The sequence below is a fragment of the Streptomyces sp. NPDC001135 genome, from assembly GCF_053598395.1.
Map to the genome: position 1 here is coordinate 33,586 of NZ_JBSFKD010000033.1, position 57,502 is coordinate 91,087.

The 57,502-nt window shown below is 73.3% G+C and carries 48 protein-coding genes and 2 pseudogenes (1 of these 50 cut by a window edge); 31 read left to right on the forward strand and 19 right to left on the reverse strand.

The window, feature by feature from the left end:
• Positions 1–155: 155 nt before the first annotated feature.
• Entirely contained in the window at positions 156–836 is a 681-nt protein-coding gene (locus tag ACWC94_RS32240; protein WP_450800819.1) for a pyridoxamine 5'-phosphate oxidase family protein, read from the reverse strand.
• A 68-nt stretch (positions 837–904) separates the two neighbouring features.
• Between ACWC94_RS32240 and ACWC94_RS32245 the strand changes: the two genes are divergently transcribed.
• From ACWC94_RS32245 to ACWC94_RS32255, 3 genes are all read left to right on the forward strand, one after another.
• Positions 905–2,236: an aminotransferase class I/II-fold pyridoxal phosphate-dependent enzyme gene (locus tag ACWC94_RS32245; protein ID WP_450800820.1), complete on the forward strand. Its 1,332-nt coding sequence runs from the start codon at positions 905–907 to the stop codon at positions 2,234–2,236.
• 99 nt (positions 2,237–2,335) lie between these two features.
• Entirely contained in the window at positions 2,336–2,854 is a 519-nt protein-coding gene (locus tag ACWC94_RS32250; RefSeq protein ID WP_450800821.1) for a hypothetical protein, read from the forward strand.
• Positions 2,855–2,925: 71 nt separating this feature from the next.
• Positions 2,926–3,765: an IS982 family transposase gene (locus ACWC94_RS32255; protein ID WP_450800822.1), complete on the forward strand. Its 840-nt coding sequence runs from the start codon at positions 2,926–2,928 to the stop codon at positions 3,763–3,765.
• Between the two features lie 223 nt (positions 3,766–3,988).
• Here ACWC94_RS32255 and ACWC94_RS32260 read toward each other — a convergent pair whose 3' ends face one another.
• The gene (locus tag ACWC94_RS32260; RefSeq protein ID WP_450800823.1) at positions 3,989–4,921 is read right to left on the reverse strand and encodes a DMT family transporter; all 933 of its coding nucleotides are present in this window, start codon (positions 4,919–4,921) and stop codon (positions 3,989–3,991) included.
• Between the two features lie 74 nt (positions 4,922–4,995).
• Between ACWC94_RS32260 and ACWC94_RS32265 the strand changes: the two genes are divergently transcribed.
• Positions 4,996–5,904 carry a LysR family transcriptional regulator gene (locus tag ACWC94_RS32265; protein ID WP_450800824.1) on the forward strand — a complete coding sequence of 303 codons (909 nt, stop codon included), beginning with the start codon at positions 4,996–4,998 and terminating at the stop codon, positions 5,902–5,904.
• A 286-nt stretch (positions 5,905–6,190) separates the two neighbouring features.
• Here ACWC94_RS32265 and ACWC94_RS32270 read toward each other — a convergent pair whose 3' ends face one another.
• Complete coding sequence (locus tag ACWC94_RS32270; RefSeq protein WP_450800825.1) at positions 6,191–6,658, reverse strand: pyridoxamine 5'-phosphate oxidase family protein; 468 nt, start codon at positions 6,656–6,658, stop codon at positions 6,191–6,193.
• Positions 6,659–6,763: 105 nt separating this feature from the next.
• Between ACWC94_RS32270 and ACWC94_RS32275 the strand changes: the two genes are divergently transcribed.
• Positions 6,764–7,408: a cysteine hydrolase gene (locus ACWC94_RS32275; RefSeq protein WP_450800826.1), complete on the forward strand. Its 645-nt coding sequence runs from the start codon at positions 6,764–6,766 to the stop codon at positions 7,406–7,408.
• Positions 7,409–7,414: 6 nt separating this feature from the next.
• On the opposite strand, the gene ACWC94_RS32280 is transcribed toward ACWC94_RS32275, so the two are convergent.
• A complete protein-coding gene (locus ACWC94_RS32280; protein ID WP_450800828.1) occupies positions 7,415–7,930 on the reverse strand; it encodes a Rieske (2Fe-2S) protein in 516 nt (171 codons plus the stop codon).
• A 181-nt stretch (positions 7,931–8,111) separates the two neighbouring features.
• Between ACWC94_RS32280 and ACWC94_RS32285 the strand changes: the two genes are divergently transcribed.
• The 7 genes from ACWC94_RS32285 (at position 8,112) to ACWC94_RS32315 (ending at position 14,194) form a co-directional block, all read left to right on the forward strand.
• A complete protein-coding gene (locus tag ACWC94_RS32285) occupies positions 8,112–8,876 on the forward strand; it encodes a HipA family kinase (RefSeq protein WP_450800829.1) in 765 nt (254 codons plus the stop codon).
• A complete protein-coding gene (locus tag ACWC94_RS32290) occupies positions 8,873–9,322 on the forward strand; it encodes a DUF3037 domain-containing protein (RefSeq protein WP_450800831.1) in 450 nt (149 codons plus the stop codon). Before ACWC94_RS32285 ends, ACWC94_RS32290 begins: the two co-directional genes overlap by 4 nt.
• A 147-nt stretch (positions 9,323–9,469) precedes the next feature.
• A complete protein-coding gene (gene fabG / locus ACWC94_RS32295; RefSeq protein ID WP_450800832.1) occupies positions 9,470–10,231 on the forward strand; it encodes a 3-oxoacyl-ACP reductase FabG in 762 nt (253 codons plus the stop codon).
• 13 nt (positions 10,232–10,244) lie between these two features.
• The gene (locus ACWC94_RS32300; RefSeq protein WP_450800833.1) at positions 10,245–11,009 is read left to right on the forward strand and encodes an SDR family oxidoreductase; all 765 of its coding nucleotides are present in this window, start codon (positions 10,245–10,247) and stop codon (positions 11,007–11,009) included.
• 187 nt (positions 11,010–11,196) lie between these two features.
• The gene (locus ACWC94_RS32305) at positions 11,197–12,774 is read left to right on the forward strand and encodes an ABC transporter substrate-binding protein (protein ID WP_450800834.1); all 1,578 of its coding nucleotides are present in this window, start codon (positions 11,197–11,199) and stop codon (positions 12,772–12,774) included.
• 106 nt (positions 12,775–12,880) lie between these two features.
• Positions 12,881–13,564: a uracil-DNA glycosylase gene (locus ACWC94_RS32310; RefSeq protein ID WP_450800835.1), complete on the forward strand. Its 684-nt coding sequence runs from the start codon at positions 12,881–12,883 to the stop codon at positions 13,562–13,564.
• 159 nt (positions 13,565–13,723) lie between these two features.
• Positions 13,724–14,194: a hypothetical protein gene (locus ACWC94_RS32315; RefSeq protein ID WP_450800836.1), complete on the forward strand. Its 471-nt coding sequence runs from the start codon at positions 13,724–13,726 to the stop codon at positions 14,192–14,194.
• 74 nt (positions 14,195–14,268) lie between these two features.
• Here the strand turns inward: ACWC94_RS32315 and ACWC94_RS32320 are convergent, their stop codons facing one another.
• The 3 genes from ACWC94_RS32320 to ACWC94_RS32330 all read right to left on the reverse strand — a co-directional run bounded on the left by ACWC94_RS32320 (position 14,269) and on the right by ACWC94_RS32330 (position 16,000).
• Positions 14,269–14,736, reverse strand: coding sequence for a hypothetical protein (locus ACWC94_RS32320; protein WP_450800837.1), 468 nt, complete (start codon positions 14,734–14,736; stop codon positions 14,269–14,271).
• Between the two features lie 114 nt (positions 14,737–14,850).
• On the reverse strand, positions 14,851–15,366 hold the full coding sequence (locus ACWC94_RS32325; protein ID WP_450800838.1) for a DinB family protein: 516 nt from the start codon (positions 15,364–15,366) through the stop codon (positions 14,851–14,853).
• 43 nt (positions 15,367–15,409) lie between these two features.
• On the reverse strand, positions 15,410–16,000 hold the full coding sequence (locus tag ACWC94_RS32330; RefSeq protein WP_450800839.1) for a TetR/AcrR family transcriptional regulator: 591 nt from the start codon (positions 15,998–16,000) through the stop codon (positions 15,410–15,412).
• Between the two features lie 93 nt (positions 16,001–16,093).
• Here ACWC94_RS32330 and ACWC94_RS32335 point away from each other — a divergent pair, with 93 nt between their 5' ends.
• Positions 16,094–17,299 carry an FAD-dependent oxidoreductase gene (locus tag ACWC94_RS32335; protein ID WP_450800840.1) on the forward strand — a complete coding sequence of 402 codons (1,206 nt, stop codon included), beginning with the start codon at positions 16,094–16,096 and terminating at the stop codon, positions 17,297–17,299.
• A gap of 10 nt (positions 17,300–17,309) precedes the next feature.
• Positions 17,310–18,221, forward strand: a complete 912-nt coding sequence (locus ACWC94_RS32340; protein ID WP_450800841.1) for a Gfo/Idh/MocA family protein — start codon at positions 17,310–17,312, stop codon at positions 18,219–18,221.
• Here ACWC94_RS32340 and lnt read toward each other — a convergent pair.
• The 3 genes from lnt to ACWC94_RS32355 all read right to left on the reverse strand — a co-directional run bounded on the left by lnt (position 18,139) and on the right by ACWC94_RS32355 (position 22,576).
• Entirely contained in the window at positions 18,139–19,713 is a 1,575-nt protein-coding gene (gene lnt, locus ACWC94_RS32345; protein WP_450800842.1) for an apolipoprotein N-acyltransferase, read from the reverse strand. The two genes, ACWC94_RS32340 and lnt, sit on opposite strands and share 83 nt — an antisense overlap.
• 165 nt (positions 19,714–19,878) lie before the next feature.
• On the reverse strand, positions 19,879–20,346 hold the full coding sequence (locus ACWC94_RS32350) for a nuclear transport factor 2 family protein (protein WP_450800843.1): 468 nt from the start codon (positions 20,344–20,346) through the stop codon (positions 19,879–19,881).
• A gap of 163 nt (positions 20,347–20,509) precedes the next feature.
• Positions 20,510–22,576 carry a restriction endonuclease gene (locus ACWC94_RS32355; RefSeq protein ID WP_450800844.1) on the reverse strand — a complete coding sequence of 689 codons (2,067 nt, stop codon included), beginning with the start codon at positions 22,574–22,576 and terminating at the stop codon, positions 20,510–20,512.
• A gap of 158 nt (positions 22,577–22,734) precedes the next feature.
• Between ACWC94_RS32355 and ACWC94_RS32360 the strand changes: the two genes are divergently transcribed.
• On the forward strand, positions 22,735–23,868 hold the full coding sequence (locus ACWC94_RS32360; protein ID WP_450800846.1) for a hypothetical protein: 1,134 nt from the start codon (positions 22,735–22,737) through the stop codon (positions 23,866–23,868).
• A 227-nt stretch (positions 23,869–24,095) separates the two neighbouring features.
• Here ACWC94_RS32360 and ACWC94_RS32365 read toward each other — a convergent pair whose 3' ends face one another.
• A complete protein-coding gene (locus tag ACWC94_RS32365; protein ID WP_094219654.1) occupies positions 24,096–24,275 on the reverse strand; it encodes a hypothetical protein in 180 nt (59 codons plus the stop codon).
• A gap of 67 nt (positions 24,276–24,342) precedes the next feature.
• Positions 24,343–24,639, reverse strand: coding sequence for a hypothetical protein (locus tag ACWC94_RS32370; RefSeq protein WP_450800847.1), 297 nt, complete (start codon positions 24,637–24,639; stop codon positions 24,343–24,345).
• Here ACWC94_RS32370 and ACWC94_RS32375 point away from each other — a divergent pair.
• Positions 24,602–24,949: pseudogene (locus ACWC94_RS32375) on the forward strand (cupin); the annotation flags it as partial. The gene ACWC94_RS32370 and the pseudogene ACWC94_RS32375 overlap by 38 nt on opposite strands.
• 93 nt (positions 24,950–25,042) lie before the next feature.
• Here ACWC94_RS32375 and ACWC94_RS32380 read toward each other — a convergent pair.
• Positions 25,043–25,513: a winged helix-turn-helix transcriptional regulator gene (locus ACWC94_RS32380; RefSeq protein ID WP_450800848.1), complete on the reverse strand. Its 471-nt coding sequence runs from the start codon at positions 25,511–25,513 to the stop codon at positions 25,043–25,045.
• 125 nt (positions 25,514–25,638) lie between these two features.
• On the opposite strand from ACWC94_RS32380, the gene ACWC94_RS32385 reads away from it, so the two are divergent.
• Positions 25,639–26,808 carry a thiolase family protein gene (locus ACWC94_RS32385; protein WP_450800849.1) on the forward strand — a complete coding sequence of 390 codons (1,170 nt, stop codon included), beginning with the start codon at positions 25,639–25,641 and terminating at the stop codon, positions 26,806–26,808.
• A gap of 152 nt (positions 26,809–26,960) precedes the next feature.
• Here the strand turns inward: ACWC94_RS32385 and ACWC94_RS32390 are convergent, their stop codons facing one another.
• Both ACWC94_RS32390 and ACWC94_RS32395 read right to left on the reverse strand, forming a co-directional pair.
• Complete coding sequence (locus tag ACWC94_RS32390) at positions 26,961–27,728, reverse strand: TVP38/TMEM64 family protein (RefSeq protein WP_450800850.1); 768 nt, start codon at positions 27,726–27,728, stop codon at positions 26,961–26,963.
• Positions 27,729–27,826: 98 nt separating this feature from the next.
• Complete coding sequence (locus tag ACWC94_RS32395; RefSeq protein WP_450800851.1) at positions 27,827–28,978, reverse strand: glutathione-independent formaldehyde dehydrogenase; 1,152 nt, start codon at positions 28,976–28,978, stop codon at positions 27,827–27,829.
• Between the two features lie 245 nt (positions 28,979–29,223).
• Between ACWC94_RS32395 and ACWC94_RS32400 the strand changes: the two genes are divergently transcribed.
• The 5 genes from ACWC94_RS32400 (at position 29,224) to ACWC94_RS32420 (ending at position 34,616) form a co-directional block, all read left to right on the forward strand.
• Complete coding sequence (locus ACWC94_RS32400) at positions 29,224–29,349, forward strand: hypothetical protein (RefSeq protein WP_450800889.1); 126 nt, start codon at positions 29,224–29,226, stop codon at positions 29,347–29,349.
• Positions 29,350–29,450: 101 nt separating this feature from the next.
• Positions 29,451–30,635, forward strand: coding sequence for an elongation factor Tu (gene tuf / locus ACWC94_RS32405; RefSeq protein WP_450800852.1), 1,185 nt, complete (start codon positions 29,451–29,453; stop codon positions 30,633–30,635).
• Between the two features lie 85 nt (positions 30,636–30,720).
• Positions 30,721–31,566: a spermidine synthase gene (locus ACWC94_RS32410; RefSeq protein WP_450800853.1), complete on the forward strand. Its 846-nt coding sequence runs from the start codon at positions 30,721–30,723 to the stop codon at positions 31,564–31,566.
• A gap of 157 nt (positions 31,567–31,723) precedes the next feature.
• Positions 31,724–31,927, forward strand: a complete 204-nt coding sequence (locus tag ACWC94_RS32415; RefSeq protein WP_450800854.1) for a hypothetical protein — start codon at positions 31,724–31,726, stop codon at positions 31,925–31,927.
• Positions 31,928–32,048: 121 nt separating this feature from the next.
• On the forward strand, positions 32,049–34,616 hold the full coding sequence (locus tag ACWC94_RS32420) for a discoidin domain-containing protein (RefSeq protein WP_450800855.1): 2,568 nt from the start codon (positions 32,049–32,051) through the stop codon (positions 34,614–34,616).
• A 60-nt stretch (positions 34,617–34,676) separates the two neighbouring features.
• Here ACWC94_RS32420 and ACWC94_RS32425 read toward each other — a convergent pair whose 3' ends face one another.
• A complete protein-coding gene (locus ACWC94_RS32425; RefSeq protein ID WP_450800856.1) occupies positions 34,677–35,693 on the reverse strand; it encodes a hypothetical protein in 1,017 nt (338 codons plus the stop codon).
• Positions 35,694–35,785: 92 nt separating this feature from the next.
• Here ACWC94_RS32425 and ACWC94_RS32430 point away from each other — a divergent pair, with 92 nt between their 5' ends.
• Entirely contained in the window at positions 35,786–36,244 is a 459-nt protein-coding gene (locus tag ACWC94_RS32430) for a DUF4442 domain-containing protein (RefSeq protein ID WP_450800857.1), read from the forward strand.
• A 74-nt stretch (positions 36,245–36,318) separates the two neighbouring features.
• On the opposite strand, the pseudogene ACWC94_RS32435 reads toward ACWC94_RS32430, so the two are convergent.
• A pseudogene (locus ACWC94_RS32435) lies at positions 36,319–36,702 on the reverse strand (UTP--glucose-1-phosphate uridylyltransferase); the annotation flags it as partial.
• A gap of 299 nt (positions 36,703–37,001) precedes the next feature.
• On the opposite strand from ACWC94_RS32435, the gene ACWC94_RS32440 reads away from it, so the two are divergent.
• From ACWC94_RS32440 to ACWC94_RS32470, 7 genes are all read left to right on the forward strand, one after another.
• A complete protein-coding gene (locus tag ACWC94_RS32440) occupies positions 37,002–38,981 on the forward strand; it encodes an RICIN domain-containing protein (protein WP_450800858.1) in 1,980 nt (659 codons plus the stop codon).
• A gap of 386 nt (positions 38,982–39,367) precedes the next feature.
• On the forward strand, positions 39,368–46,768 hold the full coding sequence (locus tag ACWC94_RS32445) for an SDR family oxidoreductase (RefSeq protein WP_450800859.1): 7,401 nt from the start codon (positions 39,368–39,370) through the stop codon (positions 46,766–46,768).
• A gap of 2 nt (positions 46,769–46,770) precedes the next feature.
• Positions 46,771–51,843, forward strand: coding sequence for a beta-ketoacyl synthase N-terminal-like domain-containing protein (locus ACWC94_RS32450; protein WP_450800860.1), 5,073 nt, complete (start codon positions 46,771–46,773; stop codon positions 51,841–51,843).
• Entirely contained in the window at positions 51,840–52,214 is a 375-nt protein-coding gene (locus ACWC94_RS32455) for an acyl carrier protein (RefSeq protein ID WP_450800861.1), read from the forward strand. Before ACWC94_RS32450 ends, ACWC94_RS32455 begins: the two co-directional genes overlap by 4 nt.
• A 3-nt stretch (positions 52,215–52,217) precedes the next feature.
• Positions 52,218–53,018 (forward strand): alpha/beta fold hydrolase, encoded by an 801-nt coding sequence (locus ACWC94_RS32460; protein WP_450800862.1) that lies wholly within the window; start codon positions 52,218–52,220, stop codon positions 53,016–53,018.
• On the forward strand, positions 53,015–54,196 hold the full coding sequence (locus ACWC94_RS32465) for a glycosyltransferase (protein WP_450800863.1): 1,182 nt from the start codon (positions 53,015–53,017) through the stop codon (positions 54,194–54,196). The genes ACWC94_RS32460 and ACWC94_RS32465 overlap by 4 nt, the downstream gene beginning before the upstream one ends.
• Complete coding sequence (locus ACWC94_RS32470) at positions 54,193–55,269, forward strand: class I SAM-dependent methyltransferase (protein WP_450800864.1); 1,077 nt, start codon at positions 54,193–54,195, stop codon at positions 55,267–55,269. The genes ACWC94_RS32465 and ACWC94_RS32470 overlap by 4 nt, the downstream gene beginning before the upstream one ends.
• A 7-nt stretch (positions 55,270–55,276) precedes the next feature.
• On the opposite strand, the gene ACWC94_RS32475 is transcribed toward ACWC94_RS32470, so the two are convergent.
• Positions 55,277–56,338, reverse strand: a complete 1,062-nt coding sequence (locus tag ACWC94_RS32475; RefSeq protein WP_450800865.1) for a lysylphosphatidylglycerol synthase transmembrane domain-containing protein — start codon at positions 56,336–56,338, stop codon at positions 55,277–55,279.
• Between the two features lie 250 nt (positions 56,339–56,588).
• Between ACWC94_RS32475 and ACWC94_RS32480 the strand changes: the two genes are divergently transcribed.
• On the forward strand, positions 56,589–57,233 hold the full coding sequence (locus tag ACWC94_RS32480) for a DedA family protein (RefSeq protein ID WP_450800866.1): 645 nt from the start codon (positions 56,589–56,591) through the stop codon (positions 57,231–57,233).
• A gap of 88 nt (positions 57,234–57,321) precedes the next feature.
• Here the strand turns inward: ACWC94_RS32480 and ACWC94_RS32485 are convergent, their stop codons facing one another.
• Positions 57,322–57,502, reverse strand: partial view of a gamma carbonic anhydrase family protein gene (locus ACWC94_RS32485; RefSeq protein ID WP_450800867.1) — the end only. It continues 347 nt past the right edge of the window; 181 of the gene's 528 nt are visible here — the last part of the coding sequence; the start codon falls outside the window, past its right edge; it ends in the stop codon at positions 57,322–57,324.

Sequence of the window (57,502 nt, forward strand, 5' to 3'; positions counted from 1 at the left end):
CGGCGCGCGCGGCGCCCGGCGCGGGCGGGGGGGCGGGGGGCCCCCCCCGCGCCCCCCCCGCCCCCCGGGCGGGCGCCGCCGGGGGCCGGCGCGGGGCCCCCCCCCGCCGGGGCGGCGGCCGGGAGTCGGTCCCGGGGTAGGCCCCGGTCCTGGGTTCAGCGGGTCTGCAGGTAGTCCGGCAGCTCGACGCCGGCCGCCAGGTCGGCGTTGGGCACCGGCGCGTCGTAGCCCTTGCGGAGCGGGACGACGCCGGCCCAGTGCGGCAGCGCGAGGTCCTCCGGCTCGTCGTTCGCGCCGCCGGTGCGGACCTTGGCCGAGACCTCGTCCAGGTCCAGGCGGATCACCGCGGTGGCGGCCAGCTCCTTCTTGTTCGCGGGCCGGGAGTCGGCGGCGCGGCCCGGCACGACGTGGTCCACCAGCGCGTCCAGCGCCACCCGCCGCTCCTCGGGGTCGGTGACCTGGCGCGCGACGCCGTGCACCACCACGGAGCGGTAGTTGATGGAGTGGTGGAAGGCGGAGCGCGCCAGCACCAGCCCGTCCACGTGGGTGACCGTCAGACACACCCGCAGGCCCGGGTCGGCCTCGCCGGTCATCCGCAGCGGGCGGGAACCGGTGGACCCGTGCACGTAGAGCCGCTCACCGACCCGGCCGTACAGCGTCGGCAGCACCACCGGTGCCCCGTCGCGGACGAAGCCCAGGTGGCACACGTACCCCTCGTCGAGTATCGCGTGCACCAGCTCCTTGTCGTACGACGCCCGGTCCGCGGAGCGGGTGGGCACGGTGCGGTCGGTCGGGGTGTAGGCGGCGGCCTGGGTTTCCTCGGTCGTCCCCTGCATGACGGTCCCTCCATGGCGAGCATCGGCGTGCGTTGTGGTGCAGATTGCACTAGTGCATAATGTTCTTTGTGCTAGGAGAGTATCCCATTGAAGGGCGGGGCGCAGCCGAGATCGCGGCCAGCGTCGAACGCGCGGTCGGAACCGGAGACCTGCAGCCGGGTCAACTGCTGCCTCCCATGCGGGAGTTGGCGACCCGGCTCGGCGTGAACCCCAACACCGTCGCGGCCGCCTACCGCACCCTGCGCGAGCGCGGAGTGATCGAGACGGCCGGCCGCCGGGGCAGCCGCATCCGGCCCAAGCCGGCCACCACCGGCCGTGAGGAACTGCGCGTGGAGGTCCCCGACGGAGGCCGCGACCTGGCCACCGGCGACCCCGACCGGGCCCTGCTGCCCCGCCTCGCCCCGGCCCTGGCCGCGGCGGCCGAGGAGGGCGACCGGCGGCCCGTCCTGTACGGCGGCGATCCGGTCGACCCGGACCTCGTGCGCCTCGCCCGCGCCGAACTCGACGCCGACGGCGTCCCCGACGGCCCGCTGACGGTGACCTCCGGCTCCCTCGACGCCATCGAGCGCGTCCTCGCCGCGCACCTCAAACCGGGCGACGCGGTCGCCGTCGAGGACCCCGGCTGGGGCAGCGTCCTCGACCTGGTCCCCGCCCTGGGGCTGCGCACGGTCCCGGTGGGCGTGGACGACGACGGACCGAGCCCCGACGACCTGCGTCACGCCCTGGAGGCGGGGGCCCGTGCCCTGATCGTCACCGACCGCGCGCAGAACCCGACCGGCGCCTCGGTGACCGCGACACGCGCGCGTGCCCTGCGCGCGGTCCTGCGCGAGCACCCGCAGACCCTGCTGATCGAGGACGACCACGGCCACGGCATCGTCGACCTCCCGCTGCACCCCCTGGCGGGCACCACCCGCCACTGGGCCGTCGTCCGCTCCGCCTCCAAGGCCTACGGCCCCGACCTGCGGGTGGCCGTCCTCACCGGCGACCCGGTCACCGTCGACCGGGTGCGGGGCCGTCAGCGCCTGGGACCGGGCTGGGTGAGCCTGCTGCTGCAGCGGACCGTGGTCCGGCTGTGGACCGAGGGCGCGGTGGACCGGGTGGCGGTGGCACGGGCGTACGGGGCGCGGAGAGACCCACTGGTCGACGCGCTGGCGGAGCGCGGGGTCGTCGCCCACGGCCGCAGCGGCATGAACGTGTGGATCCCGGTCCCGGACGAGACGGGTGCGGTGGCCCGTCTCCTCCAGCAGGGCTGGGGGGTCGCTCCGGGCGCCCGTTTCCGCCTGAACAGCGGCCCGGCGATCCGGATCACGATCTCGACGCTCACACAGGAGGACATCGGCCCCTTGGCGGACGCGGTGGCGGCGGCGGTACGCCCCTCCCCGGCCCGCGCCTACGGCTAGACGAATGAGTCCGATGTCTGACGGTGTGCTGTTGGCGCCACGGCATAATGATCAGCAGGGCGCTGTCGCGGAACGCCGGTGCTTCAACGGGGAGTTGATATGCAGAGCGCGAATGGTGAAGCCACCCTCGTCATAGCCGTGGTGGTTGTCGGCCTGGTGGTGCGTCGGCAGCTTCGCACCCGTCCGGTGCGGCGATACGGCTCGCTGATCGGACCCGCGATCCTCGGTGTCCTCGGCGCCGTGGGAATCGCCTTCGGTATCGCCTCGGTCGTCAAGTACCGTGCGCTCCCCGTACCGTCCCTCGTCCTCTTGGTGGCGAGTCTGGGCGTTGCGGCGGCGCTCGGCGCGGTGAGAGCCCGGACCGTACAGGTCTGGTGTGGGCCCGAGGGAGAGGCCCTGCGCAAGGGTTCGGCGGCGACGACCGGACTGTGGCTCGCCTCTGTGGGCGTACACATCGGTCTGGCCCTGTGCATCGACCACGCGGCCGGAGCCGGAATGCTGGGGACCGCGTCGCTTTACGCCTATCTGGCCTTCGGCCTGGGAACGCAGAACCTCTTGGTACGTGCACGCGCCGCCGCTCTGCGCCCCCGCGGCTGGAACACAACTCCCGCCGCGTAGCTCGTCGAAGGAGCGCGTTCCCCGCTCGACGGCGTGTCTGGGAACGTAAAGAGGGCTTCCAAGATCGTCGCGTGAAGAACGAGGACCTGGAAGCCTTGCTGACCGCACTGTACGTAAAGATCGACGACGAGCTGGAGGCAGAGCGATGGATGGGCTGCCCACCGCAGTTGAGCGATGCCGAGCTGGTCACGCTCGCGGTCGCGCAGGCGCTGCTCGGCTTCCGCTCCGAGGCCCGGTGGCTGAGGTTCGCCCGCAAGAACCTCGCCACGATGTTCCCGTACCTGCCACAGCAGTCCGGGTACAACAAGCGGCTCAAGGCCGGGTTGCCGCTGGTCAAGAAGGCGATACGACTGCTCGCAACGGACACGGACTTCTGGTTCGACAACCACTGGATCGTGGACTCCACACCGGTGGAGTGCGGCCGCTCCCGGCCGACGGTGAAACGCTCGGAGATGGCCGGATGGGCCGGATACCGGTACTGCGCCTCCCACTCCCGCTTCTTCTGGGGCCTGCGCCTGTACCTGGTGTGCACGCCGACCGGGATGCCGATCCTGTGGGCGCTGGCGAACCCGAAACTCGACGAACGCGAAGTGCTCCAGGCCATGCTCGACGTCGACGAAGACCTGGTCGCCGGGCGGCCCGGACTGCTGATCACTGCGGACAAGGGCTTCGCCTCCAAGGAGTTCGCGAATGACCTGGTCATGCGTGGGGCCGAACTGCTGCGACCCTCGTTCAAGCGGGAGAAGAAGCGCAAGGGCGAGGGCTTGCTCAAGTCGGTGCGGCAGCTGATCGAGTCCGTGAACGACACCCTCAAGGCGCAGTTGGACCTGGAGCAGCACGGCGGACGGACCTTCGAGGGCGTCGCCGTCCGTGTCGCCCAGCGCATCCTCGCCATGGCCGCCGCGATCTAACGCAACCACAAGACCGGCGCCCCGACCACGCGGTCGCTGGTCGCATTCGATCACTGAACACATCGGACTTATTCGTCTAGGCCCTCTCGTTTGGATCATCCCGCGTCGCAGGGGGCCTGATCCAACCGACAGGGCCTAGCGGTACGTCACACAGGGGCGCGGGGAACCGTGCGATCGGCCACGAGTGGCCGGCACGCGCGCGCGAAACCCCAGGCCCGCCCCTTCAGGCGCCCTTCCGCCGCACCTGGGTGAGCGCGGCCCCCGCGAGCACGACGACCGCCCCCACCGGCGTGGTCCACCGCAGCGACTCCCCGAGGATCGCGACGCCCGCACCCGTGGCGATGACCGGAATGAAGTACGTGACCATCTGCGCGGTGGTGGGCCCGACCTCGGCGACCAGCCCGTACTGGATCAGAACCGCGAGCCCCGTGCCGAACGCCCCGAGCGCGGCGACCGCCAGCAGCGGCACGAGCGGGAAGTGGGCCGGGAATGAAGTGAACAGCGGTGTGACGACAGCGAGTTGAAGCGTTGCCAGCAGCAGCTGCGCCCCCGTCATCGACAGATGCGAGTGCCCCGTTCCGGCCAGCGTCCGCCGGACGTAGATCCAGCCCACCGGGTAGCTCAGCGATGCCAGCAGGGCCATGGCCGTACCCGTGGCGTCGAGCCCGTGGAAGCCCTGCCACGCGCCCAGCACCGTCAGGACGCCCAGAAAGCCCAGCCCGAGGCCGGCCACGCGGATCCGGGTCGGCCGGTCCTCGGAGAGCGCGACCAGCGACAGGGCCATTCCCCACAGGGGCGAGGTCGCGTTGCAGATACCGGCCAGTGTGGACGGGATCGTCAGCTCCGCGTAGGCGAAGAGGGAGAACGGCAGGGCGTTCAGGAAGAACGCGGCGACGGCCATGCGGCCCCACAGCCGGGCCCCGCGCGGCAGCCGCTCCCGCTTGGCCGCCATCGCCGCCGCCAGTACCGCCGTACCGAACACGAGGCGCCCGAGAGTGACCTGGAAGGGTGCGTACCCCTGCGTGCCCACCTTGATCAACAGGAAGCTGAAGCCCCAGATCAGGGACAGTGCGCCGAAGCGCAGCCGCCAGTCGAGGCGGGGGTGGGGGCGGGCGGGGGCCGGGGACTGGGTGCGGGTTGCGGTGACCGTGCTCATGACCCCTACGATGCTGCAGGCAACCTCGTAGCACAATCGAGACTTCGCACGGGGTATCTCTTAGAATCACTTACATGTTGAACCTGGAGCGCCTGCGCACCCTCGACGCCCTCGCCCGGCACGGCTCGGTCAGCGCGGCGGCGGACGCGCTGCACGTCACCACGTCCGCCGTCTCCCAGCAGCTGGGCAAGCTGGAGCGGGAGATCGGCCAGCAGCTCCTCGCCAAGAACGGCCGGGGCGTGCGGCTCACGGACGCCGGCCGGCTGCTGTCGGAGCACGCGGCGCGCATCCTGTCGCAGGTCGAACTGGCCGAGTCCGACCTGGAGGCGCACCGCGGGCAGGTCGTCGGCGAACTGCGGCTGTCGGCGTTCCCGACCGCCGCCCGCGGACTCTTCCCGGCCGCGCTCGGCGCGCTGCGGGCCGAGCATCCCGGTCTGCGCGTGCGCTCCAGCGAGCTGGAACCGGAACAGGGCATCGCCGGTGTCGTCCGGGGCGACCTGGATCTCGCGGTGGTCCTGGACTGGTACAACAAGCCGATGCCCGTGCCCGACGGCCTGGTCAAGGCGCCCCTGCTGGACGACCCGGCCGATGTCGCCATGCCCCTTGGGCACCGGCTCGCCGACCGGGAGGAGGTGGACCTCGCCGAGTTCGCCGAGGACGAGTGGATCACCTGGGGCGAGGGCGAGTTCTGTCACGAGTGGCTGATGTTCACGCTGCGGTCCAAGGGCGTCGAACCGATCGTCGGCCACCGCGCCGGCGAGACCCACACCCAACTCGGCCTGGTCGCCTCCGGACTGGGCGTGTGCATCGCACCGCTGCTGGGCCGTCACCCGGTCCCGGACGGCGTGGTCCTGGTGCCGCTCAGGCAGCGGGTGCGCCGGCACGTCTACGTGGTCTGGCGGGCGGACGCCGACCGCCGCCCGTCGATCCGGGCCGCGGTCGACGCCCTGCGTACCGCCGCGCAGCGGGTGAGCCAGGACTGAGCGGGGCCCCGAAGCGGCACGGGGCCGCGTCCGATGTGCGGCTACCGCCGCGTGACGCGACCAGCCGCAGTGGACCCGCACACGGGTCATGGCCCATCGCGGCGATTCCCGCTAGGGTCTGTCGTCACATTCCCGTCGTTGCCCGAAGGGCGGCCTGGCGGCGTCAGGTGCGTGCTCTCGGTGTGCCGGGCGTGGACCCGCGTACTGGACGTACTCGGGTCCACGCCCGGTGCGGCGAGAGTGCGTGCATGGCGCCGCCAGGCAGACGGGAATTTGACGACAGGCCTTAGGCGCCCAGTTTCCGGAAGTCCCAGGAGACGATCTTCTCCGGGGTCAGCCGTGCCCAGGCGTGCCGGCCGTCGTGCGGCATCTCGTCCAGGCCGAAGTTCTTCCGCGCGAACAGCGTTTCCGCCGTGTCGAGTTCGGCGCACAGCTCCCCGGTGCGCGGCACCTCGCCCACGAACTCCACCCGCCCGGACAGCTCGACCCCGCGCAACTGGTCGTACTCCTCGCCCGAGTCGATGACGACGGCCACCCGCGGATCGCGGCGCAGCTGTGCCCAGCGCCGGCTGCGCACCACCGAGTACAGCCACAGCGAGGTGCCGTCCCAGGCGAACCAGAGCGCGCTGACATGCGGCGTGCCGTCCGCCGAGACGGTCGCGACCCGGCAGGTGCGCTGACCGGTGAGGAACGTGTCCAGCTCGCCGGGCGTCATCATGATCTTCCGGCCCCGGCGCTGCTGAGTGGTGGTCATGCGGCCCCCTCTTCTCCCACGTCCGCCAGAGAACTATCGTGTCGTCGTACTGATCCTCTGACATCACGTCAGAAAAGGAAACGGTCCGGAGCAGGGGAGCGCGTCATGCCGTCGCACGAACAGCTCAGCGAACTCCTCGACCCCGTGCACACCGTCCTGCTCACCGTGGAGTGCCAGCGGGGGGTCGTCGGACCGGACAGCGCGCTGCCCGAACTCGCCCGCGAGGCCCGCTCCTCCGGTGCGCTGCACCATGTGGCCCGGCTGGTCGCCGCCGCCCACGAGGCCGGCGTCCAGGTCGTCCACGCCGTCGCCGAACGCCGCCCGGACGGCCGGGGCGCGAGTCGCAACGCCCGGCTGTTCCGTGCCGCGGAACGCCTCCCCGTCCAGCAGCTGTCCGGCACCACCGCGGTGCGCGTCGCACCCCCGATCGAGGTCGGCGAGGAGGACCTCGTCGTACGCCGGCTGCACGGCCTGTCCCCGATCCACGGGACCGAAGTCGACGCCCTGCTGCGCAACCTCGGCTGCCGCACGCTGATCGTCACCGGTGTCTCCGCCAACGTGGCGATACCCAACGCCGTGTTCGACGCGGTCAACCTCGGCTACACCGCCGTCGTCCCCGCCGATGCCGTCGCGGGGGTGCCCTCCGACTACACGGCCGCGATGATCCGGCACACCCTCGCGCTGGTCGCCACGGTCTCGACCACCGACGAGGTGCTCGGTTGTCTCAAACGGCCGCGCGGGCGGTCCTGAGCAGGCTCAGGCCAGTTTGATCTCGTCGCCGGAGACGGTGATCTTGGCGGCGGGCAGCGGCTGGGTCGCGGGCCCCTTCTTCACACTGCCGTCCGCGACGGAGAAGTGGCTCTGGTGACACGGGCACACGATCACGCCGTTCGCCACGCTGCCCACGGCACACCCCTGGTGGGTGCACTTGGACGAGAACGCCTTGTACTGGCCCGCTGCCGGCTGTGTGACCACGACCCCCTGGTCCTTGAAGATCTTGCCGCCGCCCTCCGGTATGTCCGAGGTCTTGGCGAGCGCGGTACCGCCGGCGGAGCCGCCGCCGTTCTGCGAGGCTCCGGTGGAGCCGGTGCTGCCCGTGGTCCCGGCCGAGCCGGTCGTGCCCGTCGCGCCGGACCCGGGGTCGGCGGCGCCCGACGTGTCGTCGCCCGAACCGCAGGCGGTCAGCGCGGCGGCGAGCCCCGCCGCTCCCGCCGCCGCGACGACGGTACGGCGGGCGGGTCCGGTGGCCGGCTGGGGCGATGCGCTGGTCATGTGGCGTTCCCTTCCGCGGAGCTTCTCTTGATCCGTCCAGGGGTACGGCGCTCGGGCGCCACCCGTTCAGACGGGCACCCAGATCCTTGCCGTCCGGGCATGAGAAGGCCGTGAGCCACAGCTGTGAATCCGCTGTCGGCCACACCCCGGCAACCCGCGGCGATCCCAGTAACCTGGGGCGATGCTCAAGGAAGTCACCGCGACCCGCTTCATCACGCCCCTGCGTGAGGGGGGCTCGCTGCCGGGGCTCGTCGAGGCCGACGACTTCGGGACCTACGTCATGAAGTTCACCGGCGCCGGACAGGGCCGCAAGACCCTGGTCGCCGAGGTGGTGTGCGGCGAACTCGCCCGCCGCCTCGGCTTCCGGATGCCCCGGCTGGTCACCCTCCAACTGGACCCGGTCCTCGGACTCGGCGAGCCCGAGCAGCAGGTGCAGGACCTGCTCAGGTCCAGCGGCGGCACCAACCTCGGCATGGACTTCCTCTCCGGCGCACTCGGCTACGACCCGCTCGCCTTCCCGGTGAGCCAGGAGGAGGCCGGCCGGATCGTCTGGTTCGACGCGCTGATCAACAACGTGGACCGCTCCTGGCGCAACCCCAACCTCCTCGTGCACGGCGGCGAGCTGTGGCTCATCGACCACGGAGCGACGATGATCTGGCACCACAACTGGCCCTCCGCCGAGGCCTCCGCGGCCCGCCCGTACGACGCCTCCGACCACGCCCTCGCCCCCTTCGCCCCGGACGTCACCGCCGCCGCGGCGGAGCTGGCACCCCGGGTCACCGAGGACCTGCTCGCCGAGGTCACCGCCGAGATCCCGGACGCCTGGCTCAGCGACGAGCCCGGCTTCGACACCCCGGACGACCTGCGCCGGGCCTACGCGCGGCCCCTGCTCGCGAGGGCGGCCGTCATCGCCGAGCGCATCACCGGCACCGAGGAGGACAAGTGAGCGAGCGGCACATCCACATGGCCGGCCATGTCACCGAGCGGCACATCACCCGGGCGGGCCAGGGCGGCGACCGGGACGTGTTCGAGTACGCGCTGCTGCGGGTCGTACCGCGCGTGGAGCGCGGCGAGTGCGTCAACGCGGGCGTGATCGTCTACAGCCGCGCGAAGGCCTACGTCGGCGCCCGTACCCACCTGGACGAGGCCCGGGTGCTGGCCCTGGACCCGCGGGCTGACGTGGCCGGGATCCGGGCCGCGCTCGACGCGGTCGAGCGGCACTGCGCGGGGGGCGAGGAGGCGGGGCAGGCGGCCCGGGACGACGCCGGGCGGCGCTTCCGCTGGCTGATCGCGCCCCGCTCCACCGTCGTCCAGCCCGGCCCGGTGCACACCGGCCTCACCACCGACCCGGCCGCCGAGGCCGAGCGCTTGCTGGACCTCCTGGTGAGGTAATGGATCACAACCGCCCGGTGGGCCGTTGACACCGGGTGCCAGGGCTTCTAGCGTCACCTGTGCTGAAGGTACTAAGCGGTCGCTCACCGCACCACGAGGTCCCCCGAAGGACCAGACAGGTTCTCTCAAGGGCGAGGAGAAGCAGCAATGTCCACCACTGAACAGCGGGTCGCGGTCGTCACCGGCGCGGCGCGCGGCATCGGCGCCGCCACCGCGGTACGACTGGCCGCCGAGGGCCGCGCCGTCGCCGTGATCGATCTCGACGAGGCCGCCTGCAAGGACACCGTCGAGAAGATCACCGCGGCCGGCGGCAAGGCGATCGCGGTCGGCGCGGACGTCTCCGACGAGGCGCAGGTCGAGGCGGCCGTCGCCCGGATCACCGAGGAGCTGGGCGCCCCGACGATCCTCGTCAACAACGCGGGCGTGCTGCGCGACAACCTGCTGTTCAAGATGAGCGTCTCCGACTGGGACACCGTCATGAACGTCCACCTGCGCGGCTCCTTCCTGATGACCAAGGCCGTCCAGAAGCACATGGTCGACGCGGGCTTCGGCCGGATCGTCAACCTCTCCTCCTCCTCGGCGCTCGGCAACCGCGGCCAGGCCAACTACTCCGCCGCCAAGGCCGGCCTGCAGGGCTTCACCAAGACCCTCGCCATCGAGCTGGGCAAGTTCGGCATCACCGCCAACGCGGTCGCCCCCGGCTTCATCGCCACCGAGATGACCAAGGCCACCGCCGACCGCGTCAAGATGGACTTCGACGACTTCAAGAAGGCCGCCGCCACCCAGATCCCGGTGCAGCGCGTCGGCGAGCCCGAGGACATCGCCAACGCCATCGCCTTCTTCACCGGCGAGGCCGCCGGCTTCGTCTCCGGCCAGGTGCTGTACGTCGCCGGCGGACCGCTCAACTAAGGGATACGGGTACATGACTTCCCCTGAACTGCCCGAGCTGTCGGGCAAGGTCGCCCTCGTCACGGGCGCCAGCCGCGGCATCGGCTACGGCGTCGCCGAGGCCCTCGTCGCCCGCGGCGACCGTGTGTGCATCACCGGCCGGGGCGAGGACGCCCTGAAGGAGGCCGTCGAGAAGCTCGGCTCGGACCGGGTCATCGCCGTCGCCGGCAAGGCCCACGACCTCGACCACCAGACCGAGGCCGTCGAGCGCACCATGGAGGCCTTCGGCCGCGTCGACTTCCTGGTGAACAACGCGGGCACCAACCCGGTCTTCGGCCCGATGGCGGACCTCGACCTGAACGTCGCCCGCAAGGTCTTCGAGACCAATGTGATCTCCGCGCTCGGCTTCGCCCAGAAGACCTGGCACGCCTGGCAGAAGGACAACGGCGGCGCCATCGTCAACATCGCCTCGATCGCCGGTCTCGCGCCCTCGCCGTTCATCGGTGCCTACGGCGTCAGCAAGGCCGCGATGATCAACCTGACCCAGCAGCTGGCGCACGAGTTCGCGCCGCGGGTGCGGGTCAACGCCATCGCCCCGGCCGTGGTCAAGACCAAGTTCGCCCAGGCCCTGTACGAGAACCGCGAGGAGGAGGCGGCCTCCGCCTACCCCCTCGGCCGGCTCGGTGTGCCCTCCGACATCGGCGGCGCCACCGCCTTCCTCACCTCCGGGCAGTCCGACTGGATCACCGGTCAGACGCTCGTCGTGGACGGCGGCATCTTCCTGAACGCCGGGGTGTGAGCCACCTCCCGGGCGTCGATTTTCGGACGGATCGGCGCCCGGGAGACCCCGGACAGTCCGCACTGCGGAATGACAACGTCGTCATGGCGAAGTCGATCAAGAAGCCCCGTTTCCGGGGAGGTCCAGAGGGCCGAACGCTGCGGTATCGTCTGCCGACCCTTGGTATGGCAGATCGAGGAGCGTGCGCGTGTTCAACCGGAACCGATTCCTGCGGAGAGTCGCGGCGATCGCGTCCATATCCCTGGTGGCCGGCTGCGGTCTGCTGTCCAGCGGTGACGGCGACGGCAAGGGGCCGATCGTCGTGGGTACCACCAGCGCCCCCAGCACGCTGGATCCGGCCGGTGCCTGGGACGGCTCCTGGGAGCTGTACCGGAACATCTTCCAGACGCTGCTCGCCTACCCCAACGGTGCCACCACCCCCCAGCCCGACGCCGCCCAGCGCTGCTCCTTCACCGACTCCAGCAGCCGCACCTACCGCTGTACGCTGCGCGCGGGCATGAAGTTCGCCGACGGCGACCCGCTGAACGCCCAGGCGGTCAAGCACTCCATCGACCGCATCCGCACGATCAACGCCCGCGGCGGCCCCGCCGGACTGCTCGGCAGCCTGGACCGGGTGCAGGCGCTCGGCGACCGCGACGTCGTCTTCCACCTCAACCAGCCCGATGCCACCTTCCCCTTCGTGCTGGCCACCCCCGCCATGTCGATCGTCGACCCGGACGACTACCCCGCGCGCTCCCTGCGCAAGGACGACCAGGTGTACGGCTCGGGGCCGTACAAGCTCCAGTCGTACCAGGACGACCAGCAGGCCGTCCTGGTCCGCAACGACAACTACCAGGGCTTCGCCAAGCGGCAGAACGACGCGGTGACCATCCGCTACTTCCAGGACTCGGCCGGCATGGTCAAGGCGCTGCGCGCCAAGCAGATCGACGTCACCTACCGCGGTCTCGCCGCCGACGACATCCTCGCCCTCCAGCAGCACGAGGACTCCGCCCTCCAGCTGGTCGACGGCGCCGGCACCGACATCAGCTACCTGGTGTTCAACCCCAAGGACCCCTGGGCCAAGGAGCCCGCCGTACGCAAGGCCGTCGCCCAGATCGTCGACCGGGGCGCCATCGCGCACAAGGTCTACAAGGACACGGTCGACCCGCTGTACTCGATGGTCCCCAAGGGCCTGACCGGACACACCACCGGCTTCTTCGACGACTACGGCGACCCGAGCGTCCCCAAGGCCCGCAAGATCCTCTCCGACGCGGGCATCCACCAGCCCGTCCCGCTCACCCTCTGGTACACCACCGACCGCTACGGCTCCGAGACCGCGTTGATGTTCCAGGAACTGAAGCGGCAGCTGGAGGCTTCCGGCCTGTTCACCGTCACCCTCAAGAGCCGCCCCTGGAAGACCTATGTGGTCGGCTACCAGAAGGGCGACTACCCGGTGTTCGGCCGCGGCTGGTTCCCGGACTTCCCCGACGCGGACAACTTCATCGCCCCGTTCGTCGGCGAGCACAACGCGCTCGGTACGCCCTACCCGTCCAAGGACATCACCGACAAGCTGCTGCCCCACTCGCGCGCGGAGAGCGACCGCGCCCAGACGGTCAAGGACATGCAGCAGGCCCAGCAGATCATGGTGAACGACGCCCGGCTGATCCCGCTGTGGCAGGGGAGGCAGTTCGTCGCCGCGAGCGAGGACATCGCCGGTGGCGAGCAGGCCCTCGACCCGTCGACGATCATGATGATGTGGACACTGCACCGCAAGACCAGCTGGTGAGTGGGTGAACGGCCCTCGCGGCACCGATTGTCAGTGGTCGCCTGTAAGTTCTGAGAACGGGAAGTGACCGCACGCCGTAATTGATCGACATCGTGAGGACGTTGACGTGACCGACATCGCCATGCTGCCCGAGTCCTGGCGCGGGGTTCTGGGCGACGAACTGCAGCAGCCCTACTTCAAGGAGCTGACCGAGTTCGTCGAGGAGGAGCGGGCGAAGGGCCCCGTCCATCCGCCGCGCGAGGAGGTCTTCGCCGCGCTGGACGCGACGCCGTTCGAGCAGGTCAAGGTCCTCGTCCTCGGCCAGGACCCGTATCACGGCGAGGGCCAGGGCCACGGCCTGTGCTTCTCGGTGCGCCCCGGGGTGAAGACCCCGCCCTCGCTCCGGAACATCTACAAGGAGATGAAGGAAGACCTGGGCCTGCCGGTCCCGGACAACGGCTATCTGATGCCCTGGGCCCGGCAGGGCGTGCTGCTGCTCAACGCGGTCCTCACGGTCCGGGGCGGCGAGGCGAACTCGCACAAGGGCAAGGGCTGGGAGAAGTTCACCGACGCGGTGATCCGCGCGGTGGCCTCCCGGCCCGACCCGGCGGTCTTCGTCCTGTGGGGCAACTACGCGCAGAAGAAGCTGCCGCTGATCGACGAGACCCGCCATGTCGTGGTCAAGGGCGCGCACCCCTCGCCGCTGTCCGCGAAGAAGTTCTTCGGCTCCCGCCCGTTCACCCAGATCAACGAGGCGATCGCCCTGCAGGGGCACGAGCCGATCGACTGGCGCATCCCGAACCTGGCGTGAGGGCCGCACGGGGGGTGAGCCGGTGCCCGGTGCCGTGGCCGGCCGGCGGCTCCCCGAGGGGCGCGGGGCCGTGTGTGACATGCGGCTCCGCCTGACCCGCAAAACCCGCGGAGCCGGTTAGCGTCGGAGCGGACAACCGACGACGGCCCGGAGGACGCGGTGACGGAGCGGCAGGAGCAAGCGGCAGCGGATCCCATGCTGACGCGGATCGGCCAGGTCGTGATGCTCCACCACGGCGGCGACCGCGAGGAGGCCCGCAGCCGTTTCCTGGACCTGTGGGCGGAGATCGGAGAGGCCGGCACCCCGCTGCACCGCTGCACCCTCGCCCACTATCTCGCGGACACCCAGGACGACCCGGAGGACGAACTCGCCTGGGACCTCAGGGCGTTGTCGGCGGCGGAGGAGCTGGACTCCGGCGCCGGCGGCGCCCCGGCGGGTGTCCGGGGTTTCTTTCCCTCCCTGCATCTCAACCTGGCCGCCGACTACGTCAAGCTGGGCCGCGCCGAGGCCGCCCGCAGCCATCTGCACCGGGCCCGTGAGGCCGCGGGCACGCTGGCCGACGACGGCTACGGCGACGGGGTGCGGGCGGCCATCGGCCGGCTGGAGCTGCGGCTGGGGGAAGACGCCTGAGGGCGTGCCGGGCCGTGCCGTCGCGCGTCTGCCGCGCCGTTCCCCGCGCCCCAGGGGCTTGCCCACGGCGGCTGTCAGTGGCCGTACGCCCGGTCGCAGATCACCGACTCCGGGCTGCCGGGGCGCCAGCCGCCGTACTTCCTGCCGAGGGCGCACACGTCCGGGGGTTCGGGGGCGGTCGCGTTCGGCAGGTCGGGGAGGGCGGTGTGCGACGGACGGGGGTGCTCGCGCCGGCGTGCGGGAGCAGGAGGGGCGGCCGGGGGGCGATGCGTCACCGGGGGTGCCTCTGCCCGGTGCCGCGGTGCGGTCGGCGCCGGAGGCCTCGGACGGTGGGACGGGCCGGTCATCTCCAGTGCCTCCCGGGCCGGTGCCTGCACCACGCGGGGTTCCGCGCTGCCGTCCGGACGGGGCACCGCCGGCAGTGAGGGTGCCGTGCCGCGGGGCGGCGGGGGTGCCGCCGGGCGCTGTACCGTCACACAGCCGGAGAGGGCCGAGACGGCCACGGTGGCCAGGAGCACTGCGGTGGTCGTCGTTCGATGCACCCGCGCAACTCTGCTGGGTCGGCCCCCGGCTTGGCAGCAGGGAGCCGATGTCGATGCCCCCGCACGGGTGATCTCGTGCCCCGTGCGGAGGATCACGGTGTACCGAAGGTGACGTCAGTCCCCGGTGGCGCCGTCGATCCGCTCACGGACCAGATCGGCGTGGCCGTTGTGCCGGGCGTACTCCTCGATCATGTGCGTGTAGATCCAGCGCAGGGTGAACGGCTCGTCACTGGACCAGCTCTGTCCCTTGGACAGGTCGTCGAGGTCGAAGCCGGCCGCGTTGCTCCGGGCGATCTCGATCTCGTCCTGCCAGGTCGTGTACGCCTCCTGCCAGGTGTCGGCCTCGGTGAGACGGAACTCGCCGTCCCGGTCGTCCTCGCCGGTGCAGTAGATCGGCCCGGGGTCGTCGCCCACCAGCACCTTGCGGAACCAGCTCCGTTCGACCTCCGCCATGTGCCGGACCAGCCCCATGAGGGACAGCGTGGAAGGCGGCACGGACGCCGTCCGCAACTGCTCGTCGCTCAGCCCCTCACATTTCCAGGCCAGTGTCCGGCGGTGGTAGTCCAGCCAGCCCTCCAGCATCTCGCGTTCACCGGCGTTCAGGGCGGGTTCTCGGCGTTCGTACGTCATGCCCGTATTATCCCCACCGAAGATCATGCGCCTCACCGGGCGATTACCTGCCCAAGAGTCCCGAGAGCAGTTCCCGCAGGCCCTGGCGGATCTCCTCCAGGCCCGGCGCCCGCGCGCCGAACGAACCCGCCACGCACGAGAACATCAGCCCGTCCGCCCAGGCGACCACGGACAGTACCTGCCGGTCCGGGTCGGGCGAGCCCACGGCGGTGAGCATCGCGGCCAGCTGTTCCTTGAAGACGGCACCGGTCCGGTCGTAGAAGGCACGCAGTTCGGGGCGCCGGGTGGCTTCCAGGGCGAGTTCGTAGCGGGCGATCAGCAGCTCGCGCCCCTGGGTCAGGGAGCGGTGCACGGCGAGGGCCAGCCCGTCGGCCAGGGCGTCGACCCCGCCGCTCGGATCCGGCGTCTCCGCCACGTCCAGCACCCGTGCCTCACGCTCGGCGTGTCGTCGTACCGCCAGTTCCAGCAGCGCCTGCCGGGTGCGCGCCACGTTCGAGGTCGAGCCCAGCGGCAGGCCGGCCGCCTCGTCGACGGCGCGGTGCGTCAGCCCGCGCATCCCGCGGTCGGCCAGCAGGGTGAGCGCGGCGTCGGCGACGAGGTCGGCGCGGGAGACGCTGGGGGTGTGTGCGGGCATGGGGCGACCCTACCGGTGCCACTACGGCTGTAGTAGAGTGGCGTGCACTACAGATGTAGTACAGGTGTGGTTCGCGTGGAAGCAGGAGGAGCCATGGCACGGTCGGCCCGCGCGCTCGTCATCGGCGGCGGCATCGGAGGCCTGGCCGCGGCGGCGGCCCTGCACACCCGGGGATGGGACGTGACCGTGCTGGAGCGGGCCCCCTCCCTGGAGCCCGCCGGCGCGGCCATCTCCCTCGCCCCGAACGCCCTGCGCGCCCTGGACGTGCTCGGCATCGGCGAGGAGATCCGCGACCTCGCCGCCTGGCAGGGGGACGGCGGCCTGCGCACCCCGGGCGGGCGCTGGCTGTCCCGCTCCCGCGCCGAGGATGCCGCCGCCCGCTTCGGCGGGCCCCTGGTCCTGTTGCCCCGCGCCACCCTGGTCGACCGCCTCGCCGCCCTGCTCCCGTCCGATGCCGTCCGCACGGGGACCGCCGCGGTCCTCACCGACCCCGGCGACGGCCGACGGCCCGCCCGGGTCACCGCGGACGGCCACGAGCACGAGGCCGAGCTGGTGGTCGGCGCGGACGGCATCAACTCCCGTGTGCGCGGCGCCCTGTTCCCGGCGCATCCCGGCCCGGTGTACGCGGGGTTCACCACCTGGCGGCTGCTGATCCCGGTACCCGGCGTCGAGTTCGCCTCGCACGAGACCTGGGGGCGGGGCCGCATCTGGGGGACCCACCCGGTCGGGGACGGCCGGGTCTACGCCTACGCGGCGGCCCTGACCCCGGCCGGCGGGCGGGCGCCGGACGACGAGAGGGCCGAACTGCTGCGCCGGTTCGGCGACTGGCACGAGCCCGTCCCCGCCGTCCTCGCCGCCGCCCGCCCCGAGGACGTGCTCCGGCACGACGTCCATCACCTCGCCACGCCCCTGCCCGCCTACCACCGCGGCCGGACCGCCCTGCTCGGTGACGCCGCCCATGCCATGCCGCCGACCCTCGGCCAGGGCGGCAACCAGGCCATCGAGGACGCCGTGGTGCTCGCCCTCCTCCACGCTCGGCTGCGCTCGCACGGGGGGACCCCCGTCTCCGGCGACCTGGCCGCCTACACCGCCTCCCGCCTCCCGCGCACCCAGGCCATCGCCCGCCGGGCCGTCAAGATCGCCCGCCTGAACATGACCCGCAACCCCGCCGCCGTCGCCCTGCGCAACACCGCGGTCGCGGCCCTGTCGAAGGCCGGTCCCGCGCTCTTCCTGCGCGGCTTCGACGGCATCGCCGACTGGCGGCCCCCGTATGCTGCCGGAGAGGCAATCAAGCGGTAGGGGAGAGCTCGTGAAGGTCGGCTGCATCGGACTCGGGGACATCGCGCAGAAGGCGTATCTGCCGGTGCTGAGCACCCAGCCGGGGATCGAACTGCACCTGCAGACGCGGACACCCGCCACCCTGGACCGGGTCGCGGACACCCTCCACCTGCCGGCCGACCGGCGGCACACCACCCTCGACTCCCTGCTCGCCGCCGGCCTCGACGCGGCCTTCGTCCACGCGCCGACCGCCGTTCACCCCGAGATCGTCACCCGGCTGCTCCGGGCGGGCGTACCGACGTACGTGGACAAGCCGCTCGCCTACGAACTGGCCGACTCCGAGCGGCTGGTGGGCCTCGCCGAGGAGCGCGGGGTCTCCCTGTCCGTCGGGTTCAACCGCCGGTACGCGCCCGGGTACGCGCAGTGCCTGGACCACCCGCGCGAGCTGATCCTCATGCAGAAGAACCGGATCGGGCTGCCCGAGGAACCCCGCTCGATGATCCTGGACGACTTCATCCATGTCGTCGACACCCTGCGCTTCCTGGTGCCCGGCCCGGTGGACGACGTCACCGTGCGCGCCCGCGTCGAGGGCGGGCTGCTGCACCACGTGGTGCTCCAGCTCGGCGGCGACGGCTTCACCGCGCTCGGCGTGATGAACCGGCTCAGCGGCTCCGCGGAGGAGATCCTGGAGGTCTCCGGACAGGACACCAAACGGCAGGTGCTCAACCTCGCCGAGGTGATCGACCACAAGGGCCAGCCGACCGTACGCCGCCGCGGCGACTGGGTCCCGGTGGCCCGGCAGCGCGGCATCGAACAGGCGGTCCTCGCCTTCGTCGACGCCGTGCGCGCCGGCAAGGTACTCAGCGCCCGGGACGCGCTGGCGACCCATGAGCTGTGCGAGCGGGTGGTACGAGCGGTTCAGGACGGCCCCGCCGCGGCCTGAGCGCCCGCATGCCCTCGGTCGCGCACAGCGCGGCCAGCACCAGCAGCGCGCCGTGCACCGGCCAGTCGCCGTAGCGGACGTACGGCGTGACGCCGTGCGCGAGCGGTACGTCGTACACGTGCGCGGCGCTCGCGTCCGTACCGAGCCACGGCCCGAGCCGCTGCCCGCCCGGTCCGTACACCGCGGAGACACCGGTGAGGGTCGCGTGCACCATCGGGCGGCCGGTCTCGGCCGCCCGCAGCGCGGCCAGCGAGGCATGCTGCTCCGGCGCCCAGCTGCCCTGGAACGTGGAGGTGGCGGACTGGCCGAGGAGGACGTCGGCGCCGTCCTGCGCCAGGTGCCGGCTCATGTCGGGGAACGCGGTCTCGAAGCAGATCAGCGGGCCGATCCGCAGCCCGTGCCCGACGTTCATCACGACCTGCTCGGTGCCGCGCCTGCGGTCCTCGCCGGCCGCCTTGCCGACCGAGGTGGCCCAGCCGAGGAGCGAGCGGGCGGGTATGTACTCGCCGAAGGGGACAAGTCGCATCTTGTCGTACCGGTCGCCGGTCGGGCCGTCCGGGCCGACCAGCACCGAACTCTTGTAGATGCCCGGCAGGCCGGAGCGGCGCGCGTCCACGTTCACCAGCACATCGGCGCCGGTCCGACGGGACAGCGCGGCGATCCGCCGGGCCAGATCGGGGCGCTGGTCCAGATCGAAGCCGACGCTGGACTCGCCCCACACGACCAGGTCGACGCCCTGCCCGGCGAGCTGCCCGGTCAGCTGTTCCTCCCGGGCGAAACGCTTGTCGCCGCTGTCCTGCCCCTCCACGACTCCCGGCTGCACGACGGCGATCCGGACCCGACCGTCGGTCTGCGGGCGCGGCGCCCACCCCCACGCCGCCGAGGCCGCGGCGGCCGTCGCGACCAGCGAGGCCACGGCCGGTACCCGGGCCTCCCGCACCGACATCAGCACGGCCGCCGCCACGTTCACGGCCACGATCAGGAAGCTGAGCAGCCACACCCCGCCGACCGACGCCAGCCGCAGCGCGGGCGGCACCTGCCACTGGCTGGCGCCGAGCATGCCCCACGGCCCGCCGAGCCCCTGCCACGACCGCACCAGCTCCACCGTCAGCCAGGCGGACGGCAGCACCAGCAGCGCGGCGGCGCCCCGGCCCGGCCCGGGCCGCCCGCCGAGGAAACGCCGCACCAACAGGCCCCAGGGCGCCCACAGCGCGCCGAGTAGGGCGGCGATCAGGAAGATGAACACGTGCAGATTCGGCAGCAGCCAGTGGTGCACGGCCACCAGATAGCCGAAACCGCCGCTCCAGCCGTCGTACGCCGCCCGCCGGAGGGTCGGGGCCGAGCGGGCCAGCAGGATCCAGGGGACCAGGGCCACGTACGCGAACCACCACAGGGACGGCGCGGGGAACGCGAGCACGGGCAGGGCACCCGCGAGGGCGGCGGCGCAGGAGCGGCGCCAGGGGGAGGTCAGCCAGTGGTTGATCGTCCTCATGTGACCCTCCCTACCCAGCGCTTACTCCAGTGTGCGCGATCTCCCGCGGGGTGGTGAAGCGGTGCGCGGCGGAGCTCGGGTCGGGCGGTCGCCGGACGGGTGCGGGCCCGTGGGGGCCGGTCGCGCCCCCGCGGCGGAGCCGCACCTCGCTACAGTGCCGCGCCCCTAAGGGGTCGCCGTGCCCTCGGCCTGGAGGCGTCGCCACTTTTCCTCGACGATCACCTCGCGCAGGCGCCAGCCCTCCGGTGTGCGGAGCAGCGCGAAGGCGTACCGGCCGCCGCAGACCAGGTCGGGGCTGCCGTTCGCGGTGAACCGCATCGGGTTCACGTAGTCGGCCCGGACCGCGGCGGTGTCGCCCGTGTCGTGTTCCAGGAGGCCGAACCGCACCTGGCGGTTGACGATCAGGTGCTGGCGCATGGCGAACAGCGCCAGGTTCTCGGCGAGCCACCCGGCGATCTGCCCCGCGTCGCCCTCGATGCCGCCGGCCGAACGGTAGTCGGCCCGCCCGTCCGCCGTGAACAGTCCTCGGTACGCCGTCCAGTCGCCGTCGTCCACCGCCACCGCGTACGCGGTGATCAGCTCGTCGACGGCCAGCCGGTCCATCACGGTCGCGAGCTCCGCGCGCTGCGTCATCGGCACAGTGTTGGGCATGGCGGGCGCGGAGCCAAGAGGCGTGCCGGGACATTCGGTCATTCGTGTCAGCGCGGGACGCCTGCCTCGTCCAGGTATGGGTGCATGACTCCGCGCACGGTGACCCTCTCCGTTCGTCAGCGTGCGTCGCGAGCCCCCGGGGGATCTACTCCACCTCGATGCCGAAGTCCTGAACGAGTTCCTCCAGGCCGCCCGTGTAGCCCCTGCCGCCCAGGACGAAGTCCCAGTCGCCGTTCGACCTGCGGCGGAAGGAACCGAGTACCAAGGCGGTTTCGTGCGGTCGGCCGTCGGAGACCTCCAGCCGTCCCAACTCGGTCAGCGCCGGGTCGAGCAGGCGGATGCCGGCGTTCGTGAAGCCGGTGAGGTCCGCGTCGGGGTTGACGTCCGGGTCGATGGCGGCCACGAGGGCGAGCCGGTCGGCCTCGTCGGGCAGCCCGTCGAACGAGACGCAGATCGCGGCCTTGTCGGGAGCGGTGGCGGGGAGGGTGCGAACCGAGCCGTCCGGTGTCCGCGGGTTGTTGAAGAAGACGAAGTGATCGTCGCTGAGGACGCGGTTGCCACGGCAGACGAGGGCGCACACGTCCAGGGCGACACTTCCGGTCCACGACATGCCCAGGACGTTGTAGGTGCCGGGCAAGCGGGTTTCCGGCACCGTCGGCGTCGGCGGCGGCGGCGCTGGCGTGGGACGGGCGCCGTCGCCCAGGCGGCCACGCAGGCCGTGACGATGCAGCAGATCGACGAGTTCGGTGCCCGAGATCAGTTCCAGAGGCTTGCCGTTGGCGAAGGCGTGCGAGCCGGGGCCGAACCGCGACGTCGTCACGAGGACGCCCTTGTTGGCGCCGGTGTCCTGCACGGTCCCGTACAAGTCACGCACGGCGGTGGGCGGCACAGTGTTGCGGTAGCGCTTCACCTGCACGACTATCTTGCCGCCTCGGATCGGGGTCGGATCCAGCGCGTCGACGTCCACTCCGCCGTCGTTGGAGCGTTGGGTGGTGACCGCCTGCATCCCCATGGCGCGGAAGACATCGGCAACGAGATTCTCGAAGGCGATGGGATCCATGTCGTACAGATCGGGCTCGTCATCGCTGCCGTGGGTGACGACGCGGTTGCCGACCTCCTGCGGTCGGCGACTCGGCCGCACGGGCGTGAGCTGGTCGGGGCGGGCCGAGAGTTGCCCGCGCAGTGCGTCGGCGAGGCAGCTGCCGGCGTCCACCTGCGCCAGGTGCAGGTCGCGGAAGGTCGAACGCGGAGCCATGACGGTCGCCAGACAGATGCGGCCCGGCCGGCCCGTCGCAGGGTCGTGCCCGTCCACGAACCCGTTCAAGGTCACCGACTCGAGCGCGCCCGGCTCGTCCGCGGCGAAGAGTTCGTGCAGGACGAGCAGCATGCACTGCGCCAGGACCTCCCGGTACAGGGCCCGACGCTGACCGACCGGTCGGGGAGTCTCCTTGTCCTGGTCCGTGCTGGGCATGTACCGAACGGACTTGACCTCGGGGACGACAGCGTAAGAGGGCAGCTCCCAGTCCAGCACCAGCTGTCCGGCTGCCGAGTCGTAGGCCGCCGCCACCTGACGTGGGAAGTGCTCCGGCCACGCGGTCGAGACGTGGAGGGCGGCGGAGAAGTACTCGACCACGGAGTCCGGTTCGCGGCGCCTGACGCCCTCCATCAGCTCGACGACGCCGGCGTTGTGTCCGCGTACGTCGGCCAGCTGGGCATCGGCCCACCGCTGGTACTCCCGCTGGTAGGCCGCCACCTGCTGCTGCCGCCGGGCCTCCGCTGCCTGGGCCGCGTGCCAGTCCCGTTCGAAGCGCGCCCGCGCCTCCGCCTGTGCCTGAGCGCGGCGACCGGCAGTCCAGCCGCCCTGCACCTGGTAGTGAGCGAAGTCCGGCATGGGCACGGGCTGCGCCCATGGGCCGGGGGAGAAGGGCTCGACCTCTTCGGCGCGCATCAGGGAGGAGGCCCTGAAAGCCGGTGCCCGGCAGCCCGAGGCGAGAAGCCCCTGCAACGCCGCGACCTGTGCGTCGAGTTCCTCGGTGCGGCGCAGCGCCTCCGCCTGCCGGTACTCGCGGTGGCTTTGGACGGCCCGCCGCTGAAGGGCACGTGCCTGCTGCGCTTCCTGTCTCTGCCGCCGGGCCTCGGCCTCCAGCTGACGCTGCTGCTGCCTCTGCATCTCAGCCCAGACGCCGACCACGTCGTGAGAGCGACGACTCATGTGTTGCAGGCCCTCCCCAAGGCACCCTGGTTGTCCCCACAACCAGTTGTAACGGATCGACTTTATCCAGCGATGCCCGTTTCGCATATCCAGCCGGCAAGGACACCGTGCTTCGTCGGACGCGTTCCGTGTCAGTGGCCCCTTCTACTCTGCCCGTCATGAGCAGGTGGATGCGCGACACACAGGTCCTCGCGGAACAGGCCGCCCGGTACCGGGCCCTCGCCGAGCGCGGCGATCTACCGGAGCTGTCCCGCGCCGTGGTCCGGGCCGCGTGCCACAACGGCTCCATGACGGGCGTGGGGTCCGAGAACATGGAGCTCCTGCGGGCACTGCCGGACAAGGACCGGCTGGAGCTCGCCGGGGTGTGGGCCCGTTGGTATGCCGACGCGGAGGACGACTGGCCGGCCGGGGAGTTCCGTCGGGACTCGGGATACGTGCGCACCGAACTGCTCATGGCCGCATCCGGAGTCGTCCGTGGCCTCGACGGGGACCTCCTGGCCGCCGAACGCCAGGAACGGCTTGCCCGGTTGCGGGACCAGTACCTCATCTGGTCGACCCACCGGATCTGGGAGCTCGCCGATGCGGAACTCGCAGCCGGGCGTACTCCCGACGCGGCCGTCCTGGCCGCGTTCCGGCGCACACGTGCGGCGGCGGGCCTGCCGGGCTTGCGTCGTACACATGCGGCCGCGAACGGCGCGGAGAGGGGGATGCGGAATCTGCTGGCCCGTTTCCCCGGTCCGGCGCTCAACCCCGGTGAACCGTGGGCCGACGCGGCTCTCGAGGAAGCGGCTGCCGCGGGGGAGCCGTGGCAGCGGCTGCTGGAGCACGCGGCCCCCGTGACGGCCGACGCGCCGTCGGCGAAGTGGAGACGGACCGGGACGGCCCTGCTGGACGCCGTCGGCCCGGAGTCGGCCCGACGGGCGGTGCTGAGGTGGTTCGAGCTGGCCGAACTGGACCGAACCCTCCCGCTTATCGGCCATCCGCACCTCCCGTTCGACGTGAACGCCTGTCTCGACCCCTACAACTCCCAGGTCCTGCGTGGACTCGCCTGGATGCTTTCCCTCCTTCCGCCTCGGCCGGACACCGTCCATGCCCTCGTCCGCCTCGTCGAGACCTCCCTGGACCACCGGTCCGCAGACGTTCCCCGCTCGGCTCAGGTGGCCGAGGCGGGCGTCGTCGCCCTGGCGGGGATCGGGGACCGGACGGCACGCAGGGAGCTGGAGAATCTGAGCAGACGGGTCACGCACGCGGGCACCTCGCGGCACATCGACAGAGCACTCGCGGTGCTCTGACTTCCTGTGGACGACGTACTTCTGCGGCTGGTGCACCGAGGAGGAGGACGTGGCTCCGCCGGCCGCCGGGATCCACGGACCGTGCGGGCCGGTGAACCGGAGCGGGCGAGCGGGCTGTTGTCCCTGGAGCGGCCCCATCCGGTCGCGGACGTGGTGCTCACGCGTCCGCGGGCGGGGTGCTCACGCGTCCGCGACCGGGTGGGGCCGGGGGCGGAGCGCGACCCGCGTCAGGCCGCCTCGATGATCTCGCCGCGGATCGCCTCGGCCCACTCGACCACCAACAGCTCGTACTCCGCGCGTTCCTGGGCCGACAGGGTGCCGCCCGCACGCAGCCACAGCGCCCGGATCTGCTCGTTCACCTCGGCGGCAGAGCGCACGGAACCAGGGGGGAGGGAATCGGGGGACATGCGGACAGCCTAGGGGTAAGCACTGACACTGCGCTACCGTCCGGCTACGGGGAAGGTATGGGGTTGGTCACCGTCGCCCGCCGCCGCGTCCACGGTCGCTCCAGACCACCGGGCATATGCCGGACCGGGCCGCCGCGCGGAAGGCGGCGGAGGCGGCGGTGAAGTGCCCTGCCGGGCAGGCCCGTACGTCGCCGAACGCGCAGGCCGCGGCGGCTGCGGAGGGGTGGGAACCGTGCGCGTGAACGCCGGGCGGGTCGCGTACGTCCCCGGGACCGGAGATGTCCGAAACCGTGGCGGCGAGCCGCTGACGCCGTCGGCGGCGGGCCATCACCCCGTTCACGCCCGGCGCGGTCGCCTGGTTCACGCCGGGCACCGTCCACCGGCTGGTCAACGAGGACGACCTGCGCATCACCGTCCTCATGCAGAACAGCGGGCTGCCGGAAGCGGGGGACGCGGTGCTCACACTGCCGCCGGGGTACCTGACCGACCTGGTCCTGGAGGGCTACCGCGCCCCGCGGGCCGCCTCCGGCGCGCGGGCGCCGGCCGAGGCCGCGGGCCGGCATCCGGAGCGGCTGGCGGCGGGCGACGCCGCCCATCTCGCCGGGGCCGTCGTACAGGCCGGGCAGCCCGTCGAACGGGGGCGGTTCGGGATGTGCGGACGGCTGGACGTGTACGGCGCGCCGCTGTGGGTGCCGCGACAGGCCGTCCGGCGCCTGCGGGCCCGGCGTCGCCGGTCGCGCGGTTCCCCGTGCCCCCGCGGGGCGTTCCTACGCCGCCGTCGGACCCTTGATCGTCCACCCCGGCACCTGCGGATGGGCCCTGAGGTCCTCATGGCGCACCTCGTCGCCGCAGGCCCGGCAGGTGACGACCGGGACCAGTTCGTTGCCGCAGATGTGCTCGACGGCCATGGGCAGGTCGGTCCCGTTGCGGAGGTGCCGGTCGCCCCACTCCTTGAGTGTCATCAGGACCGGCTCCAGCTCCAGGCCCGCCTGGGTGGCCCGGTACTCGAAGCGCTGCGGGCGCTCGCTGTAGACGCGTTTGGTGAGGATCCCGGCGTCCACGAGCCTGCGCAGCCGGGCGGCCAGGATGTCGCGCGGGGCGCCGGTGTTGCGCACGAGCTGGTCGAAACGGCCGTTGCCCAGGCACACCTCGCGCAGGACGAGCAGTGAGTACTTCTCGCCGACCAGCGCGAGGGCGTCGGCGATGGAGCAGGGGCGCGGGTCTCTCGTGGCGGCCATGAAGGCCAGTCTAGATGAGGGTTTGATTTTCCAACTCTTCAGGCTAGGGTGAGTTTGGATTTCCTACTCACTGGTAGCTGCCGTGGCCCGCCACGGACAGCCAGGCGGCCAAGGAGGCCCCCGCCATGCGCGACGCAGTGATCGTCGAAGCCGTACGCACCCCGCTGGGCAAGGGCAAGCCGAACGGCTCCCTCGCTCACGTCCACCCCGTCCAGCTGCTCGCCCACACCCTGCGCACCCTGGTCGAGCGCTCCGGCGTCGACCCGGCACTGATCGACGACGTCATCGGCGGCACCGTCGACCAGGTCGGCGAGCAGGCCATGAACACCACCCGGTACGCCGTCCTCGCCGCCGGGTTCCCCGAGACGGTCCCGGCGACCACGGTGGACCGCCAGTGCGGCTCCTCCCAGCAAGCCGTGCACTTCGCCGCGCAGGGCGTGATCTCGGGCGCGTACGACCTCGTGGTCGCCTGCGGCGTGGAGTCGATGAGCCGGGTGCCGATGTGGTCCAACGTCCCCGCCGGCGCGGACCCCTTCGGCCCGGGCGTCGCCGAGCGCTACCCGGAGGGCCTGGTCCCGCAGGGCGTCAGCGCCGAGCTGATCGCCGCCAAGTGGTCCCTCACACGCGCGAGGATGGACGAGTTCGCGGTCTCCTCGCACCACAAGGCCGCCGCCGCGTGGCAGGGCGGTCTCTTCGACGCCGAGGTGGCACCGCTGGACGGCGTCGCCCGCGACGAGTGCGTACGGCCCGGCAGCACCCCGCAGATCCTCGCCGGCCTCAAGCCCGCCTACTACGACCCCGGCTTCGCCGAGCGCTTCCCGCAGATCGAGTGGAACGTCACCGCGGGCAACGCCAGCCCCGTCAACGACGGCGCCTCCGCCGTCCTGATCACCTCCAGCGAGACCGCCGCCCGCCTGGGCCTGCGCCCGCTCGCCCGCCTGCACACCTTCGCCGTCACCGGCTCCGACCCGCTGCTGATGCTGACGGGGATCGTCCCCGCCACCGAGAAGGTGCTCCGCCGGGCCGGACTGCGGCTGGAGGACATCGACCTCTTCGAGGTCAACGAGGCCTTCTCCAGCGTGGTCCTGGCCTGGCAGCAGGAGACCGGCGCCGACCTGGCCAAGGTCAACGTGCACGGGGGCGCCATCGCCCTCGGCCATCCGCTCGGCGCCAGCGGCACCCGGCTGACCACCACCCTGGTCCACGCGATGCGGGAGCGCGGCGCTCGCTTCGGCCTGCAGACCATGTGCGAGGCGGGCGGACTGGCGAACGCGATGGTGCTGGAAGCCGTCTGAGCGGTGGGTGCCGCACCGCTGAGTTGTGGATGACGCACCGCTGAGCGGTGGGTGCCGCACCGCGTTCCCGACCGTCTGCCGCGCCGTTGTGGCTGGTCGCGCCCGCGCGGTGGAGCCGCTTGCCGAACACGGCTCGCGCCGCTTGGGGGCGCCTACCGCGAGCGCAGATGGTGGCGCTTGCGCCAGGCCACCACCGCGCCCAGGAGCGCCGGTACGGCGATACCGGCCATCGCGATCAGGAAGGCGGGGGACGTCGGCGCCGAGGCGCGGGCGCCGGCCACCGCGTACGCGGCGGTGTTCGGGACCGACCCGAGGGTCGTGGCCAGCAGAAACGGCCACCAGTGCATGCGGGAGACGGCGGCGCAGTAGTTCGCCGCCCAGAACGGCACGCCCGGGAAGAGCCGCGCCGCCATCATGGTCCGGAATCCGTGCCGGCTCAGCTGTCCGTCGGCCGCCCTGATCCAGCGGCCCCGCAGCAGCGGGCGCAGCGCGTCCCGTCCGAGCGCCCGGCCCAGCCCGAACGCCACGCCCGCCCCGAGCACCGTGCCCGCCAGCGCCGTCGACAGCCCCAGCTGCGAGCCGAACAGCGCGCCCGCGGCCAGGTTGAGCAACGGCCGCGGTACGAACGCCACGGTGCACAGCCCGTACGCCACGGCGAACACCACGGCCGCCGCGGCCCCGCCGAGCTGCGGCGGCCAGCCGTGTGTCAGCAGCCGCTGCGGCTCGAAGGCCAGCACGCACGCGGCGGCACCGGCGAGCAGGGCGACCAGCAGCGACAGCCGGGCGTAGGGATGGGCCAGCGCCCGCCCGCAACGCCCGGTGAACCCGACGTGGGACAGGGGCGGCACGGGAACGACGAGCTCCGTGGCGGCGACCCGGGGAGAGGCCGTGGCGGTGCCAGAGCGGTTGGCATCGAGCATCCGGTGACAGTAACCGAAGAGGGTGTGTGATCGCCGTCAAGCCTGCCGCACCGAAGAGGGCCCGGGCGCCCACGGCGCCCGGACCCGTCGCCCCTGCCTCACGCGGCGAGCGCGTGGCCTGGGTGGAGCACCACCTTGGTGTAGCCCTCGATCCGCTTGTCGAACTTCTCGTACGCCTGGGGCGCCTGGTCCAGCGGCAGCTCGTGGGAGACCACGAAACTGGGCTTGGCGCGCCCGGCGATGATCAGGTCGCGCAGCTGGCGGTTGTACCGCTTGACGTTGCACTGGCCCGTGCCCATCTGCTGGCCCTTCTCGAACATCTTGCCGATGGAGACCAGCAGCTGTCCGTGCTTGGCGTGCTCGTCCGGCCCGCCGGGGTCCGAGGGCACGTACAGACCCGGTACGCCGAGCATGCCCGTCGGCCGTACCGTCATGACCAGCTCGTTGAGGACGATGGCCGGTTCCTCGTGGCTGGCGTCGTGTGCCTGGGCCTGGTAGCCGACGGCGTCGACGCCCTTGTCGGTTCCCTCACCTCCGGTCTGTTCCTTGATCTGCTCGGCCGGGTCGCCCTTGGTGAAGTCGATGGGGATGGCTCCGATCTCCTCCGCCTTGGCGAGCCGCTCGGGCACCCGGTCCACCGAGAAGACCTTCGCCGCACCGCGCAGCAGCGCCGAGTAGGCGGCCATCAGGCCCACCGGTCCGGCGCCGTACACGGCCACGCTCTCACCGGGGGACACCTGGGCGAGTTCGCACCCGTGGTAGCCGGTCGGGAAGATGTCGGCGAGCAGCACGAAGTCGGTCTCGAACTCCTCGCCCGGCGGCAGCTTCAGGCAGTTGAAGTCGGCGTACGGCACCCGGAGCAGCTCGGCCTGGCCGCCGATGAACGGGCCCATCGCCACATAGCCGTAGGCCCCGCCGGCGAACCCGGGGTTGACCGTCAGGCAGAAGCCGGTCCTCCCGGCGAGACAGTTCTTGCAGAAGCCGCAGGCGACGTTGAAGGGCATCACGACGCGGTCACCCTCGGACAGGGAGGTCACGCCGCTGCCGACCTCCTCGATGATGCCGAGGTTCTCGTGTCCGAAGACGATGCCCGACTGGGCCGCCGTGCGGCCCTCGTACATGTGCAGGTCCGAGCCGCATATGGCGGTCGAGGTGACCCGTACGAGCACATCGTTGGGATGCTGGATCTGAGGGTCCTGGACGTCCTTCACCGCCACGCTGAAGGGCTCTTCGTAAACGACCGCTTTCACCTCTGTCACCTCCGCGTCGAGCGCCGGACGACGGCGGAGGGGAGGGGCCGCTGCCGAGGGGACGCACACGCGGGGGGAACGCACCCGGGGGCGCGGGCCCTCGGACTGTGCCGTGACCCCATGTGCCCGCTTCACCGCCGGTACTTCCAGATAACGCCCGCACGGCAGGGGGTGCAACCCGCGTCGGGAGGGGCGCCGCGCGGTGGGGCGTGGCCCCCCGCGGGAAAACCGTTCGACGCCGGAACATGTCATCGACGATGATCGACGGCATGTTCCGGTACGCCTTCCTCCTCGCAGCATCCGCCGTCGCGGATGCGCCGAAGGCTGCCGTCCCGATCCTCGCGGCCGCTGTCGACGGCGCCCGAAGCTGACCCTCTCCGGAACGTCCGGCGGACCCCGCAGGGGGAGGGTCGGCCCGTCCCGTGGGGTCCCGCATTCCCTGACGACCAGCAGAGGCTTCGAGGTAACAGCCATGTCCAAAACGGACTACGTGCGCACCAAGCCGCACCTGAACATCGGCACCATGGGGCACGTCGACCACGGCAAGACCACCCTGACCGCCGCCATCACCAAGGTCCTCGCCGAGCGCGGCACCGGCGGCACCACCCGCTACGTTTCGTTCGACCGCATCGACCGGGCCCCGGAGGAGGCCGCCCGCGGTATCACCATCAACATCGCGCACGTCGAGTACGAGACCGACACCCGGCACTACGCCCACGTGGACATGCCCGGCCACGCCGACTACGTCAAGAACATGGTCACCGGAGCCGCGCAGCTAGACGGGGCGATCCTCGTCGTCTCCGCGCTCGACGGGATCATGCCGCAGACCGCGGAACACGTGCTGCTCGCCCGGCAGGTGGGTGTGGACCACATCGTCGTCGCGCTCAACAAGGCCGACGGCACGGACGACGGGGAACTCGTCGACCTCGTCGAGCTGGAGGTCCGCGACCTGCTCACGGCCCAGGGCTACCCCGGCGACTGCGTCCCCGTCGTACGGGTCTCGGGCCTGAGGGCGCTGGAGGGCGACCCGCGCTGGACGGCGTCCGTCGAGGCGCTGCTCGACGCGGTGGACACCTATGTGCCCCTGCCGGAGCGGTACCTGGACGCGCCGTTCCTGCTCCCCGTGGAGAACGTGCTCACCATCACCGGGCGCGGCACCGTCGTCACGGGCGCGGTGGAGCGGGGGACGCTCCGCCCGGGGGACCGGGTGTCCGTGCTGGGCGCCGGCGTGGAGAGCGTGGTCACCGGTCTGGAGACCTTCGGCAAGCCGATGAGGGAGGCTCAGGCCGGGGACAACGTGGCGGTGCTGCTGCGAGGGGTGCCGCGGGACGCCGTGCGGCGCGGGCACGTCCTGGCGGCACCCGGGAGTGTGGTGCCGGCCCGGCGGTTCTCCGCGCGGGTGTATCTGCTGTCGGGGCGCGAGGGGGGCCGTACGACGCCGGTCGCGAGCGGGTACCGGCCGCAGTTCTACATCCGTACGGCGGATGTGGTGGGGGACGTCGACCTCGGGGAGGCGGGGGTCGCCCGGCCGGGGGAGACGGTGACCATGAGCGTCGAACTGGGCCGGGAGGTCCCGCTGGAGCCGGGGCTCGGGTTCGCCATCCGGGAGGGCGGCCGGACGGTGGGTGCGGGAACGGTTGACTCCGTCGGTTCCTAGGGGTGGGGTGCGCGGGGGACCGCCGGTCCGTCGTGGCTGGTCGTGCGGTTCCCCGCCCCCTGCGGGGCGGGTCACAATGGGTCCCGTGACCGAGCAGATACCCGTGACCCGCACCACGGACCACGGCACCGCCAAGCTGATGCCCGACGTCGACCGGGCACGGGCCTGGTTGCTGACGGTCGACGGAGCGCCGCAGTCGTACGTCGATCTCGACGAGCCGGCGTATCTGGAGTTCGAGTACGCGCGGCGGCTCGGGCATGTGCTGGACACCGTGGCCGAGGCGGGGCGGGCGCTGGACGTGGTGCACCTCGGCGGGGGCGCGCTGACGCTGCCCAGGTACGTGGCGGCCACCCGGCCGGGCTCGCGGCAGGACGTCGTCGAGGCCGACCGGGGGCTGCTGGAACTGGTCGCCGAGCACCTGCCGCTGCCGGCGGGCTCGGGCATCGCGCTGCACGCGGGCGATGCCCGGGCCTGGCTGGAGACGGCCCCGGACGACCATGCCGATGTGCTGATCGCCGACGTGTTCGGCGGGTCCCGGGTGCCGGCGCACCTCACCACGCTCGCGTACGCCCGGGAGGCCGAACGGGTGCTGCGGCCCGGCGGGGTCTATCTGGCCAATCTCGCCGACGCGGCGCCGTTCGCGTTCCTGCGCTCCCAACTGGCCACCCTCGCGGCCGTTTTCGAGGAGCTGGCCCTGATCGCCGAGCCCGCCGTGCTGCGCGGCCGGCGGTTCGGGAACACGGTGCTCGTGGCCGCGCACCGGCCCCTCGACACGGCCGTCCTGGCCCGCCGGACCGCGGCGGACGCCTTTCCGGCCCGGGTCGAACACGGTGCGGGCGTAAGGGAGTTCACCGGTTCGGCGCGACCGGTCGAGGACGCCGGTGCCGTGCCGTCACCCGAGCCGCCCGACGGGGCGTTCGGCATCGGCTGACGCGGTCACCGAAACGGGTGCTCCCCCAGTCGGCTGCGCTCGGCGGGAATGTGACCTTGACCGCGTGCATGGTGAGTCCATGAACACTGCACAGCCGAACCCGGCCAAGTACCCGCTCCTCCGTCCCCGTGTGCCGCGAATATGCGCGGTGAGTGCCGTGAGCGCCCTCCTGGGCCTGGCCTGCCTGGCAGGCACGGCGAACGCCGCAGCGGCCGCGCCCCCCGCCCCGCACGCCGCCGCACAGGCGACGGGCGGGGCGGCGGTCCCAACCAACGTCCACCGCGCGCCCGTCCGTCCCGGTGGCGGCGACTACGGCGACGACGACGAGTGCGACGGTCTCATCATCCTCCTCTGCATCTGACGGAACCCTCGCGGCAATTCCGACCGCGTCCCGCCCCGCCGAGGACACCGACGGGGCGGGACGCCCCACGTCTTCCCCAGGTCGACGTCTGCGACCGTTTCCCACCGTTCGGAGGGGCGTCATGACAGGTGCGCCAGGCAGGCTGCGCAGGGTCACGTCACGAGCCACCGGCCTCGTTCTCCTGGTCTGTGCGGCAGCGGCCCCCGGGCTGATACAGCCGGAGTCGGCCCTCGCGCATCGCGCGGCAGCGGTACGAGGCACGGACCCGCACCCCGACGGGCACATACCGATGCCCCCGGGGGTCCACGGCGAGGTCGTTCCCGAGGAGGCCATGCGGCCTCCCGCTCCCCTCCTGCCGCGAGAGGGATGGACCGCCACCGCCGACAGCGAGGAGACGCAGGCGGGTGACGAGCGCGCCCAGATGGCGCTGGACGGCGACCCCGGCACCCTGTGGCACACCAAGTGGTCCGATGACGAACCCCCGCGGCCGCACGCCATCACCATCGACATGCACCGCACCGCCGTCGTCTCCGGCATGGTCTACCAGCCGCGCCAGGACGGCAGCCCCAACGGCCGGATCGGCGAGTACGCCCTCTCCGTGAGCGGCGACGGCACGGTGTGGGGAAAGCCCGTGGCCACGGGAATGCTGGCCGACGACGCGACCACCAAGACACTGCGTTTCGCCGCCGCCCGCGCCCGCTACGTGCGGCTGACCGTCACCTCCGAGGCCGGCGGTCGCGGACCGTGGGCCTCGGCGGCGGAGATCAACCTGCTCGGCGACCCGGGCGGGCCCGCCCCCGGGGCCGATCTGCCGCGCGACGGGTGGACCGCCACCGCGTCCAGCGAGGAGACCCAGGACGCCGACGACGGCGCCCGGAACGTGCTGGACGGTGACTCCGGCACGCTGTGGCACACCCAGTGGAGCGGTACCGTCCCGCCGCTGCCGCACAGCATCACCATCGACATGCACCGCACCGCGGTCGTCTCAGGTCTCAGCTACGACCCGCGTACAGACGACAGCCCCAACGGCCGGATAGGCCAGTACTCGATCACCACCAGCCTGGACGGCACCGCTTTCGGGAAGCCCGTGGCGAGCGGGACCTGGAAGGACGACGACACCGTCAAGGGCGCCACGTTCGGCCAGCCCGTCAGCGCCCGCTACGTCCGGCTGACCGCACTCACCGAGGCCGGTGGGCGCGGACCGTGGACGTCGGCGGCCGAACTGCGCCTGAGCGGCCCCGCCGACCCCGCCGTACACGGCCGGTGGAGTTCCGTGATCGGCTTCCCGCTGGTGCCGGTGGCCGCCGCCGTCCTGCCCAACGACAAACTCCTGACCTGGTCCGCCTACGCACCCGACCGCTTCGGCGGAAGCAACGGCTACACCCAGACCGCCGTCATGGACCTGGCCACCGGCAAGATCACTCAGCGCCGGGTGGACAACACCAAGCACGACATGTTCTGTCCGGGCGTCGCGCTCCTTTCCGACGGCCGGGTCCTGGTGACCGGCGGTAGCAACGCCGAGCGTGCCAGCATCTACGACCCCGCCACCGACAAGTGGGCCTCCACCAGCGACATGAACATCGCGCGGGGCTACCAGGGCATGACCCTGCTGCCCAACGGTGACGCGTTCGTCATCGGCGGCTCCTGGCAGCAGGACAACGCCCCGGACAAGGGCGGCGAGGTCTGGTCGGCCGCCACCGGCACCTGGCGCAAGCTGTCCGGCGTACCGGTCACCCCCATCCTGACCGCCGATCCGGCGGGCCCCTACCGGGCGGACAACCACGCCTGGCTGTACGCCACGTCCAAGGGACGCGTCCTGCAGCTCGGCCCCAGCAAGCAGCTCAACTGGATCACCACCGACGGCGACGGCAGCATCACCCCGGCCGGCACCCGCGCCGACAGCGTCGACGCGATGAACGGCGACGCCGTCCCCTACGACGTGGGCAAGTTCCTCACCCTGGGCGGCGCCACGGCGTACGAGAACGCGACAGCCACCAACCGCGCCTACACCGTCGACGCGAACGGCAGCAACGGCAAGCCCGTCAGCGCCCGCACCGGCGACATGTCCTACGCCCGCTCCTTCGGCAACAGCGTCGTCCTGCCCGACGGCAAGGTCGCGGTCTTCGGCGGGCAGTCCTATGCCAAGCCCTTCAGCGACGGCCACTCCGCCCTGACCCCCGAGATCTGGGACCCCGCCACCGGCCGCTTCACACCCCTGGCGTCCATGGCGATCCCGCGCAACTACCACAGCGTCGCGAGTCTGCTGCCCGACGGGCGTGTCTTCACCGGAGGCGGCGGCCTGTGCGGCGACTGCCAGACCAACCACGCCGACGGGGCGATCTTCACCCCGCCCTCCCTCCTCAACACCGACGGCACCGAGAAACCCCGGCCCCGCTTCGTCGGCGACGTACCCGCGAAGGTCGCGTACGGGCAGCAGCTGAAGGTGACGACCGACGTGCCCGTCGACAAGTTCGCCCTGATCCGGGCCGGAGCCTCGACGCACTCCATCGACAACGACCAGCGCCGTATACCGCTGACGCCCCGCAAGACCGGAACCAACACCTACCAACTGACCGTCCCGGCCGACTCCGGTGTGGCACTCCCCGGTACGTACATGCTCTTCGCGCTCGACACACACGGCGTTTCCAGCACGGCCGCGATCCTCAACGTCAACTCCGCCGGCAAGTGAGGTCTGCGACCGCGCCGACGGCCCGTACGGCCGCGCTTGCCGGCGCGGCCGTACCCACCGCTACTCGTGCGTCGGACTTCCGTGCAGCCGGACCGTGCTGAGGATCTTCAGGACGGTCGCCCTGGGGACCTCACCCTTCACGCCGGTGGCCCCGAAGAAGTTGACCGACACATAGTCGCTGGCCGCGTTCTTGAAGCCGAACGTGAGTGCCTGACCGTCGGTCACGCACTTGCCCTTGCGCGGAGTGTGGTGCGACTGGGCCCACGCGTAGCTGCCCTCGATGCCCGAAGCGGTCTTGAAGGGGGTGGCCTTCTTGTCCCACGAGAGGCTCTTCTTGTCCGGCATGGTGTAGGCGCCGTAGACCCACCAGGGCGGCGTGTTGATCGCGATCTCGTCCGTGTTCTTGGCACCGCTGGCGCCCTTGGCGCCCACGGTCGCCAGCTGGGTGTCCTCGGTGCGGCCGTCCTTGTCGTCGTCGGACGTGCACCAGGTGGGCTGGTACTCGGCGAGGCCCGACATGGTGATGCCCGTGTTGGCCTGGCCCTTCGGGAAGTCGAAGATGATCGCGGCGTCCGGTTTGTCGACCTGCCAGTCCGCGGGCACGTCGTAGGCGACGCCCCACTTGGAGTTCACCACGACCCTCCAGCCGGCGATGGTCGGCTTCTCGGCGCCGGTGCCGCGCGGGTCGTCGGTCGCGGACGAGGTGGCCGACGGCTGCCCGGCCGGCTTGCTCGTGTGCTGACCGCCCTTGCCGCCGGCCTCGTCGTCCTTGCCGCCGTTCGAGCCGAGAACCAGATAACCGGTCACACCGGCGGCGACCACGACCGCCGTGGCCGCGAGGATCGCGATCAGTTTCGTGCGGCCGCCGCCCTGCGGGGGCTGCGGGAGGGGTGCGGTGGGCGGCTGCTGCTGCCCCCACTGCGGCTGCTGACCGTACTGCCCGGCCGGCGGGTACTGCTGGTACCCCGGTTGCTGGTACGGGTTCGGCTGCTGGTACCCCGGCTGCTGGTACGGGTTCTGCTGCGGATGCTGCTGCGGGTTCGGCGCGCCCCCTGGCGGCTGCTGATCTGGCCACATGGCCAGTAACCCTAGTGCGGCCCGGGACACGATTCGGTCACTGGCCCTCGCCAGGGTCGTAGCGAAGCCCTACTCGTGAGTAACATAACGGCATGAGCGCAGACCAGATGTCGATCGGCGAGATGCTCGCCGCCACCGTGCCCATGGCCCGGACCCTGAACCTGGAGTTCCTGGAGACCACCCCCGACAAGGCCGTCGTGTCCCTGCCGGACCAGGGCGCCTACCACAACCACGTGGGCGGCCCGCACGCCGGCGCGATGTTCACGCTCGGGGAGTCGGCCAGCGGGGCCATCGTGCTGGCCGCCTTCGGCGACCAGCTCTCCCGCGCGGTGCCGCTCGCCGTACGTGCCGACATCGCCTACAAGAAGCTGGCGATGGGCGCCGTCACCGCGACCGCGACGCTGGGCCGCCCGGCCGCCGACGTCGTCGCCGAACTGGACGCCGGGCAGCGCCCCGAGTTCCCGGTGACGATCGAGATCCGGCGCGCGGACGGTGCCGTGACGGGCGAGATGACCGTCCTGTGGACGCTGCGCCCCAACCAGCAGGACTGACCGGGCACTTGGCGAGGGGCTCCGCGTGCGGGGCCCCTCTTCCCGTCGTCCCAGGCGGCCCGGCGACCTCCCGCAGTCGCGCTCGCGCCGTCCTGGAGTCCCGCCGTGAACTCCTTGAGCCGGCCGATGAACGCGGGTCCCGGGTCCGGGCGGGCACAGGCCGGCCGGACCAAAGACGACCCCGTGCACGGTGCCGTTCGCCGCGAGGTCCTGGAGGGCGTCGGTCGGCTGGATCTCGCCGCCGCGGCCCGGCGGGGTGCGCTCCAGGACGTCGAACACGCCCAGGTCGAGGACGGAGCGGCCGATGACCGCGTACCGGCTCGGCGCGGCCCGCGGTGCGGCTTCTCCACCAGCCCGGCCATCCGTACGACGCCTTCCTCGCCGGCCGGTTCCACCGCCGCGCAGCCGTAGCGACGGATCTGCTCCGGGGCCCCCATCAGGGCGACCACGCTGCCCGCCCGAGCCCGGCCGGGCCGTGCCGGCGGACGCGGATGAGAGCGGGCCCGGAGAAACACAGGAACCGGCTGTGGAAGTGATACCGCCGGTAACTATTGTGGATTTCACCGACGTTGATGCCGAGTCAAACGAACTTCTTGTTTCCTGTCAGCCGCGTGTGCGAAGGTGAGCCTCCCCGCGGGAGGGCAAAGGCAGGCGTCGAACGCCAAGGCCGGCCCTTTAGGTATGCACCAATTCGGCACTGCTTTCCGACAGGACGGCATTTCGTGCGCGGTCCTGCGGCTGGAAAGGACATGGTTCCGTGCAGTCCCCTCACCCCCCACGCCCGCCGTACCCGCCGCTGCCCGGTCCGACCGGGGAGTCCGACCGCAATCTCGCCGCCCTGCTCGGCGGCCCGCACCCCGCCCGCCATCACGCCGTCGCCCTGCTGCTGGCCCGCCACTGGCGGGCCGCCCGCGACTACGCCGTCGTCTGCCTGACCTCCGCCTGTCCCACCGCCCACCTCGTGGCCACCGCCGCCTTCCACGAGGTCCTCGGCCGTATGGCGGGCGGGGTGGTCGGCGGCGCCCTGCGCCCGCAACTGCTGGCCGCCGTCCGCGACATCGTCCGCACGTGGGCGGACGACGACGCGGCCTGTGCGACTCTGCCGGAATTGCGCAAACCCGCCGGCGGACGGGGACTGCGGGCGACAAAGCCCGGAACGCCGGAAAGGCGGCAACTCGCCGAGCGTGCATTCCAGGCCCTTCCCGGCGCCTCGCAATGCCTTCTGTGGCACACCGAGGTCGAAGCGGAACCGATAAACATACCCGCCGGTCTGCTGGGGATCGACCACGCCACCGCGACGACCGCCCTGGAGCAGGCCCGCGAGCAATTCCGCGCCGCATGCGTCCGCGCCCACCGGGAACTCGCGCCCTCCCGGGAATGCCGCTTCTACACCCGGCTCCTCGACGTCCCGCTGCGCCGCGGCGGCGCCCTGCTGCCGGATGTGCGACAGCATCTGACGGTCTGCGCGTACTGCCGGCACGCCGCCGAAACCTTCGCGCTGTTCGACGACAGCCCCGGACTCCTGCTCGCCGAGACCGTCCTCGGCTGGGGAGCCCGCCGCTATCTCGACTCCCGCCCGGAGTACGACGCCGCCGAGGAGGCGCCGCAGGCACCGGCGCCCGGCCAGGAGGGAACCGGGGCCGGCGGCAGGCACCGCCTCGGCACCCGCGGACGCCACCGCACCGCCCTGGCCGTCGGCGTCGGGCTGGCCTCCCTCGCGCTGCTCGCCACCGTTCTCGTGGCCAGGAGCTGGTCCGATGACAACGGTGTCCCGGCGCCCGGTGCCACCTGGGGCGCACCGGCCGGCCGCACCACGCGCCCGGACGGCACCGGCGGTCGGTCCGGCACCTCCCCCTCGGCCGCCACGGTCGGCGAAACCGTCGAGATCGCCCGCGGCAGCCTGCGCGGCCTCGCCTCCGGCCGCTGCCTCGACGTGCGCGGGAACGCCGTGGAGCCGGGCGCGGGTCTCGCGCTCGCGCCGTGCTCGCCCGCCGTCTCGCAGTGGTCGTACCAGGACGACGGGTTGCTGCGCAGCGCCGCCGACCCGGCGCTGTGCCTGGCCGCCGACCCCGGGACGAAGAACGTCGTGCTGGCCGGGTGCGTCGTGCACGCCGGAGAGGTGGCGTACGACTTCACCGTGCGGGGCGAGATCCTGCTCCGCCGACCCGGGGGCCTCGCGCTCGCCGCGGGCTCGGGCGGCCTCTGCGCGCGTGTCGGGCTGGCCCCGCGCGACGGTTCGCCGGAACAGCGCTGGGCGGTGGAGCCGGGTGCGGACGGAGTACGGCGACCCGACGCGGCGCCGGGTGCGCCTGGCGGTCCGGACGGTATCGGTGCCCGGGGCGGCGCCGGTGCGGACGGGGGCCGGGACCGGCGGCCGGGGCACGCCAAGGGGGATGCCTCGCGGGGCGGGTCGAAGGGTGACGGGCGAGGGGCCGCGCATGCGGGAGGGGCCCGGCCGGGGGAGCCGGGAGAGGCGAACGGGACCCGGATCGCCCAGGTCCGCGCGGATCACGGCCGGCACCGGGCGGTGGGGCCCGGCGGGGCGATACACGCGGCCCACGACGTCCTTGCGCCGATCACGGGGCGCGGGGCTCCGCCGTCGATCGCGGTGCGGGAGGCCCGCCCCGCGGTGCCGGTGCGCCCCGGTCATCCGCGGGTGCCGGCGCGTGACGCCCCGCCGCCCATCGCCGGGCCGGCCGCCGCCGTCCCGACGGCCGTGGGGGCGCGGCTGCGCTGACGCGCCGCGGGCCGACACCCGACACCCGGCCGGGTTCGAGCCACCGCGCCGACGGCATGCGGGTTTTACAGACTTCCGGCGAATGTCCCGGTGCCCGGCGGACGGGTGAACGCGAGGCCGAACCGGCGGGCACTTCGCCGGATATATGGGGGTGTGGCGCGTGGGCCCGGGTGGTCCCGCGCCCGCACCCGTGAGGGGAATGACCGCGTTTCCCGGTTCTTGCGGGCAATTCGTCCCGCTGGCCGAATCGATGTCACGGCGCGTGAAAAGGGCGCGACGTTATTGACCCATGAGTAGGCCGAGGCTAGGTTCCGGTGCCCTCGCACCAGAGCGTTCCGCCGCACACACCCCCCACCGTGCTGTCTCGCCGATCGTGCCGGAGCATCATGACCTCGCCTGTGCGCGCCCACGACCTCGTCCTGTGCCTCACTCCCTTCGGAGCCCCCGATGCCGCTCTCACCGCAGCCGCCTGCGCCGCCGGCGCGCTCGGCATCCTCGACCTGGGCACCGGCGACCGAAGTTCCCGGGAGGAGCTGGCGCGGCTGAGACGAGCCGCTCCGGGACCCTTCGGCGTACGGGTGACCGGCCGCTGCGTCCTGACCCCGGCCGAGGCCGGCGACGCCCCCGACACCGTGGTCCTCACCCCGGACGCCCCCTGGAGACCGGCTGAACTCACCCCGTCCTGCCGGGTGCTGGCGGAGGCCACGGACATCGCCGAGGCGCGCGCCGCCGTACGCGACGGCGCCCGGGGACTGATCGCCCGGGGCGGCGAGAGCGGTGGCCGGGTCGGCGAGCTGAGCACCTTCGTACTGCTGCAACAGCTGCTGCGCGACGAGGAGTTGGGTGGCGTCCCGGTCTGGGCCTGCGGCGGCATCGGGCCGCGTACGGCGGCTGCCGCCGTGGCCGGCGGTGCCGCCGGGGTCGTCCTCGACAGTCAGCTGGCCCTGCTCACCGAATCGGGCCTGCCCGAGACGGTCCGCTCGGTGCTGCGCTCCCTGGACGGTTCGGAGACGGTGCTGCTGGGCGGCCACCGGGTCCTGCGGCGCCGGGGGCCGGACGCCCCGCGGCCGCCCGCCGACGACCCGGAGGCGGTCGCGTCCCTGCTGGACGCCGGCGAGCTGCGCGGCCGGCTGCTGCCCGTGGGCCAGGACGGCTTCCTCGCCGCCCGCTTCGCCGAACGGTACGCAGACGTACGGCGCACGGTGCGGGAGGTGTCGGCGGCGCTGCGCGGCACGGCCGACGGCGATCCGGCTCTCGCCCTGCGTCCCGGGTCGGCCATGAGCAGAGCGCTCGGCACCCGGCTCCCCGTCGCCCAGGGGCCGATGACCCGGGTCAGCGACCAGGCCGGTTTCGCCGCCGCCGTCGCCGCGGACGGAGCGCTGCCGTTCCTGGCGCTGGCCCTCGCCGACGGCGAGCGCACCCGGTCGATGCTCACCGAGGCCCGGGCCGTGCTGGCCGGGCGGCCCTGGGGCGTGGGGGTGCTCGGCTTCGCGCCCGAGGACATCAGGGGCGCCCAGCTTGAGGCCGTACGGGAGCTGCGGCCCACGCACGCGGTCATCGCCGGCGGACGGCCCGCCCAGGCCGAGACGCTGGAGCGGGCCGGGATCCGCACCTTCCTGCACGTGCCCTCGCCGGGACTGCTGCGGCAGTTCCTGGACGCGGGTGCGCGCCGGTTCGTGTTCGAGGGGTCCGAGTGCGGTGGGCACGTCGGGCCGCGGGCTTCCTTCCCGCTGTGGGAGGCCCAACTCGCCGTACTGGAGGACTTCCTGGCCCAGGCCGACGACGGTGCCGCACAGCGGCTGGAGGTGTTCTTCGCCGGCGGGGTCCACGACGAGCGGTCGGCGGCGATGGTCGCGGCCCTGGCCGCGCCGCTCACCGCCCGCGGCGCCGCCGTCGGCCTGCTCATGGGCACCGCCTACCTGTTCACCGAGGAGGCCGTGGCGCACGGCGCCATCCGGCCCCTCTTCCAGCGACAGGTCCTCGCCGCCACCACGACCGCCCTGCTGGAGACCGCCCCCGGCCACGCCACCCGCTGCGTCCCGAGCCCCTTCACCGGCGACTACCGCGACCGGCAGGCCGCCTTACGAGCGCGGGGCCTGCCCGACCGCGAGATCTGGGAGAGCCTGGAACGGCTGAACGTGGGCCGGCTGCGCATCGCCAGCAAGGGCGTCGAGCGCGGCACCGACGGCGCGCTGACGGCCGTCGGTGAGGAACGGCAGCTCGCGGACGGGATGTTCATGGCCGGCGAGGTCGTCGTCCTGCGCTCGGCGACCACCACCCTGGCGGACCTGCACCGCTCGGTGACCGACGGCGCCGCCGACTTCCTGACACGGCGGGCCGCGCGCCCCGGGCCCCTCACCCCGGCCGAACCCGTGCCGCTCGCCCCGCCCGCCCCGCTCGACATCGCGATCGTCGGCATGGCCTGCATGTTCCCCGGGGCACCCGACCTCGCCGCCTTCTGGGCCAACATCGTCACCGGACGCGACGCCGTCACCGAGGTCCCGCCCGAGCGCTGGGACCCGGCCGTCCACCACACCAGCGGGAGCACGGCGTCCCAGTGGGGCGGCTTCCTGCCCCGCATCCCCTTCGACCCGCTGCGCTACGGCATCCCGCCCACGTCCCTCGGCAGCATCGAACCCGTCCAGCTGCTGTCCCTGGAGGCCGCCCGCCGGGCGCTGGAGGACGCCGGATACGGCGAACAGGGGCGGGAGTTCGACCGCTCACGGACCTCCGTGGTCTTCGGCGCCGAGGCGGGCAGCGACCTGTCCAACGCCGTCACCCTGCGCGCCGTCCTCCCCTCCTACTACGGCAAGGTGCCCGACGGCATCGAGGAGCAGCTGCCCCGCCTGACCGAGGACTCCTTCCCCGGCATGCTCGCCAACGTCGTCTCCGGCCGGATCGCCAACCGGCTGGACCTCGGCGGCGCCAACTTCACCGTCGACGCCGCCTGCGCGTCCTCCCTCGCCGCCCTCGACGTGGCCTGCAAGGAACTCGTCACCGGCACCAGCGACCTCGTGCTGTGCGGCGGTGCCGACCTGCACAACGGGATCAACGACTTCGTCCTGTTCTCCTCCGTCCACGCGCTCTCGCCGACCGGACGCTCCCGCGCCTTCGACGCCTCGGCCGACGGCATCGCCCTCGGCGAGGGCGTGGCCTGTGTGGTCCTCAAACGGCTCGCGGACGCGGAACGGGACGGCGACCGGATCTACGGCGTCGTCAAGGGTCTCGGCTCGGCCAGCGACGGCCGCTCACTCGGCCTGACCGCACCCCGCCCCGAGGGCCAGCGGGCGGCGCTGGAGCGGGCCTACCGCAACGCCGGTGTCTCGCCCGCCGACGTCGGTCTGGTCGAGGCGCACGGCACGGGCACGGTCGTCGGCGACCGCACCGAACTGACCGTACTCGCCGAGGTGTTCGCCGAGGCCGGGGCGGAGACCGGCAGCTGTGCGCTCGGCTCGGTCAAGTCGCAGATCGGGCACACCAAGTGCGCCGCCGGACTCGCCGGTCTGATCAAGACCGCCCTCGCCCTCCACACCGGGATCACCCCGCCCACCCTGCACCTGGAGCGGCCCAACCCGGCCTGGGCGGAGGACGAGAGCCCGTTCGCCTTCCACACCCGAGCCCGGCCCTGGACGGCACCGGCCGCCGAACGCCTCGCCGGTGTGAGTGCGTTCGGCTTCGGCGGCACCAACTTCCACGCGGTCCTCGCCGGCCACGCCGCGGCCGTACCGCCCCGGCAGGCCCTGGACGCCTGGCCGGCCGAGCTGTTCCTCTTCCGGGGCAGGGACACGGCGACGGCCCACCGCCACGCCGAGGACCTCCTCCGTGCCGCCGAGACCGCCGGCCGCCCCTGGCGCCTGCGCGACCTCGCCCTCGCCGCGGCCCGCCGCGCCGACACCTCCCACGAACCGGTACGCGCCGCGATCGTGGCCCACGACACCGAGGAACTGATCGGCCACCTGCGACGACTCCTCACCGGCGCCCCAGATCCGGCCGCCGGGATCCACGTCGCGGGGCCCGGAGAGGACGGTGTCGGGGGGCTGGCCGAGGGTGGGGTCCCTGGACCGGCGAGTGTCGAGGTCGTGGGGCTGACGGAGGCCGGGCCCGGGGTAGCGGCGAGCGGTGCGGTGGCGGGTCCGGCGGAGGGCGGGGTTGCTGGGCCGGTGGTGGGTGGGGGTGCGGGGGCGGTGCGTGGTCAGGTCGCGGGCCGGGTGGGTGGCGAGGTCGGGGACCCGGCGGAGGGAGTGGCCGCCTGGCCAGCGGTGGACGGGGTTCCCGGGCCGGCCTGTGGTCAGGTCGCCGGGACGGCGCGTGGGAAAGTCGCCTTTCTCTTCCCCGGCCAGGGCAGCCAGCGCCCCGGCATGCTCGCCGACCTCCTCGTGCACCTCCCCGAGCTGCGGCACTACCTGGACCTCGGCCGGGCCTACGCCGACACCGTCCACCCGCCGGCCGCCTTCGCCGACACCGCCCGCGAGCGGCGCCGGGCCGCCCTCACCGACACCCGGGTCGCGCAGCCCGCCCTCGGTATCGCGGGCCTGGCCGCCCACGCCTTCCTCACCTCGGCCGGGATCCACCCCGACCAGGCCGCCGGGCACAGCTACGGCGAGCTGGTCGCCCTCACCGCGGCCGGCGCCCTCGACCCCGAGACCCTGCTGGAGCTGAGCACCGAGCGGGCCGGCGCGATCCTGGCGGCGGCGGGCGACGACCCGGGCACCATGGCCGCCGTCGGCGCATCCGCCGACACCGTCGTACGCACCCTGCGCACGACCGGCGCACCCGCCTCCGTCGTCGTCGCCAACCTCAACTCGCCCGACCAGACGGTGATTTCCGGACCGACGGCGGATGTCGAAACGGCCGTACGACTGCTGCGCGACGCCGGGCTCGGGGCGCGGCGCATCCCGGTGGCCTGCGCCTTCCACAGCCCGCTCGTGGCCGCGGCGGGGGAACGGTTCGCCAAGGTGCTCGCGGACAAGACGGTACGGGCGCCCGAGTTCCCCGTCTGGGCCAACCGCACCGCCGCACCCTACCCGCGGAGCCCCGCCGAGGTGCGCACCGAACTCGCCGCCCAGATCGGCGCCCCCGTCGCCTTCGCCGCCCAGATCGAGGCGATGTACGAGGCCGGCGCGCGCGTCTTCGTCGAGGCGGGTCCCGGCACGGTCCTCACCCGGCTGGTCGGACGGATCCTCGGCGACCGCCCACACCGCACGGTCGCCTGCGAACCGACCGCCGACAGCGGCCTGCGCGGCTGGCTCGACGCCCTCGCCCGACTCGCCGTCGCCGGGCAACCGGTGCGCACCGCCTGGCTCCTGCATGGCCGCGACGCCGTCGACGCGCTGCGCACCCCGGCGCCGCGGCGGCCGGGCTGGACGGTCGACGGACACCTCGTCCGCACCGCCGACGGAGCACTCCTGCCCGGTGCCCTCGCACCGGCCCGACGAGTCGTGGAGACGACCGTGACCACCGACCAGCCGTACGGCGCCCCGGCCGACCGGGACGCGCTCATCTCCGAGTTCCTGCGCACCAGCCGGGAGATGATCGCCGCCCAGCGCGATGTCCTGCTCACCTACTTCGGCGCCGCCCCGGGCGCCACACCGGCGGCGCCCGTCCCACCCGTGGCGCCACCGCGGACGACGACACCCGGACTGCCCGCGGCACCAGCGCGGTCGCTCGATCCGGGCGTCGCGGAGCCGGTGGACGGAGAGCCGGCGGCCGTGGAGCCGGTCGGTGACGCGGAGCGGGCCGGTGACGTGGAGCGGGTCGTCCTGGAGATCATCAGCGAACGCACCGGCTACCCCGTGGACATGATCGAGCCCGACCTCGACCTGGAGGCGGACCTCAGCATCGACTCCATCAAACGGGCCGAGATCGCCGGCGAACTCGCCAGACGCCTCGGCATCGCCGGCGGCGCGGACGTCCTGGCCGACGCCGAACTGGAGGAGCTGGCCAAGGCGCGTACGGCGGCGGCGGTGACGGGCTGGCTGACGGCACGGATCGGCGCGCGCAACGGGGACCGGAGCGGGCCGGACCGGAGCGGGCAGGGCGAGGTACCGCCGTACGTCGCCGACGGGAGCGGCGGAACCGAGGGGCGGGCCGGGACACCGTCCGTGGGCGTGGCCAGGGGAATGACCGGGGAGCCGGGCGGGCCGTCGTACCCGGAAGCCGGGAAAGGGCCGTTCGAAGGGCTGGCCGGGCCGTCGTCCCCGGATGGCGGGAGCGGCTTGTCCGAGGGGCGGGCCGGGGGGTCGTACCCGGGCGTCGGCAGCGGGTGGGCCGGGAAGCGGTCCGAGCCCTCGTCCAGCCCGGCCCTCGGGGTGGCGCCCCAGCGGTACGAGCTGCGCCCCGTGCCCCTTCCCGAGCCCGGCCCGGCCGGCGGCGACGCTCCCTCCCCGGCCGGCCGGCGATTCGCCCTCCTCGGGGACGGTGAGGGCGCGGCGGCCGAGGTCGCGGAGCGACTCGTGGCGCACGGCGCCGACACCCTGCTCCTCGAGCGAGGTCACCTCCTCACCCCCGCGGACGGCCCGGTCGACGGGATCGTGTACCTCGGCGCGCTGCCCGGCCCGGACCTCCCGGTGCTGCCGGACGCCTTCCCGGTGCTTCAGGCGGCGCTCGGCTGTGGCCCGCGCCGGCTGCTCGCCGTCCGGGCCGCCGACCGCACCGCGGCACTGCGCGCGGCCGGCCTGGACGGGCTGTTCCGCAGCATCGCCCGCGAGTACCCGGACCTGCTCGCACGGGTCGTCGCCGTCGCCGACACCGCCCCGGCGGCCGTCGCCGACGCCGTGCTCGCCGAGCTGCGCGCCCCCGAACCGGCCCCCGTCGTGCTGCGTACGGCGGCCGGGGCCCGGCACGGGCTCGCGCTGCTGCCCGCCCCCCTCGGCACGCACGCCACTACGGGCGCCGGACCGGCCGCGGACGGTGCCGCCGAAGCCGCCGCGCTCGGCCTCGACCGGGACTCGGTCGTACTGCTCGTCGGCGGCGCCCGGGGCATCACCGCGAGGTTCGCCGCCACGCTGGCCGGCGCCTGCCGGTGCCGTCTCGAGCTGCTGGGCCGTACGCCGGTGCCCCCCGCGGCCGAGGATCCGCGCACGGCCGCCGCACGCACCCCGGTCGAGCTGCGGGCCGCGCTCGCCGCCGGGCCCGGCGCGCCCGGGCCCGCCGGGATCAACCGGGCCGCCGGACTCGTCCTCGCCCAGCGGGAGATCACCACGACCCTCGCGGAACTGCGCACGCTCGGCAGCGACGCCCGCTACCGCTCGGTGGACTTCCGGAACCGGGACGCCGTCCTGCGGGCGGTCAAGGAGACCCACGCCGAACACGGCCGGCTCGACGGAGTCGTCTTCGCCGCCGGGGTGATCGAGGACCGGCTGATCGCCGACAAGACCTCCGAGTCCTTCCAACGGGTGTACGGCACGAAGACGGCCGGGGCCACCGCGCTGTTCGCCGCCCTGGACGACCTGCCCGGCGCTCCCGCGTTCACCGTGCTGTTCGGCAGCGTCGCCGCCGTCCTCGGCAACCGCGGCCAGGCCGACTACGCCGCCGCCAACGACGCTCTGGAAGCGCTCGGCGCCGACCGGGCCGCCCGGACGGGCGCCCGCACGCTGACCGTCCACTGGGGCCCCTGGGCACCGTCCCCGACGCATGGCGGCATGGTCGGCGCGGAACTCGGCCGCGCGTACGCCCGGCGCGGCATCCAGCTGATCGACTCGGACGAGGGCACCGCGGCGCTGCTGCGGGAACTCGCCTGGGGCGAACCGTCGGCCCGTGCGGTCGTCTACACCGCGTCGGGCTGGTGAACATGACGGAACGCCGGACACCCGTCGCGGTCGCCGTCGTCGGGATGGCGGTGCTGCTGCCCGGCGCCCCCGGCCTGGACGCCTACTGGCGCAACCTGCGCGACGGCGTCGACGCGATCCGCGACGTCCCCGCGGACCGCTGGGACGCCGCCGCCTACCGGCCCGGCTCGGCCGCCGGGCCCGCCGTCGCCGGCCAGGTCTACTGCCGGCGCGGCGGCTTCGTGGACGGCCTGGCCGAGGTGGACGTCAGCCGGTACGGCATCATGCCCGCCGCCGTGCCCGGCACCGAGCCCGACCAGCTGATCGCCCTCGACGTGGCCGCCGCCGCGCTCGCCGACGCGGGCGGCGAGGACCGGCTCCCGGCCCGGGACCGGATCGGTGTGGCCCTGGGCCGCGGCGGCTATCTCACCCCGGGCCTGGCCCGCCTCGACCAGCGCGTCCGCACCGCCGGACAACTGACGCGCACCCTGGGGGAGCTGTTACCCCATCTGTCGGCCGCCCAACTCGACCGCGTCCGCACGGCGTTCACCGAACGGCTCGGCCCCGACAGTCCTGAGTCCGCGATCGGCCTGGTCCCCAACCTCGCCGCCTCCCGCATCGCCAACCGGCTCGACCTGCGCGGCCCCGCGTACACGCTGGACGCGGCGTGCGCCTCCTCCCTGGTCGCCGTGGACCAGGCGGTCACCGAACTCACCACCGGCCGCTGCGACCTGATGCTGGCCGGGGGAGTGCACCACTGCCACGACATCACCCTGTGGAGCGTCTTCGCCCGGCTGCGCGCCCTGTCCCCGACCCAGCGCATCCGCCCCTTCCACCGCGACGCCGACGGCATCCTCATCGGCGAGGGCACGGGCGTCGTCGTACTGAAGCGGCTCGCGGACGCCGAACGCGACGGCGACCGCGTGTACGCGGTGATCCGTGGCACGGGCGTGGCCAGCGACGGCCGCACCGCGGGGCTCGTCGCACCCGACCCGGGCGGGCAGGCCAGAGCCGTGCGGCAGGCCTGGCGGGCCGCCGGGCTCGACCCGGCCGCAACGGACTCCGTCGGCCTCCTGGAGGCACACGGCACCGCCACCCCCGCCGGGGACGCGGCCGAACTCGCCACACTCACCGAGGTGTTCGGACCGGGAGAGGGGTACGGCGACGACGACGCCGCGCGCCCGGTCCTCGGCTCGGTGAAGTCGATGATCGGCCACACCATGCCGGCCGCCGGGGTCGCCGGCCTGGTCAAGGCCGCCCTCGCCCTCCACCACGGCACCCTCCTGCCCACCCTGCACTGCGACACCCCCCACCCCGCGCTCGCCGCCACCCGCTTCCGCACCCTGGACCGGGCCCGCCCCTGGGAGACCGACCCACGGCGACCCGTCCGCCGAGCCGCCGTGAACGCCTTCGGCTTCGGCGGGATCAACGCCCACGTGGTGCTGGAGGAGGCACCGGGGGGCCGTTCGGTGCCGGGGAGGGCGCGGGGTGCGACTGCTGAGCCGGCGGGGGCTGCGGGTGCCGGTTCGGAGGCGGCGGGGGCGGTGGCTGTGGGTCGGGTCGCGGAGGGGACTGCGGGTGCTCCTCCGGGGCACGGGGAGGCGGCGTCGCCCGGGCCGCGCTCCGCGTCCGCCCCAGCCCGCGTCACCGAGCCCGAGCGGATCCTGCTGCTCGCCGCCGGCAGCGTGGCGGACCTCGCCGTAGCGCTCGGCACCGACGACTCGGCCGTCCTCGGCGCCGGTCTCGATCCTGCCCTGCCGCACACCGGCGCCGGCCCGGTCCGGCTCGGGATCGTGGACCCGACCGCCAGGCGGCTCGCCCTGGCCCGCCGCGCGGTCGCCAAGGGCCGCGTCTGGCAGGGCCGCAGCGATGTGTGGTTCCGGCCGGGCCCGCTGCTCGGGCGGGCCGCCGGCCGGCTCGCGTTCGTCTTCCCCGGCCTGGAAGGCGACTTCACGCCGCGCACCGACGACATCGCCGCCCACTTCGGCCTCACCCCACCGCCCGGCACGGACGTCCGGGTCGGCGACGTAGGACGGCACGGCTTCGGGGTCGTCGGTGTGGGGCGCCTGCTGGACCAGGCACTGCGCCGCATGGGCGTCGTACCGGACGCGGTCGCCGGGCACAGCGTCGGCGAGTGGACGGCCATGGTGGCGGCCGGGCTGTACGCGCCGGACCAAGTGGACGCGTTCATGGCCGGGTTCGACCCCGACGCGGTCACCGTCCCCGGCCTCGTCTTCGCCGCCCTCGGCACATCAGCCGCACACGTCCGGGCCGCGCTCGCCGAGTCCTGGGCGGACTCCGGGATCGTGCTCTCCCACGACAACGCGCCCCGCCAGTCCATGGTCTGCGGACCCGGCGCGGCGGTGGACGAGTTCGTGCGGTTCCTGCGTGCCCACGGGATCATCTGCCAGGTGCTGCCCTTCCGCTCCGGCTTCCACACGCCGATGCTGGAGCCGTACGTCGCGCCCATCAAGGACGCCGCCGACCGCTTCCGGCTGCACCGGCCGACCGTGCCGGTGTGGTCCGGGACGACCGCCGGGCCGTTCCCGGACGCGGAGCCGGCGGTACGCGAGTTGTTCGTCCGGCACCTGCTGGAACCCGTCCGCTTCCGCGAGCTGACCGAGGCCCTCTACGCCGCCGGGCACCGCGTCTTCGTCCAGACAGGCCCCGGCCGGCTCACCTCCCTCATCGGTGACACCCTCGGCGACCGGGACCACCTGACCGTCGCCGCCAACGTGCCCGAACGCGCTGGCATGCCCCAACTCCGCCGGGTGGCGACGGCGTTGTGGACGGCCGGGGCACCGGTGTCGCCGGCGGTGCCCTCACGCACGGCGGGGCCGACGGTGCCGGCGCACCCCGCGGGGACGTCCGTCGCGTCGGCGGTGCCACCCCGCGCCGCGGCACCCGCCCAGGCCTCCCGGCGCAGGCCCGTCCGGCTCGATCTCGGTGCCGCCCTGGTCTCGCTGGAGGGGCCGGTACTCGACGCACTCCGCGCGGAACTGCACACGGGGCCCCCTACCGCCCACCCGGCATCTCCGGACCACCAGGTACCAGACGCCACGCACCCCCAGGGACCGCCTGCCGCGCCCCCGGACTCTCCGGGCGCGTCCGGCCTCGGCGAACTCGAAGGGCTCGCCGCGCGCTTCCCGGCCGCCGCCGAGCTGGCCGCCCTGCTGCGGGACACCGCGGACACGGCGGCACAGCTGATCAGCGCGGACCGCAGCCGTGTCCTCAACGACGCCCCCGCCGCCCGCACCCTCGCCGGCCCGACCCGCGCCGCACCACCTCTCACCGGGTCCACCGGCGCCGCACCACCCCGTGACGCGACCACCGGCGCCGCACCCTCCCTCTCCGAGCCCTCCGTCTCCGCGCCTTCCCTCTCCGCGCCCTCCCCCTCCGAGCCCGCCTTCACCGCACCCGTCCCCGGGGCGCCCGCGCCGGCCGTCACCACCGTCCGGGTCTCCCCGCGCACCATGCCCCACCTCCTGGACCACTGCTTCTTCCCGCAACGGTCCGGCTGGCCGGACGTCGAGGACCGCTGGCCGGTGGTCCCCGCCACCACGATCGTCCGGCACATGATGGACGCCGCGGAGGCGGCGGCCCCCGGCCTGCGGGCGGTCGCCGTGCACGAGGCCCGTTTCGACCGCTGGCTCACCGCCACACCCCCCGTCGACATACAGGTCACCGTGACCCCGGTCCCCCGTCACCCGGACCGCGTCACCGTCACCCCCGCCCCTGGCCGACCGGCCGGTCTCACCCTCCCCCCGGCCCCCAGCCACTCCCACCGCGTCACCGTGGCCTTCGGCCCCACCGCCCGCGCCGTCGTCGAACTCGCCCCCGGCCACCCCGCACCACCCCCGCCCGGCCCCCTCCCGGACGCCCCCGAACGCCGCCCCCAGCACACCGCGGCCCAGATCTACCGGGAGCGCTGGATGTTCCACGGCCCCGGGTTCCAGGGACTGACCGACCTCACCGCGATCGGCGAGCGGCACATCCGTGGAGTGATCACCGCGCCCGCCGCCCCCGGTGCACTGCTCGACAACGTGGGGCAGCTCCTCGGCTACTGGATCATGGCGGCCCGGACCGAGCGGACCGTCGTCTTCCCCGTGCGGATGCGGCACATGCGGTTCCACGGACCGCACCCGGCGCCCGGGACCGAGGTCGGCTGCGTGCTGCGGATCACCTCCCTCACGGACACCGTCCTGGAGGCCGACGCGGAGCTGACCGTCGGTGGTCGGGTGTGGGCCGTGATCGGCGGCTGGCAGGACCGCCGCTTCGACAACGACCCGACCACCCGCCCCGTCGAACGCTTCCCCCAGCGCCACACCCTCTCCCGGGCCATGCCCGGCGGCTGGGCGCTGGTGCACGAACGCTGGCCGGACCTCGCCTCACGCGAACTGATCATGCGCAACTCGCTCGGCGCCGCCGAGCGCACCGAGTACGCCGCCCGCCCGCCGCGCGGCCGCCGGCAGTGGCTGCTGGGCCGGATCGCCGTCAAGGACGCCGTACGGCAGTGGCTCTGGCAACACGGCGAGGGACCTGTCTTCCCGGCGGAACTGCGGGTCCACAACGACGAGTCGGGGCGCCCGTACGTCACCGGGGTGTACGGCCGCGCCCTGCCCCCGCTGGACGTCTCGCTCGCCCACCGCGGCGAGGCGGGCGTGGCGATCGTCCGCCCGCACACCCCGCGGCCCGGTCCCGGCATCGACATCGAAGAGGTCACCGAGCGCGATCCGGCGACCCTCGCCACCGCGCTCGGCCCGGCCGAACTGCGGCTCCTGCGCGCCCGCTCGGCGGACGGCACCGACCCGCAGGCCCTGTGGTTCACCCGGTTCTGGGCCGCCAAGGAGGCGGTCGCCAAGGCCGAGGGCGTCGGATTCGGCGGCCGGCCACGGGACTTCGCGGTGCTGGAGACCACCCCGGACGGCAGCCGGCTGGTGGTCTCCGGGCGGCTGGAACGCGTCTACACCGTGCGCTGCGCGGCGCTGGCCAATCCGCCCGCCCTGCCGGACCGCGCCTATGTGGCGGCCTGGACGACCGGGCCCGGAGCCGACGACGGACACCCCCACGAAGCAGCCGAGGAGCACCCCCGATGAACCCCACCCATCCGTTCCCGACGGACCCCACGCATCCGGCGCCGGCGCAGCCCACCGTCGACGCCGTGCTCGCCGACGTCACCGGCATGCTCCGCACGGTGCTGGCGGAGTACGGCGACGACGACGTGGTGATCGGGCTGTCCACCACCTTCAACCGGGACCTGGAACTGGAGAGCATCGACCTCGTCACCCTGGCCGGCCTGCTGGAGGAGCGGTACGGGCAACGCGTCAACCTCGCGGAGTTCCTGGCCGGCATGGAGTTCGACGAGATCATCGAGCTGACCGTCGGCCGGCTCGTGGAGTACGTGGTGTGGAGCCTGAAGACCACGCGGCCGAAGACCACGCAGCCGAAGACCACCCAGGCGGGCTGAGCCATGGCGATGGTCGACGCCGACGGTATCCGGCTGCACGTCCAGCGCATGGCCCCGCCCGGCGACAGCACCCCGCACGGCACGGTCGTCCTGGTGCACGGCCTGCTCACCGACAGCCTGGCCAGCTACTACTTCACGGTCGCGCCCGCCTTCGCCGCGGCCGGACTCGACGTCGTCATGTACGACCTGCGCGGGCACGGCCGCAGCGAGCGCCCGCCGCACGGCTACACCCTCGACCACAACATCGACGACCTGGAGGCGCTCCTCGGCCGGCTGGCCGTCACCGGGCCCGTCCACCTCGTCGGCAACTCCTACGGCGGGACCATCGCCTTCGGCTTCGCCGCCCGGCACCCCGCGCGCGCGGCCAGCCTGACGCTGATCGAGTCCGAGCCCGCGACGGCCGCGTGGGCGGCGAAACTCGGCCGCATCCTGGACCGGGTCATGACCGAACTCGCGCACAACGAACCCGACGCCGTCGCCTGGATCACCGCCCACCGGGGCCACAACACGGCCCGGCTGGCCAAGGGCGCGGCCCGGCTCGCCCGCGAGACCACCCTCGGCCGGGACATCCCCGCCAGCCGCGTGCTGACCGAGGACGCCGTCAGAGCCGTACGCTGCCCGGTCCTCGGCGTGTACGGCGGAGAGTCGGACCTCGCCGCCCTGGTGCCGCTGAAGCAGGCGCTGCTGACGGACTACCGGGCGGTCGTGCTGCCCGGGCACGAGCACTCGGTGCTGGTGGAGGCGCCCGCGGCCGTCGGCGGACACATCCTGGAGCTGATCCGTGCCGGGGCGGGTGTCCGATGAGCACCTTCCTCTTCGTCGTGCCACCGCTGACCGGGCACGTCAACCCGGCCGTGGGCGTGGCCGCCCGGCTCACCGGTCGCGGGCACCGGGTGGCCTGGGTGTGCCCCGACCCGGCGCTGGTGCGGCGGCTCGCGGGCCCGGACGCCGAGGTGTCCGGGTGCGCGGGCCCGGTGCCGGGTGCCGAGGGTGTCGTACGACCTGCGGACCTGCGGGGCGCGGAGGCGCTGAAGTTCCTGTGGGAGGGGTACCTGCTGCCGCTCGCCGACACCATGGCGCCCGGTGTCCGTGCGGCGGCCGAGGCGTTCCGGCCGGACGTGGTCGTCGCCGACCAACAGGCCTTCGCCGGTGCCCTGGTGGCCGAACGCCTGGGGCTGCCGTGGGCCACCTCGGCCACCACCTCGGCCGAGTTCTCCGGCGCCTACGACGGCCTGCCGAAGGTCGCCGCGTGGCTGCGGCACCGCCTCACCGAGCTGCGCGCCCGTATCGGCGACCCGTCCGGCACCGCCGATCCGCGGTCCTCGCCGCACCTCCTGCTGATCTTCAGCACACCCGAACTCATCGGTCCCCAGGCACCGCTGGCACCGCACATCCACTACGTCGGCCCCTCGCTCGCCGGCCGCCCGGCCGGCCCCGGCTTCCCCTGGGAACGACTGGACCACGGCCGGACGAAGGTCCTGGTTTCCCTGGGTACGGCGAACGCCGACGCGGGCGGCCGGTTCCTCGCCGAGTGCCTCGCCGCCCTGCGGGAACGCGCCGACCGCGTACAGGCGGTGATCGCCGACCCGGGCGGCGTCCTCGCGGTGCCGCCCGACGACAAGGACGTCCTGGCGCTGCCGTCCGTGCCCCAACTCGCCCTGCTGCACAGGATGGACGCCGTCGTCTGCCATGCCGGACACAACACCGTGTGCGAGGCCCTGTGGCACGGCGTCCCGCTCCTCGTCGCACCCATCCGCGACGACCAGCCCGTGGTGGCCGGACAGGTCGTGGACGCGGGCGCCGGCGTCCGCCTCCGCTTCGGCCGGGTCCGCGCGGACCGGCTGGGCGCCGCTCTCGACACCGTCCTCACCGACCCCGCCCACCGGGCCGCCGCCGCCCGGATCCGCACCGCCTTCCGCGCGGCGGGCGGCGCCCCGGCCGCGGCGGCCCACCTCGAACGACTCGCAGCGGAGGCCCGATGAGCGACCGCGACGACAGGCGTGCCGGCACAGCCCGCATCGCCGCCCTGCGCCCCGCCTACCAGCGGGACCTGGCCGCAGGAACCGACCGTTTCCTCGCGCCCCGGCGCGAGACCTGCCCCTGGTGCGGCTCGGACCGGCTCGCCGCCCGCCTCCACACCACCGACCTGCTCCAGCACAAGCCCGGCCGCTTCACCCTCGACCACTGCGCCGACTGCGGCCACACCTTCCAGAACCCCCGACTGACCGAAGAGGGCCTGGAGTTCTACTACCGGGACTTCTACGACGGCCTCGGCGAACAGCGGATGAGCGGCACCTTCGGCGGCCGTACCGCCATGTACCGGGGGCGCGCCGAGGCGATGCTCCCGCACGATCCCGCCCCGAAGACATGGCTGGACGTCGGCACCGGGCACGGCCACTTCTGCGCCACCGCCCGTACCGTCCTGCCCGACACCTCCTTCGACGGGCTCGACTTCACCGACGGCGTCGAACTCGCCGCCCGGGACGGCCGCGTGGACCACGCCTATCACGGCGCCTTCCCCGCCCTCGCCCCCGAACTCGCCGCCCGCTACGACGTGGTGAGCATGTTCCACTACCTGGAGCACAGCACCGACCCGGACCGTGAGCTCCGCGCGGCCCACGAGGCCGTACGCCCCGGCGGGCACCTCCTCGTCGAGGTGCCGGACCCGCAGAGCCGTTACGCCCGGCTGCTCGGCCGCTGGTGGCTGCCGTGGCTGCAGCCGCAGCACCTGCACCTGATACCCGTCGCGGGCCTGAGGCGGCGGCTGACCGAGCTGGGCTTCACGGTGGTCGCCGAGCAGCACGCCGAAGCGCACGACCCGGTCGACCTGCTCGCCGCCGTCTGGCTGGCCCTCGACCACACCGCTCCGCGCGAGGACGCCCCCTGGCTGCCGGAGCCGCCCGGCGCCCTGCGCCGCGCCGCACGCACCACCGTCCTCCTCGCGGGGGTGCCCGCGCTCATCACCGCGACCCTCCTCGACCGGTTCGCGCTACGGCCCCTCTCCCACCGCCTCGGCCTGTCCAACGCCTACCGCCTGGTGGCGCGCCGGGAGTGACCGCAGCTCACAGCACCTTCGCGCGGATGAGCGCGGACAGCGTCAGGCTGCCCGGCAGCAGCGGCACCCAGTCGGTCAGCACCCGGTAGCCGATGACCGTCGCGGTGGCCGGTGCCGGTGCGGAGCCGAAGGTGACCAGCGTCCACACCAGCGCGGCGTCGACCGCGAGCCCGCCCGGTGCCGGCACCGCCCCGACCGCCGTGCCCGCCGCGAGGTAGGCGAGCACCACGTGCGCCCAGGGCAGACCCAGTCCGAGCGCGGCACCGACACAGGCCAGGGCGGACCCCTGGACCAGCGGCATCGCGACCGCCCCGCCCCACAGCGCGACCACCCGCGACGGCCGGGTGTGCACCTCCCGCGCATCGGCGAGGGCGGAGCGCAGCAGCCCGGACACCGGCCGCCGGAGCGGCCGTACGACCGTCAGCAACACCCCGGCCACCGCGACGGCCCCGCCCGCGACGGCGGCGACCGGGACCAGCAGCCGCCCGTCCGGTACCAGCTCACCGAGGCGCCGCCAGGCCGGTGACACCGCCAGGAACACCAGCAGCACCACCGTCTTCGCGCCGGACTTGGCCAGCGAGTACAGCCCGATCGACGCGGTGGCCCGGCCGGCCGGCACCCCGCGGCCCCGCAGGAAGCGCAGGGTGACGGCATGGGCGCCGAGCCCGCCCGGCAGCACGTGGTTGGCGGCACCGGCGGCGAACTGCGAGGCGAGCAGCAGACCCGGCGGCAGCCGGTCGGGCAGGGCGCCCTGCCGCACACACGAGGCCGCCACGCAGTTCAGGCAGGTGAAACCGGCCCCGGCCAGCAGCCACCACGGGTCGGCCGCGAGGAGCCGCCGGACACCCTCGTGCATCACCGGCCGGTTGGCGACGGCCCAGCCGGCGGCCAGCAGCACGGGAGCCAGGCACAGGACCAGCCGTAGGTGCCGGCCCGCCGGGAGCGACGGGGGCCGGGCGGCGGCCTGCGGACCGGTGCCCGGCGGATCACCGGACCCGGCGGACGCGGGCGCCGCCGTCCGGGAACACGGCGGAGAGGCGAGCGAGGGGGACTCGGACACTGGGGACACGGGGACGTCGTCCTTCCGCAGCGGGCCCCGCGGCGGGACCTGGGGGAGGCGGGCCGGGCGGAACAGCGGGGAGCCTTCCCCTCCCGTGTGACACCGGGATGTCCGAAAACCGAAGGAGTGAGGGCGGGACGGTGCCGCCGGGTAGTGCGCGCAAGCCGCCGTTCGCCGCCGACCAGGTAGCCTTCCCTTGGGACGCGCTTTACATGCGGCGTCCCCGAAGACAGGGACGGCGACAGGGGAGGAACCGGCGGTGCACGTCCAGGAATGGCTCGACACGGTGCCCGCGGCCGCCGTCTACGCCGTGGTGGCCCTGGTGATCGGTCTGGAGAGCCTGGGCATCCCGCTGCCGGGCGAGATCGTGCTGGTCTCGGCGGCCCTCATGTCCTCCCAGCACTCCGGCATCAATCCGGTCGTCCTCGGCGCCTGCGCGACCGCCGGCGCCGTGATCGGCGACTCGATCGGCTACGCGATCGGCCGCAAGGGCGGCCGCCCGCTGCTCGCCTGGCTCGCCAAGAAGTTCCCGAGGCACTTCGGCGAGGGCCATGTGGCCACCGCCGAGCGGTCGTTCGAGAAGTGGGGCATGTGGGCCGTCTTCTTCGGCCGGTTCATCGCCCTGCTGCGTATCTTCGCGGGCCCGCTCGCGGGCGTCCTCCACATGCCGTACTGGAAGTTCCTGATCGCCAACGTCCTGGGCGGCGTCTGCTGGGCGGGCGGCACCACGGCCGTCATCTACTACGTGGGCGTCGTCGCCGAGGACTGGCTGAAGAAGTTCTCGTACGTGGGGCTCGCGGCGGCGGTCCTGATCGGTCTGGCCTCCATGCTGATCATCAAGCGCAAGGCGAAGAAGGCCCAGACGGCGGCACGGGAGGCGGAGCCCGTAAGCGCCGGTGAGTGAAGCGCCCCCGAGGGGCGCGGGACCGTGTCGACATGCGGTTCCGCCGCGGCGGGCGCCAGCCACATCCGACCGGCACCCGACGGACGGCCTACTGATGCACGTCCTTGTGCGCCTTCGCCAACTCCGCGTACATCGTGCCGTTGAGGGTCACCCCCTGCCGCTCCTCCTCCGTGAGCTCGCGCCGGACCTTCGCCGGCACCCCTGCCACCAGCGACCCCGCCGGCACCACCATCCCCTGTGGCACCAAGGCCTGAGCGGCCACCAGCGAC

What these genes read in the sequence shown, in the direction of transcription:
- ACWC94_RS32240 (WP_450800819.1), bottom strand. Translation starts at nt 836, where the DNA reads ATGCAGGGGACGACCGAGGAAACCCAGGCCGCCGCCTACACCCCGACC.
- ACWC94_RS32250 (WP_450800821.1), top strand. Translation starts at nt 2,336, where the DNA reads ATGCAGAGCGCGAATGGTGAAGCCACCCTCGTCATAGCCGTGGTGGTT.
- ACWC94_RS32260 (WP_450800823.1), bottom strand. Translation starts at nt 4,921, where the DNA reads ATGAGCACGGTCACCGCAACCCGCACCCAGTCCCCGGCCCCCGCCCGC.
- ACWC94_RS32265 (WP_450800824.1), top strand. Translation starts at nt 4,996, where the DNA reads ATGTTGAACCTGGAGCGCCTGCGCACCCTCGACGCCCTCGCCCGGCAC.
- ACWC94_RS32270 (WP_450800825.1), bottom strand. Translation starts at nt 6,658, where the DNA reads ATGACCACCACTCAGCAGCGCCGGGGCCGGAAGATCATGATGACGCCC.
- ACWC94_RS32275 (WP_450800826.1), top strand. Translation starts at nt 6,764, where the DNA reads ATGCCGTCGCACGAACAGCTCAGCGAACTCCTCGACCCCGTGCACACC.
- ACWC94_RS32280 (WP_450800828.1), bottom strand. Translation starts at nt 7,930, where the DNA reads ATGACCAGCGCATCGCCCCAGCCGGCCACCGGACCCGCCCGCCGTACC.
- ACWC94_RS32285 (WP_450800829.1), top strand. Translation starts at nt 8,112, where the DNA reads ATGCTCAAGGAAGTCACCGCGACCCGCTTCATCACGCCCCTGCGTGAG.
- fabG (WP_450800832.1), top strand. Translation starts at nt 9,470, where the DNA reads ATGTCCACCACTGAACAGCGGGTCGCGGTCGTCACCGGCGCGGCGCGC.
- ACWC94_RS32300 (WP_450800833.1), top strand. Translation starts at nt 10,245, where the DNA reads ATGACTTCCCCTGAACTGCCCGAGCTGTCGGGCAAGGTCGCCCTCGTC.
- ACWC94_RS32325 (WP_450800838.1), bottom strand. Translation starts at nt 15,366, where the DNA reads ATGACGTACGAACGCCGAGAACCCGCCCTGAACGCCGGTGAACGCGAG.
- ACWC94_RS32330 (WP_450800839.1), bottom strand. Translation starts at nt 16,000, where the DNA reads ATGCCCGCACACACCCCCAGCGTCTCCCGCGCCGACCTCGTCGCCGAC.
- ACWC94_RS32335 (WP_450800840.1), top strand. Translation starts at nt 16,094, where the DNA reads ATGGCACGGTCGGCCCGCGCGCTCGTCATCGGCGGCGGCATCGGAGGC.
- lnt (WP_450800842.1), bottom strand. Translation starts at nt 19,713, where the DNA reads ATGAGGACGATCAACCACTGGCTGACCTCCCCCTGGCGCCGCTCCTGC.
- ACWC94_RS32350 (WP_450800843.1), bottom strand. Translation starts at nt 20,346, where the DNA reads ATGACGCAGCGCGCGGAGCTCGCGACCGTGATGGACCGGCTGGCCGTC.
- ACWC94_RS32355 (WP_450800844.1), bottom strand. Translation starts at nt 22,576, where the DNA reads ATGAGTCGTCGCTCTCACGACGTGGTCGGCGTCTGGGCTGAGATGCAG.
- ACWC94_RS32360 (WP_450800846.1), top strand. Translation starts at nt 22,735, where the DNA reads ATGAGCAGGTGGATGCGCGACACACAGGTCCTCGCGGAACAGGCCGCC.
- ACWC94_RS32365 (WP_094219654.1), bottom strand. Translation starts at nt 24,275, where the DNA reads ATGTCCCCCGATTCCCTCCCCCCTGGTTCCGTGCGCTCTGCCGCCGAG.
- ACWC94_RS32380 (WP_450800848.1), bottom strand. Translation starts at nt 25,513, where the DNA reads ATGGCCGCCACGAGAGACCCGCGCCCCTGCTCCATCGCCGACGCCCTC.
- ACWC94_RS32385 (WP_450800849.1), top strand. Translation starts at nt 25,639, where the DNA reads ATGCGCGACGCAGTGATCGTCGAAGCCGTACGCACCCCGCTGGGCAAG.
- ACWC94_RS32390 (WP_450800850.1), bottom strand. Translation starts at nt 27,728, where the DNA reads ATGCTCGATGCCAACCGCTCTGGCACCGCCACGGCCTCTCCCCGGGTC.
- ACWC94_RS32400 (WP_450800889.1), top strand. Translation starts at nt 29,224, where the DNA reads ATGTCATCGACGATGATCGACGGCATGTTCCGGTACGCCTTCCTCCTC.
- tuf (WP_450800852.1), top strand. Translation starts at nt 29,451, where the DNA reads ATGTCCAAAACGGACTACGTGCGCACCAAGCCGCACCTGAACATCGGC.
- ACWC94_RS32420 (WP_450800855.1), top strand. Translation starts at nt 32,049, where the DNA reads ATGACAGGTGCGCCAGGCAGGCTGCGCAGGGTCACGTCACGAGCCACC.
- ACWC94_RS32425 (WP_450800856.1), bottom strand. Translation starts at nt 35,693, where the DNA reads ATGTGGCCAGATCAGCAGCCGCCAGGGGGCGCGCCGAACCCGCAGCAG.
- ACWC94_RS32430 (WP_450800857.1), top strand. Translation starts at nt 35,786, where the DNA reads ATGAGCGCAGACCAGATGTCGATCGGCGAGATGCTCGCCGCCACCGTG.
- ACWC94_RS32445 (WP_450800859.1), top strand. Translation starts at nt 39,368, where the DNA reads ATGACCTCGCCTGTGCGCGCCCACGACCTCGTCCTGTGCCTCACTCCC.
- ACWC94_RS32450 (WP_450800860.1), top strand. Translation starts at nt 46,771, where the DNA reads ATGACGGAACGCCGGACACCCGTCGCGGTCGCCGTCGTCGGGATGGCG.
- ACWC94_RS32455 (WP_450800861.1), top strand. Translation starts at nt 51,840, where the DNA reads ATGAACCCCACCCATCCGTTCCCGACGGACCCCACGCATCCGGCGCCG.
- ACWC94_RS32460 (WP_450800862.1), top strand. Translation starts at nt 52,218, where the DNA reads ATGGCGATGGTCGACGCCGACGGTATCCGGCTGCACGTCCAGCGCATG.
- ACWC94_RS32465 (WP_450800863.1), top strand. Translation starts at nt 53,015, where the DNA reads ATGAGCACCTTCCTCTTCGTCGTGCCACCGCTGACCGGGCACGTCAAC.
- ACWC94_RS32470 (WP_450800864.1), top strand. Translation starts at nt 54,193, where the DNA reads ATGAGCGACCGCGACGACAGGCGTGCCGGCACAGCCCGCATCGCCGCC.